Annotated in this window: 46 protein-coding genes and 2 pseudogenes (1 of these 48 only partly in view); 24 read left to right on the top strand and 24 right to left on the bottom strand. The window is 69.4% G+C overall.

The features are described 5' to 3' along the window. Positions 1-200: 200 nt before the first annotated feature. Positions 201-452, top strand: coding sequence for a hypothetical protein (locus VGC13_RS04985; RefSeq protein ID WP_331124111.1), 252 nt, complete (start codon positions 201-203; stop codon positions 450-452). Between the two features lie 560 nt (positions 453-1,012). Then, positions 1,013-1,273 carry a hypothetical protein gene (locus tag VGC13_RS04980; RefSeq protein WP_331124110.1) on the top strand — a complete coding sequence of 87 codons (261 nt, stop codon included), beginning with the start codon at positions 1,013-1,015 and terminating at the stop codon, positions 1,271-1,273. Positions 1,274-1,345: 72 nt separating this feature from the next. On the opposite strand, the gene VGC13_RS04975 is transcribed toward VGC13_RS04980, so the two are convergent. The 6 genes from VGC13_RS04975 to VGC13_RS04950 all read right to left on the bottom strand — a co-directional run bounded on the left by VGC13_RS04975 (position 1,346) and on the right by VGC13_RS04950 (position 7,751). Further along, positions 1,346-2,089, bottom strand: a complete 744-nt coding sequence (locus tag VGC13_RS04975; RefSeq protein ID WP_331124109.1) for an MBL fold metallo-hydrolase — start codon at positions 2,087-2,089, stop codon at positions 1,346-1,348. A 77-nt stretch (positions 2,090-2,166) separates the two neighbouring features. Next, positions 2,167-3,945, bottom strand: a complete 1,779-nt coding sequence (locus VGC13_RS04970; RefSeq protein ID WP_331124108.1) for a methyl-accepting chemotaxis protein — start codon at positions 3,943-3,945, stop codon at positions 2,167-2,169. 403 nt (positions 3,946-4,348) lie between these two features. Next, on the bottom strand, positions 4,349-5,209 hold the full coding sequence (locus tag VGC13_RS04965; RefSeq protein ID WP_331124107.1) for a tryptophan 2,3-dioxygenase family protein: 861 nt from the start codon (positions 5,207-5,209) through the stop codon (positions 4,349-4,351). Positions 5,210-5,327: 118 nt separating this feature from the next. Next, complete coding sequence (locus tag VGC13_RS04960) at positions 5,328-5,552, bottom strand: hypothetical protein (RefSeq protein ID WP_331124106.1); 225 nt, start codon at positions 5,550-5,552, stop codon at positions 5,328-5,330. A gap of 15 nt (positions 5,553-5,567) precedes the next feature. Next, positions 5,568-6,083 carry a hypothetical protein gene (locus tag VGC13_RS04955; RefSeq protein ID WP_331124105.1) on the bottom strand — a complete coding sequence of 172 codons (516 nt, stop codon included), beginning with the start codon at positions 6,081-6,083 and terminating at the stop codon, positions 5,568-5,570. A gap of 243 nt (positions 6,084-6,326) precedes the next feature. Next, the gene (locus VGC13_RS04950) at positions 6,327-7,751 is read right to left on the bottom strand and encodes a class II fumarate hydratase (protein WP_331124104.1); all 1,425 of its coding nucleotides are present in this window, start codon (positions 7,749-7,751) and stop codon (positions 6,327-6,329) included. A 554-nt stretch (positions 7,752-8,305) separates the two neighbouring features. Between VGC13_RS04950 and VGC13_RS04945 the strand changes: the two genes are divergently transcribed. Beyond that, positions 8,306-8,965 carry a hypothetical protein gene (locus tag VGC13_RS04945; RefSeq protein ID WP_331124103.1) on the top strand — a complete coding sequence of 220 codons (660 nt, stop codon included), beginning with the start codon at positions 8,306-8,308 and terminating at the stop codon, positions 8,963-8,965. Here the strand turns inward: VGC13_RS04945 and VGC13_RS04940 are convergent. Then, positions 8,913-11,429, bottom strand: coding sequence for a BTAD domain-containing putative transcriptional regulator (locus VGC13_RS04940; protein WP_331124102.1), 2,517 nt, complete (start codon positions 11,427-11,429; stop codon positions 8,913-8,915). The genes VGC13_RS04945 and VGC13_RS04940 overlap by 53 nt on opposite strands. A 325-nt stretch (positions 11,430-11,754) precedes the next feature. Here VGC13_RS04940 and VGC13_RS04935 point away from each other — a divergent pair, with 325 nt between their 5' ends. From VGC13_RS04935 to VGC13_RS04920, 4 genes are all read left to right on the top strand, one after another. Continuing rightward, a complete protein-coding gene (locus VGC13_RS04935; RefSeq protein WP_331124101.1) occupies positions 11,755-12,441 on the top strand; it encodes a hypothetical protein in 687 nt (228 codons plus the stop codon). A 131-nt stretch (positions 12,442-12,572) separates the two neighbouring features. Next, positions 12,573-13,304, top strand: coding sequence for a hypothetical protein (locus VGC13_RS04930; RefSeq protein ID WP_331124100.1), 732 nt, complete (start codon positions 12,573-12,575; stop codon positions 13,302-13,304). A gap of 120 nt (positions 13,305-13,424) precedes the next feature. Next, on the top strand, positions 13,425-13,580 hold the full coding sequence (locus VGC13_RS04925; RefSeq protein ID WP_331124099.1) for a hypothetical protein: 156 nt from the start codon (positions 13,425-13,427) through the stop codon (positions 13,578-13,580). A gap of 73 nt (positions 13,581-13,653) precedes the next feature. Then, positions 13,654-13,881 carry a hypothetical protein gene (locus VGC13_RS04920; RefSeq protein ID WP_331124098.1) on the top strand — a complete coding sequence of 76 codons (228 nt, stop codon included), beginning with the start codon at positions 13,654-13,656 and terminating at the stop codon, positions 13,879-13,881. A 291-nt stretch (positions 13,882-14,172) separates the two neighbouring features. Here the strand turns inward: VGC13_RS04920 and VGC13_RS04915 are convergent, their stop codons facing one another. Next, entirely contained in the window at positions 14,173-14,406 is a 234-nt protein-coding gene (locus VGC13_RS04915; protein ID WP_331124097.1) for a hypothetical protein, read from the bottom strand. Positions 14,407-14,510: 104 nt separating this feature from the next. Next, positions 14,511-14,741, bottom strand: a complete 231-nt coding sequence (locus VGC13_RS04910) for a helix-turn-helix transcriptional regulator (protein WP_331124096.1) — start codon at positions 14,739-14,741, stop codon at positions 14,511-14,513. A gap of 352 nt (positions 14,742-15,093) precedes the next feature. Between VGC13_RS04910 and VGC13_RS04905 the strand changes: the two genes are divergently transcribed. From VGC13_RS04905 to VGC13_RS04880, 6 genes and pseudogenes are all read left to right on the top strand, one after another. Next, a complete protein-coding gene (locus VGC13_RS04905; protein ID WP_331124095.1) occupies positions 15,094-16,836 on the top strand; it encodes a class I SAM-dependent DNA methyltransferase in 1,743 nt (580 codons plus the stop codon). Next, positions 16,833-18,113, top strand: coding sequence for a restriction endonuclease subunit S (locus VGC13_RS04900; RefSeq protein ID WP_331124094.1), 1,281 nt, complete (start codon positions 16,833-16,835; stop codon positions 18,111-18,113). Before VGC13_RS04905 ends, VGC13_RS04900 begins: the two co-directional genes overlap by 4 nt. Continuing rightward, positions 18,110-18,298 (top strand): annotated as a pseudogene (locus VGC13_RS04895) (DUF91 domain-containing protein); the annotation flags it as partial. The gene VGC13_RS04900 and the pseudogene VGC13_RS04895, both read left to right, overlap by 4 nt. Before the next feature lie 103 nt (positions 18,299-18,401). Continuing rightward, positions 18,402-21,509 carry a type I restriction endonuclease subunit R gene (locus tag VGC13_RS04890; RefSeq protein ID WP_331124092.1) on the top strand — a complete coding sequence of 1,036 codons (3,108 nt, stop codon included), beginning with the start codon at positions 18,402-18,404 and terminating at the stop codon, positions 21,507-21,509. Positions 21,510-21,749: 240 nt separating this feature from the next. Then, complete coding sequence (locus VGC13_RS04885; RefSeq protein WP_331124091.1) at positions 21,750-23,210, top strand: M20 family peptidase; 1,461 nt, start codon at positions 21,750-21,752, stop codon at positions 23,208-23,210. Positions 23,211-23,350: 140 nt separating this feature from the next. Beyond that, on the top strand, positions 23,351-24,226 hold the full coding sequence (locus VGC13_RS04880; protein WP_331124090.1) for a DUF3800 domain-containing protein: 876 nt from the start codon (positions 23,351-23,353) through the stop codon (positions 24,224-24,226). A 159-nt stretch (positions 24,227-24,385) separates the two neighbouring features. Here the strand turns inward: VGC13_RS04880 and VGC13_RS04875 are convergent, their stop codons facing one another. The 3 genes from VGC13_RS04875 to VGC13_RS04865 form a co-directional block, all read right to left on the bottom strand. Next, positions 24,386-24,895, bottom strand: a complete 510-nt coding sequence (locus VGC13_RS04875; RefSeq protein WP_331124089.1) for a GAF domain-containing protein — start codon at positions 24,893-24,895, stop codon at positions 24,386-24,388. Next, positions 24,892-25,203: a hypothetical protein gene (locus VGC13_RS04870; RefSeq protein ID WP_331124088.1), complete on the bottom strand. Its 312-nt coding sequence runs from the start codon at positions 25,201-25,203 to the stop codon at positions 24,892-24,894. The genes VGC13_RS04875 and VGC13_RS04870 overlap by 4 nt, the downstream gene beginning before the upstream one ends. Before the next feature lie 492 nt (positions 25,204-25,695). Further along, on the bottom strand, positions 25,696-26,244 hold the full coding sequence (locus VGC13_RS04865) for an RNA polymerase sigma-70 factor (RefSeq protein WP_331124087.1): 549 nt from the start codon (positions 26,242-26,244) through the stop codon (positions 25,696-25,698). A 156-nt stretch (positions 26,245-26,400) separates the two neighbouring features. Here VGC13_RS04865 and VGC13_RS04860 point away from each other — a divergent pair, with 156 nt between their 5' ends. The 4 genes from VGC13_RS04860 to VGC13_RS04845 all read left to right on the top strand — a co-directional run bounded on the left by VGC13_RS04860 (position 26,401) and on the right by VGC13_RS04845 (position 32,332). After that, on the top strand, positions 26,401-27,471 hold the full coding sequence (locus VGC13_RS04860) for a FecR family protein (protein WP_331124086.1): 1,071 nt from the start codon (positions 26,401-26,403) through the stop codon (positions 27,469-27,471). Next, on the top strand, positions 27,468-29,960 hold the full coding sequence (locus tag VGC13_RS04855) for a TonB-dependent receptor (RefSeq protein ID WP_331124085.1): 2,493 nt from the start codon (positions 27,468-27,470) through the stop codon (positions 29,958-29,960). The genes VGC13_RS04860 and VGC13_RS04855 overlap by 4 nt, the downstream gene beginning before the upstream one ends. A 304-nt stretch (positions 29,961-30,264) precedes the next feature. Next, a complete protein-coding gene (locus tag VGC13_RS04850; RefSeq protein ID WP_331124084.1) occupies positions 30,265-30,519 on the top strand; it encodes a hypothetical protein in 255 nt (84 codons plus the stop codon). Positions 30,520-30,928: 409 nt separating this feature from the next. Next, positions 30,929-32,332, top strand: a complete 1,404-nt coding sequence (locus VGC13_RS04845) for a M28 family metallopeptidase (protein WP_331124083.1) — start codon at positions 30,929-30,931, stop codon at positions 32,330-32,332. A gap of 300 nt (positions 32,333-32,632) precedes the next feature. On the opposite strand, the gene VGC13_RS04840 is transcribed toward VGC13_RS04845, so the two are convergent. Together VGC13_RS04840 and VGC13_RS04835 are read right to left on the bottom strand one after the other, a co-directional pair. Continuing rightward, entirely contained in the window at positions 32,633-33,448 is an 816-nt protein-coding gene (locus VGC13_RS04840; RefSeq protein ID WP_331124082.1) for a L,D-transpeptidase, read from the bottom strand. Positions 33,449-33,757: 309 nt separating this feature from the next. Then, positions 33,758-34,558, bottom strand: coding sequence for a L,D-transpeptidase (locus VGC13_RS04835; protein ID WP_331124081.1), 801 nt, complete (start codon positions 34,556-34,558; stop codon positions 33,758-33,760). A gap of 116 nt (positions 34,559-34,674) precedes the next feature. On the opposite strand from VGC13_RS04835, the gene VGC13_RS04830 reads away from it, so the two are divergent. Then, complete coding sequence (locus VGC13_RS04830) at positions 34,675-36,321, top strand: glycosyltransferase (RefSeq protein ID WP_331124080.1); 1,647 nt, start codon at positions 34,675-34,677, stop codon at positions 36,319-36,321. A gap of 700 nt (positions 36,322-37,021) precedes the next feature. Here VGC13_RS04830 and VGC13_RS04825 read toward each other — a convergent pair. After that, positions 37,022-38,701, bottom strand: a complete 1,680-nt coding sequence (locus VGC13_RS04825) for a hypothetical protein (RefSeq protein ID WP_331124079.1) — start codon at positions 38,699-38,701, stop codon at positions 37,022-37,024. Positions 38,702-38,949: 248 nt separating this feature from the next. Between VGC13_RS04825 and VGC13_RS04820 the strand changes: the two genes are divergently transcribed. The 4 genes and pseudogenes from VGC13_RS04820 to VGC13_RS04805 all read left to right on the top strand — a co-directional run bounded on the left by VGC13_RS04820 (position 38,950) and on the right by VGC13_RS04805 (position 41,369). After that, on the top strand, positions 38,950-39,492 hold the full coding sequence (locus tag VGC13_RS04820) for a DUF2179 domain-containing protein (RefSeq protein ID WP_331124078.1): 543 nt from the start codon (positions 38,950-38,952) through the stop codon (positions 39,490-39,492). Positions 39,493-39,662: 170 nt separating this feature from the next. Continuing rightward, positions 39,663-40,283 carry a hypothetical protein gene (locus VGC13_RS04815; protein ID WP_331124077.1) on the top strand — a complete coding sequence of 207 codons (621 nt, stop codon included), beginning with the start codon at positions 39,663-39,665 and terminating at the stop codon, positions 40,281-40,283. Between the two features lie 196 nt (positions 40,284-40,479). Further along, a complete protein-coding gene (locus VGC13_RS04810; protein WP_331124076.1) occupies positions 40,480-40,644 on the top strand; it encodes a hypothetical protein in 165 nt (54 codons plus the stop codon). A gap of 47 nt (positions 40,645-40,691) precedes the next feature. After that, a pseudogene (locus VGC13_RS04805) lies at positions 40,692-41,369 on the top strand (YqjF family protein). 592 nt (positions 41,370-41,961) lie between these two features. Here the strand turns inward: VGC13_RS04805 and VGC13_RS04795 are convergent. Next, positions 41,962-42,882, bottom strand: coding sequence for a hypothetical protein (locus tag VGC13_RS04795; RefSeq protein WP_331124073.1), 921 nt, complete (start codon positions 42,880-42,882; stop codon positions 41,962-41,964). A gap of 439 nt (positions 42,883-43,321) precedes the next feature. On the opposite strand from VGC13_RS04795, the gene mscL reads away from it, so the two are divergent. After that, entirely contained in the window at positions 43,322-43,768 is a 447-nt protein-coding gene (gene mscL / locus VGC13_RS04790) for a large conductance mechanosensitive channel protein MscL (protein WP_331124072.1), read from the top strand. 103 nt (positions 43,769-43,871) lie between these two features. Here mscL and VGC13_RS04785 read toward each other — a convergent pair whose 3' ends face one another. From VGC13_RS04785 to VGC13_RS04770, 4 genes are all read right to left on the bottom strand, one after another. Then, positions 43,872-45,374, bottom strand: a complete 1,503-nt coding sequence (locus VGC13_RS04785) for a hypothetical protein (RefSeq protein WP_331124071.1) — start codon at positions 45,372-45,374, stop codon at positions 43,872-43,874. Beyond that, positions 45,371-46,552 (bottom strand): hypothetical protein, encoded by a 1,182-nt coding sequence (locus tag VGC13_RS04780; protein WP_331124070.1) that lies wholly within the window; start codon positions 46,550-46,552, stop codon positions 45,371-45,373. The genes VGC13_RS04785 and VGC13_RS04780 overlap by 4 nt, the downstream gene beginning before the upstream one ends. A gap of 240 nt (positions 46,553-46,792) precedes the next feature. Next, entirely contained in the window at positions 46,793-46,915 is a 123-nt protein-coding gene (locus tag VGC13_RS04775) for a hypothetical protein (RefSeq protein WP_331124069.1), read from the bottom strand. Between the two features lie 594 nt (positions 46,916-47,509). Then, positions 47,510-48,559: a carboxypeptidase-like regulatory domain-containing protein gene (locus tag VGC13_RS04770; protein ID WP_331124068.1), complete on the bottom strand. Its 1,050-nt coding sequence runs from the start codon at positions 48,557-48,559 to the stop codon at positions 47,510-47,512. A 566-nt stretch (positions 48,560-49,125) separates the two neighbouring features. On the opposite strand from VGC13_RS04770, the gene VGC13_RS04765 reads away from it, so the two are divergent. Then, entirely contained in the window at positions 49,126-51,504 is a 2,379-nt protein-coding gene (locus tag VGC13_RS04765) for a hypothetical protein (protein ID WP_331124067.1), read from the top strand. On the opposite strand, the gene VGC13_RS04760 is transcribed toward VGC13_RS04765, so the two are convergent. The 4 genes from VGC13_RS04760 to VGC13_RS04745 form a co-directional block, all read right to left on the bottom strand. Then, positions 51,430-52,458, bottom strand: coding sequence for a hypothetical protein (locus tag VGC13_RS04760; RefSeq protein ID WP_331124066.1), 1,029 nt, complete (start codon positions 52,456-52,458; stop codon positions 51,430-51,432). The genes VGC13_RS04765 and VGC13_RS04760 overlap by 75 nt on opposite strands. A gap of 107 nt (positions 52,459-52,565) precedes the next feature. Then, entirely contained in the window at positions 52,566-53,495 is a 930-nt protein-coding gene (locus tag VGC13_RS04755) for a tyrosine-type recombinase/integrase (protein WP_331124065.1), read from the bottom strand. 151 nt (positions 53,496-53,646) lie between these two features. Continuing rightward, on the bottom strand, positions 53,647-55,050 hold the full coding sequence (gene lpdA / locus VGC13_RS04750) for a dihydrolipoyl dehydrogenase (protein ID WP_331124064.1): 1,404 nt from the start codon (positions 55,048-55,050) through the stop codon (positions 53,647-53,649). Positions 55,051-55,592: 542 nt separating this feature from the next. Further along, positions 55,593-56,334: the 3' portion of a hypothetical protein gene (locus tag VGC13_RS04745; protein WP_331124063.1), read on the bottom strand. 569 nt of this gene lie beyond the right edge of the window; the window shows 742 of its 1,311 coding nt (coding positions 570-1,311); its start codon lies off the right edge, out of view; it ends in the stop codon at positions 55,593-55,595.

Below are 56,334 nucleotides of genomic sequence, written 5' to 3'. Positions count from 1 at the left end.
GGCGCTTCAAATCGAGAACAGGAGTGTTGAAGAGGGGATTTTTCTGCTCACGCAACGCGAGAAACTGCGCTTTCTCGCGGAGGGCCCGTTCGTCCGGTTTCGTGCCTCTTGACAGGATTCGTTCTTATGGTGCTTCCTCTGTTCTGCGTGAGACAAGTTCCTGGGGGATTCAGGATGCTGCGTGGGAGGTGGCATGCGCGTTGCGTAACGGATCGCGCCGTTTTTGTCGTGCGGAGTGCCGCTACGCCATGGGGGCGGGCGGCGCCTACCCCAGCCGCGAGGTGACGACCATGAACCGCAAGCTGACGCTGGATCCGGAAACGCTCATGGTGGACTCGTTCGAGGCGGTTGAAGAGAAGGACGGGCCGGGCACCGTGGACGCGCACGAGGCGGAGGATTTCGAGGCAATGCAGTGCAACTCGCGGTACACGTGCTCCACCCGGTACTGCTGACGCGGCAGCGCCCGGATGGAGGGTAGAAAGCCCGCGCGGCACCTTGCCGCGCGGGCTTTTTCTGCCGCCGGCGCTCATGCGGACGCAGCCCCGCCGCTCGCGCACGGGATCGCCCGCGGTAATCTCCTACCGAATCCCGCAGTTCATTGTGCACCCAAACTTCTACTGCCGTCTCACGGAAGGCACGGAGAGCACGGAGGAAAAACCTGTCCTCTTGTCTTCCCTGTGTCCTTGGTGTGACGCCAAATCCGGGAAAACAACACCTTCATGCGTACAGAGGAACAGAGTCAGACAGAGGAACCAAGATGATATCCTGGCTCGCTTTCTCTGTCTGACTCTGTATCCTCTGTACGATTATTCTTTTTCAGGATATGGTCTGAGGATGAGACGGACTGTGGGGAATGCACAATCGGGCTGAGAATCTGGTATCCCTTCGCAACCACGGGCGCCGGGCCGCGGGACTGCCTGCGGTTGCGGCGCCGGCTGAAGCGGCCGGCGTTCTGTTTTCCGCGTCGATCACATACAAGTATGTACCAGACGGAACCTGCGGCGGAGCGGACATGCGAGAGCTCGATTCGAGAACCGGCATCTTCACCATGCGGAACGGTGTGCGCGAGGAGATCCGGATCGAGCGTGCGGACGACCGGCTGCTCGACATCTATTCCTCGTGGACGCCCGCGCGGCGGCTGAAGGCGGTCGCCGACACGATGCGCGCCGCCCGCGAGGTCATGACGGCCGGAGTCCGCCAGCAGCATCCGGACTGGACGGATGCGGAGGTAAAGCGGGAGGTGGCGCGGAGGTATCGTGGATACGGCGATTGATCCGCAGGTCTATCCGGTTCGGCAGATCGACGATCTGGAAACCCGCCGGCTGACCGGCGGGTTTCCGTGTTTTCAGCGGAGGACCTTGCGGATGAAGCGCTCGTCGGGGCGGGCGCACTTGCCGTGGGCGGTGCACACCCACTGCACGTCGTACGGTCGCAGGCGCTCGAACAGCGAGACGAGCTCGGCGTGGTTCCGCGCCTTGTCGGTGGTGAAGATCCCCATTCCGGGCCCATAGCCGGTGTGGTACGGACGCGAGATGGCGTCGCCGGCGAACAGGACGCCGCGGTGCAGGTAGGCGGTGCTCCCCGGCGTGTGGCCGGGGACCACGAAGGCGCGGATGGTGTCCGCGCCCATGACGAAGGTGGTGTCGCCCGAGAACGGCCGCACGTCCACCTCGCCCGCCCACGGCCCCGCATCCCCGCGTACCGCCCGCGCGGCGCGCGAGGGGACGTCCGCGTGCCCCGTAAGGCCCTCGAACAGCGGCACCTCCGCCGCCATCATGTGAAAGCGCGCGTGCCGCACCAGCGGCCACGCCATGATGTGGTCGCGGTGGCTGTGCGTTACGAACACGTCCGTCACGTCCTCGGGCGTGGCGCCGATCTCCGCCAGCCCCCGGCGCAGCGCCCGGTCGGCCCCGCCCCATCCCAGGTCCACCACGAACACGCCGTCCGCCGTGCGCGCCGCGAACACCAGGCTCTGCGACGGCCAGGTGGTGGGGATGGCGTTGGCGTCTGGCCCCTCCACCTGCGCCAGGTTCATGGTGCATGCACCCAGCAGGGCCAGGAGCGGAAGGACGATGGACCGGGTTCGCATGCGGCGCGCGTAAAGGAAAGCGGCGCCGGGCCCAAGTGAGCCCGGCGCCGCGAGATACCCTGTCCGGCGGGGAAGGTTCAGGCCGCCACGGCCTTGCGCGCCGCCAGGTCCACCACGCGAGGGATGGCGACGGGGAGCACCTGCCCCGGGGCGTACCCCTCGTCGTCGCCCGTGCGAAAGCGCTGCACCTCGGCCTGCAGCTCGCCCGCGATCTGCGCCAGCTCTTCGGCGGAGGCGCTCATCTCCTGCATGGAGGCGTTGATCTCTTCCACCGCCGCCGCCGCCGATTCCGCCGCGGCCGCGTTGGCGCGCGACAGCCGCACCAGCGGGTCCAGCGCGTCGTCGGCCCCCGCCTCGAGCGCCGCCGCGTCCACCCCCGCGGCCTGCAGCGCCGAGCGGCTGGCGCGCGCCATCCCCTCGGCCTCGCCCGAGATGGCGGCCACGTCGCGCACCGTTTGCTCCACCGTGGACACCAGCTCGCGCAGCGCCGCCCCCGCGTCGCCGGCCAGCGACGCGCCGGCGTTCACCTCGGCCGTGCCGCGCTCCATCCCCTGCACGGCGCGGACGGTGAGCGCCTGCACGTCGCGGATGACGTCGGCCGCCTCGCGGGCCGCCTCTCCGGAGTTGGTGGCCAGCTTGCGCACCTCTTCGGCCACCACCGCGAAGCCGCGGCCGTGCTCGCCCGCGCGCGCCGCCTCGATGGCGGCGTTCAGCGCCAGCAGGTTGGTCTGCGCCGCCATGTCGTCGATGACGCGGGTGATGCGCTCCACCCGGTCCGAGCGCGCGCCCAGCTCGGCGATCTGCGCGGCGGCGTCCACCACCGTGTCGCGGATGGCCTGCAGCCGCCCCACCGCGTCCTCGATGACCCGCGAGCCGTCGCGGGCGACCTGCACCGCGCGCTGCGTATCGACCGCCACCCCCTGCGACCGCTGCGCGATGCTGCCGATGGAGCGCGCCATGCCGCCCAGCGTTTCCGCCATCTGCTGCGTTCCCGCCGCCTGCTCCTGCGCGCCCGAAGACACCTCGCTCAGCGCCCGGGCCACCTCTTCGGCGGCCCCGGTCACGTGGTCCGCCGCGGCGGTAAAGTTCTGCGCCACATCGGCCACCTCCGTGGCCCGGTTGCGCACGCCGCTGACGGCGGTGGCCAGGCGTGCCGTGCCGCGGTTCACCGCCTGCACCGCGTCGCGCACGGCGCCGGCGCCCTCGTCCGCGCGCGCGGCCAGGTCGCCCTCGCCCACGCGCGAGGCCAGCCGCACCAGCGCGTCGGCGCCGCGGGTCTCGCCCGCCAGCAGGAGGGCCATGTACACCAGGATCGCCGTCTCGAACACCACCCACCCGGCGTGAACGGCCACGATCCCCCACCCGGTGTGGTGCTGGAACACGGTCACCCCGGTGTCCGCCGCCTGCAGCGCGTTGAAGAGCACGTGGTGCACCGCCACCACCACCGCACCGGCCACCGGCACCCGCCAGTCGCGGTACAGCAGCAGAAAGGCGAGGATGGCGAAGATGTGGAAGTGCATCTCGATCATCCCCCCGGTCTGGTGGATGATGAGCGCCGACACCGTGAGAAACGCGGCCGCGATGGACAGGCGCGCCACCAGCCGCCCCTCCCACACCCGCGCCGCCAGCCATCCCAGCCCGATCACCGGCACGCCCCACAGCAGCGCCTCGGTCCACGTGCCCCGCAGCGGCGCCAGCGCCAGCACCAGCAGCAGGTGCGCCAGCAGCAGGCGCCGCAGCACCCGGTCGGCCGTGCGGTAGCCGGCGTTCAGCAGGCTTTCGCGCACGGGTTCCGAATCGGCGGAAATGGCGGGGATCGCCAGCGCGGAGGGCGCCGGTTGGGAAAGCTGGATCATCGCGTTGTCGAAATCACAAGAAAGGTGAACGCCACCGGAGGAACGCGCAGCCTCGGCCATGCAAACGTTGTGCAAACGTGATACAAGAAGGTATCACCGAATGCCGGGGCCGGTCGCGTGTTGTTGGATTTGAGACGTTCAGGGTGCGGAAATGCCTCTCCGCATTTTGAATCCCGCAGTGGAGATCCGTTCAGGAATCCACCGGAGTGCGAGATGATACGGGTAAAAGTATCACTTCGATCCGCGGTTGGGTAGCAGGCACGATCGGACAGGATCTCCTGTTTCCTGAAGATGTGCTCACCCCACCGACGGAAGTTCTCATGCAGAGAGAGCAGAGGTGGTCTTCTCTGCTTCCCTGCTCCCTTTGCGTGAGAACCGTCTTGTGCCGGACCCGGGCCGACGATCAGGCGGGCGACGTGGCGGGCGGCTGCACGCGCTCCCACAGTTCCGCGCGCGCGTGCCAGAGGAAGGGAAAGAACGACGCGCGGTGCGTGGCCATCCGCTCCAGAAAGCGAACGCCGGAGCTGGCGGCGGTTCCCTCCGTCTCGGGGCCGATGGTGCGCTCCGCCGTGCGCGCGTGGATGAAGCGCCAGCAGCGCACCTCCTCGTCGTAGTCCAGCAGCGCCTCGGCCAGGTGCACCAGGTCCCAGTGCCTGCCCTCCGCGTGCGAGGCCGCGTACGCCTCCGCCGGCGTCACCCCTCGCCGCGCGAACGCCGCCGCCGCCGCCGAGGCCACGGAAGGCTGCTCCCACAGCTCGCTCAGCCGGTCGGTCCACAGTCGCGAGTGGGGCCCGGACGAGGGGTCGGGGTGGATCTCCGACTCCAGGTAGCGGCGCAACTCCGGCTCGCGCGCGCCGGACAGCAGCTCCACCTCGTGCCATTGGCCGCTCTCGCCGCCGCTGGCGGGGACCAGGTGGTGGCGAAAGGCGTAAAAGCCGCCCAGCGTCATGGTTTCCAGCACCCGCATCATCGGCGAGAACATCCGCACCACGTCGGTGCAGCGCCGGGCCAGCCACGCCGCCAGCCCCACGTCGTCCGCGTCCAGCGCGGCGATGATGCGCGGCAGGTCCGTGCGCAGCTGGCTGAACCACAGCTCGAACGACTGGTGGGTGATGGCGAACAGGTGCTCGTCCGGGTGCCGCACCGCCTCCGGCGACGGCTGAAGCGCCAGCAGCTCCGGGAGCCGCAAGTACGTGCAGTAGTGCGTCTGCGCGGGGTCGCGGACGGTGTGCCCGCAGGGAAGCGTATATGAGGTGGCGTTCATCGATCGGCGTAAGGACGGTACGGCAGCGCTACGTCGGCGCGATGCAACAATCTGCGCCGTCGCCGCCGCCATGGAAAGCCGCCGGGGATGATAGGGGAGGAGATTGCGGAGCCGCGCTTCAGGAAAAGAGCCTCAGGACGGATCGGCCGAGGGAGGCGAATACGTTCCGCGCCCTGCGCGTGGGGCGCCGGCGTTCGGCGCAGATCTCCGCGACTGAGCGATTCCCCCACCATTCCTGCGCGAGGTCGGGGCTGACGCGCTTTACTCGGGCAACGAACTCTTCAGGCGTCACCGTGTCGAAGTGCTTCTTCCAGATGGCGCCTGCCTTTTCCGGATCAATCATGTAACCCTCCTCTGCTCAGGCCACTCGCCACGACCGGAGAATCGCTTCCGGAGCACGAATGGCAATCTGCACGTGCGATCGGTTAAGCAGCGCCGAGCCCGGAAATGCCGGCTCTCCTTCAGAAAACGCTGCTCGTACGCCACTTACGACCGTATGCTCTTCCTCCAGCAGGTCGATCAGGTAGTTCATCACGTCGCGGTCCAGCCGGTGCGCGCCCGCACTCTGACGTGGTAATGGACGCCCCTGCTGTTCACCTTCTGCAAGATAACGCGGGTACACCCGCGCGATTTGAGCGTGCCATGGCACATCCAGCAGGTCGATGCAGTCCTCCAGGTCGATCTCCGCAGCGATCACCGCCGCATCGTCTCCGAAGCGCTGGCGGGCCCACTCGAGGGCACGCACCGGCGCATCCTGGAAGAAGTACGCTCCGTCGCCCAGCCAGTCGTACTCGTTCCGGCTGATCTCGAACCCGGCCGAGAGGATGCGCTGCGCTGCTTCTGCACTGGTGCCGTGAAAGCCGATCGCCCGCATCCCCCGTACCCCGCGTTTTCAAATTCGTCTCCGGTGCCCGCTGGATCAAGCACCGTATGCGTGGCAGCCTCAAGCATCCAGCCAACTCGGACGCTGCCCCCGCACACTCTGTTCAATTCGACACGAAAACATGTACAGAGTGTGCGTCGCGCGCAAGGCCCCTGGCGCCGCTGACGTGTACAGAAAAGGGCGGCCCCGAAGCAGGGCCGCCCTTCCGATCGCAAGGGGACTGATACGGCTCGATCAGCCCCCGCCGCCGCCCACCATGCCGCCGCCGGGAATGCCGGGCTCGGTCATCTCGCGCACGTTCAGCACCTCGTCCAGCTTGTCGTCGCTCAGCAGGCCGCGGCGCTTCACCACGTCGCGCACCGATTCGAAGTTCTTCGCCGACTCCTTGGCCACGGAGGCGGCCTCGTCGTAGCCGATGTACGCGTTGAGCGCGGTGGCGATGGCCGGGTTCTTTTCCAGCAGGTCGCGGCAGCGGTCGCGGTTTACGCCGATCCCCTCCACCGCGTTGGCGCGGAAGGCGTCGCAGCCGCTGGACAGGATGGCGACGGACTGCAGGAAGTTGTGCGCCATCACCGGCATCATCACGTTGAGCTCGAAGTTGCCGTGCTGCCCGCCCACGGTGACCGCCACGTGGTTCCCCATCACCTGCGCGCACAGCATCATCATGGCCTCGCTCATCACCGGGTTCACCTTCCCCGGCATGATGGACGAGCCCGGCTGGATCGCGGGCAGGGTGATCTCGGCCAGCCCCGACGTGGGCCCGCTGGCCAGCCAGCGGATGTCGTTGGCGATCTTGAGCAGCGACACCGCCAGCGTGTTGAGCGCGCCGGACGCGGAGACGTAGGCGTCCTTGGCCCCCTGCGCCTCGAAGTGGTTCTCCGCCTCGCGAAACTGCAGCCCGGTCGATTCGCTGATCTTCTCGATGGCCAGCGCGGGAAAGCCCGGGACGGCGTTGGTGCCGGTGCCCACCGCGGTGCCGCCTAGCGCCAGCTCCGCCAGCTCCTCCGACGCGTTGCGCAGCCGCCGCAGCCCGTGCTCCAGCTGCGACGCGTATCCCCCGAACTCCTGCCCCAGCCGCACCGGCGTGGCGTCCATCAGGTGCGTGCGGCCGCTCTTGACCACGTCGTCGAACTCCACGGCCTTGGCCTGCAGCGCGTCGCGCAGCCGCTCCACCGCGGGGATCAGGTCCTGGTGGATGGCGACGCGGGCGGAGACGTGCATGGCGGTGGGGATCACGTCGTTGGAGCTCTGCCCCATGTTGACGTGGTCGTTGGGGTGCACCTTGCCGCCGCCGTCCCGCAGCTGCGTGGCGCGGGTGGCGATGACCTCGTTCGCGTTCATGTTGCTGCTGGTGCCGCTGCCCGTCTGGAACACGTCCAGCACGAACTCGCCGTCCAGCGTGCCGGCGATCACCTCGTCCGCGGCGCGGGCGATGGCGTCGGCCACGCCGGCGTCCAGCAGCTCCATCTGGGCGTTGGCCTGCGCGGCCGCCTTCTTGATGGTGCCCAGCGCATGGATGAAGCGGCGCGGAAAGCGTATGCCGCTGATGGGAAAGTTCTCCACGGCGCGCTGCGTCTGCGGGCCGTACAGCGCGTCGGCGGGAACCTGCATCTCGCCCAGCGAGTCCTTCTCGATCCGGAAGCCGGAGCTATGGTCCATCGTTTTCCTCGCGATTCGATTTCGAGGGGAGTGAAAGCCGGGAGAAAATGGCGGGGCGGCGGGCCAGGCGAAAGTGCCTCGCCCGCCGCCCGTTTCAGTCCACCTCCGCTGCGCCGGAGCGGCTGTCGGCGACGCGGTGCCGACAGCCGTGCACGCTGCCGGTCATGGCCACAATCCGATGCACCGCAACGAGCTGATAGCGGCCAAGGGCCTGAACGCCAGCGGCTTACACCTGTACGCGTTCAAAGCGGTGAAGGGCGCCAGAGGGGTGCGGCGGGCAAGGTGGTCGAGACCCTCCGCGACAGCCCGACCGACGGCCACAGCTACGCCGTGGATCGATTGATCCCTTTGACCTTTCTCGCGCAGGCATTCGACGATGGACCGGCCCGGAGAGCGACGTCCGCGGCCGCCGGCGCCCACCCGGTCGGCGTGGTTCAACCCCGCGGAGCGCGGAAGGGCGCCCCCCGCGTGGAAGGCGGACGCGAGCGGGCGGCATCTTCCTCGCGTCCAGTGGCGCAATCCACTCGTCCCTGAATTCACCGGCGGAGGCAACAATGGAAGATTGCACCTGCAAAAAGGACAAAGCGGGCAAGACAAGGTGTGTCTGCAACGAGCCGGTCCATCTGGATGCTTATGAGCTGCGCGGGATCGCCGAAGCGGCGGCGAGCGCCCGAGGCTCGAATGGCGAGCCGTACTTCGTGATCCAGGAGGGTGAACCAGGAAAGGGCCAGCTCTTGCTGCGCCCGGCAGAGCCGGGCGAGACGCCTCCGCCGAGGACCATCATGGTGATCAACACGCCGCCACAGTTGAAAGACCGCCCGGCGATCACCGAGGCCAGCATCACCCCTGAGGGGGGGAAGCCGTGCTCCTTGCTGGACTACGATGCGGTATTCTGGACCGAGGCGGCGGTGGAGAAGTTCGTGTTCCCGTACTACGTATCGAAGTCGATGTGGAAGTCCAAGAACCACCTGGCGGCGCTGTCGGACACGTGGTACCACAGAGGCCCGAAGGCAGACCCCGGCACCGAGCAGGATCAGGGCGTTCCCTTCGCGATGGGGCACGTCCCCGACTCGGACTTCGTCCCCCTCACGAGCAGCGAGGGAGGCGAAATCGACGTCCTGTTCATGCGCCCGGACGGGACGGTGTACGCGAAGTCGTTGGCTACGGTGATCGAGGCGCAGGAAGCGCGAGGCCTCGGAACAGAGGATCTCTGAGCGCGAACTCCCGCATCGCCGGCCGCCGTGCGAACGCCCACGCCAGCAGGGCCCGCGCGGAATCGGGCTGGCCCAGCACCCGGTGGACGTACGCCGCGTCGTAGGCCAGCGACGTAGTCAGGTCCGCATCGCTCGCAGCCTCCCGCCGCGCCCGGGCCAGCATGGCCCGGGCGCTGTCCGCGTTTCCCGAACGCGCCACCACCGCCGCCACCACCGCTTGACGGAACAAGGGCGCATACGCGCGCCCCTCGGCCCGGGCGCGGGCCGGCGGGTCCACGCGGTCCAGTTCACCCAGCAGCCGCACGGCGCGAGCGGCGTCGGGCAGCCGGCCTGGGTCGGCGCGCAGCAGCAGCAGGTGGCATTGTACGAACTTCCAATCGCCGGGAAACCGGCCCGCGCCGTCTGCGCAGAGCGAGTCGGCCCGCGGGTAGTTGGGCACCTGCAGCGCGCTGAAGAAGAGGCGGTTGAGGAGCACGTCGGCGCCTTCGAGATACGCGTCCTCGGCCAGAGCGCGCCGCGCCGCCGCGTCGGATTCCATGGCGCGCGCGCGGTAGCGCAGCAGGAGGGAGAGGGTTCCCCACGCGCTCGCCAGCCGTGGGTCGGCGGCGACGGCGGCACGCAGATCGGCCTCGGCGCGGTCGAGCCGCGCCGCCTGCTCCTGCCCACCGGCCGAGACCGTGGCCTGGTTGAAGAGGACAGTGCCGCGCAGTTCCAGCGCCAGTGGGTCGCCCTGGGCGCGCTTCAGCGCCCGCTCGGCGAAGGCGAGGGCGGTATCTTCGCGTGCGGCGGGGGAAGGGGCGAGTGGCGCGGCGCGGTGCGCCACCCACCCGCGCAGCACGGTGGGGCGCGCCCAGCCCGGGTCCGCGCGCTCGGCCGCGGCCAGGAGCGAGTCGGCGCGCGCCAGCGCCCGCGCGGCGGACACGGCGTCTTGCTGGATACCTTCGCGCAGGAAGCGCGCGGCGTCGTCACGGGCCTGCTCGGCCTCCATCACCCACTGCCACGCCGCGGCGCTGCGCGTCTCCTCGCGAATGCCACGCACCTTCACCTGCTTGCCCAGCCGCCGCCGCAGGAACCTCGAAACCGAGTCGGCAAGCGCGTCCTGCAGCGCGAGGAGGTCGCCCGTGGGATGGACGATGGTCCGGCTCTCCAGATGCGACCGGGTCGCGGCGTCCACCAGCTGCACCGTGACCCGAATGTTCTCTCCCGCGCGCTGCACGCTCCCCTCCACCACGCTCCCCACCCGCAGGTCCGCGACCATGCTGTCGAAGAGGACGGCACCGTCGCGGTACGGCTTGACGCCGTTGCGTGAGATGACGTCGAGCGCCTCTACCTGGCTGAGTGCGTGGATAAGGGATTCCGTAAGCCCGCTGGCCAGGTATTGCAGCTCCCCACCGCGGCTGTGGTCATCGAAGTAGAGCACGGCGATGCGGCGCGGGTCGTATCCCAATCCACCCGCCGCTTCGGTCGAGCCGGGCCGCGGCCCTCCCGTGATCGCCGCCAGCACCCCCAGCAGCAGCCCCGCCACCGCCGCCGCGCGCGCCCACCGGTGCCACTCTCGCCCGGCGGCCGCGGGACGGCGTGCATCCGCCCGCTCCATCGTTTCCGGATGCGACGACGCCAAGCTGTCGGATGAAGGGGCGCGCTCGTCCGGCGGGAGCGGACCGGGTGCGGTCACGACGGGTTTCGCGTGCCAATCCGGATCTGCCGCGGTTGCGGCCTCGCCGTTCACCGGTGGCGATGACTCCGACGGCTCTCCGTACTGCACCACAACCGCCTCATCCGCGTCGACGAGTTCGGCAGGCGGCTCGGGCGTCGGCACCTCCGCAGGTGACTCTGGCGCCGCGAAGGCGGGCGCGGCCGGCTGCGGTGGCAGGTGGACAGGCTCGGACCGCAGGCGCTCCACAAAGGCCGCGAAGTCGTCGTCCGGCTCCACCTCCAGCTCTTCGCGCAGCAGCGCCACGTGCGTGTCGGCGAACCAGAGCGCGGCGGCGCGCTGTCCGACGCTGTCAAGCGCCTGCATCAGACGTACGGCAGAGCCGGAGTCGTACGGGTCGTGCACCGCAAGGCGCCGCCAGTGCTCCACCGCATCCCCTGGCCGTCCGGCGCTCTCCGCGGCCTGGGCCAGCGACTCCAGCACGCGGGCATAGCTCCGCGCAAGCCGGTCGCGCTCGCCCTCGGCCCAGCGTTCGAACTCGGGCGCGTCGTTCACGTAGAAGCCGTCCAGGAACGGCCCGCGGTACAGCCGCGCCGCGTCCGCCAGCCTACCCTCCTCCACCGCCTGCCCGAACTCCGCCGCGTCGCAGCGCAGGACGAGCGGGTTGACCCCCACCTCGTCGCCCGCCGTCACGAACAGGTCTTCCCCTAGGTCCTTCCGCAGCACGTACAGCGACTCGGAGAGCAGGTGGCGGCCCCGCTCGGTGCGGTCGTCCGGCCACAGCAGCCCGATGACCTTCTCGCGTCCCACCGGCCGCCCCCGCGCCATGGAAAGAATGGCGAGAACGGCGATTCGACGCCGGTACGCCGCCCTCCCCGAAACCGGCCCTTGAGGTCCCTCAAGCACAGCACCGCCAAGGACATTGAGAGCAAACATGGATACCACTTGGATAGAGCTAGATGATGTCCACAAAAGACCTTGATGGCTGCCGGCGATGTTAACCGCGCATCGACGACGGACGCAAGTCGCCGACGCGCCGGAGGCAGGCTCGGGTACACCCGCGGCCGCGGGAGCCGCCTCCATCGCCGGGTCCCGCCCGGGCCCGGAAACACGTCCACTCCATCAAGGAGGACCCATGGCAACGCCCTACTCAATCACCATCACCATCCCCGACGAAACGGTCACCACGCTCAAGAGCGGCGGCTACCAGCTGTACGGCTTCAAGGGGGTGCGGGGTCCCCGCACCGGAAAGCCGCTCGTCTGGTTTGCGACCGAAGACTACTCCGAAACCACGGCGCTGACGTGGTCGGAGGAGTACTTCGCGTACACCTCCAGGTCCGTGAAGCTGACCCCCAGCACGAGGATCACCGCGACGGGACAGGACGCCGTGAACCTGGGGCAGCTCGTGACCGTGGCCGCGGGTGGCGTGGGAACGGTGAGCCAGGGCCCGGACCCCCGGGCCATCGCCATCCTGAACGCCGCAAGCCCGCCGACCGACTTCGTCTGCGGCCTCTCGCAGCCGAACGGGATCGATCCCAAACCCCTGCCGATTTGCGCGTTTCCCCTGCCTGCCGGCATGGAGGACCTGATCGTCCCGATCGCGCAGGTGTTCCTGATGTTCGCCAGCGCGCCGGTGAACACCGGTACGGTGATCGAGCAGTCGTACGGCTGGGGGGCGCTGGTGGACCTGACGGCGGACCACGACATGGAGGTGAAGTACGACCTGAAGGTCCCGACCCAGTGGGTGCAGGTGCCCGGCATCACGGCCAGCGCGCCCAACACCGATCTCATCCCGCTCCTGATCAACTCGGACAACACCTGAACCCCTGCGTCACGACGCACCGTACGCGCGGGCCACCCGCGCGTACGGCCACGGCCGCTTTCGCGGCGGCGAGTGAGGTGAAGCACCACTTCGCCCGCGGCGCGCACCCCCTCACCTCCCGTCGAGGTCCAATGGACATCATTCCCCTGCAGGTAACCATCACCATGAGCACCGCCACGGTGACCAATTTGATCACCTCCGGCTATTCCCTGCTCGCCTTCGCCGCCGTGCGGTGTTCCGACGACGCCGCGCAGCCGCTGCTGTGGATGGCAAGGCGGGAGTACGGGCGGACGAACGTCGTGCAGGCCCCCCGCCGCTTCCAGGCGTATACGGTGCCCTCGCCCGTACAGGCCGGGCAGGTGGTTCCGGGCTACCAGGAGAATATCTTGCTCGGCCAGATGCTGACGGTGGGGGAAACGGGCACGGGAGCAGTGACGCAGGGGGCGACGCCGCGCGCCATCACCATCCGCAATACCAGCAGCAGGCCGTTGGGATGCGGCATCTCGCGGGTGGTGGACGGCAGGCCCGCCCCCATTTGCCGGCTTCCGCTGTACGGCCACAACGGGCAGGTGATCGAGCCGGTACCCACGATCCTGCTGATGTTCTCCAACTTGGAGTCGGCGGCTGGAGCGCCGTTCGACACCGCCGTGGGACCGGGGGTGCTGCTGGACCTGCGCACGGTGCGGCAGGCACAGGTAACCTACGACATCAACGGCGGCTGGGACTGGCAGCGGGCGCCGTGGGGGCGCGCCGTGGAGTTCGGCGACCCGCTTCGACCGCTGCTGGTCGCCCCCTCCACGGATCTCGCGCGCCGCGCCGAACTGGCTCGCAACCCGGCGCTCACCTCGACGAGTCCGCGGTGACCCGGACGTATGCGCGCACCGGGGGCGGAACGGTGTCCTCCGGCGCGCGCCGGCACCCCGCCGGCCCGGATCCGGGTGACCCGGTGCCGACACACACAAACCCTCATCGGGAGCAGAATCATGCCACAGTTCAACCTTTGCAGGGCGAACCGAGGTGCCAGCACCCAGCACCGGCACGTCCTTTGGAAGGACGAGTTCACCCTCCCGCCGGACTACGTCCGTCCCGTAACGGTGACCCTTACGAACAACTACACGTTCAACGTGGCCGTCGGCTGAAGGACGCACTCGCATGCACCGCACGGTGCTACCCGCGCGGTGCTCGCACCATCATCAACCAACGGAGGATTTCATGCGCAAGCTGACACTGGACCTGCACGCGCTGCAGGTGGAGGCGTTCGAAGTAGAGGCCCCGGAAGGACATTCCGGGACGGTGGCCGCCGCCGAGCAGACCGCCAACACGTGTGCCAACACGTGTGAGCACCCGCTGGCCGGTGCCACGTGCTGGACGTGCGCGAACACATGCCCCAACACGTGCCGGCACACGTGCGCGAGCCCGCAGCAGCCCTGTCAGGGCTAGGCGCAGATCGGAGCCGGGCCGAACGTCCTCCCTCTCGCCCCGTTCCCCGCTCGCGCGCTGCCGTTTGCCGGGTAGCGGAATCCTGCCCCCGACCAGGTCGTCCTGGCACGTCGAGCGCCTCCAGGAGCCTCGGCGGCGGCTTTCGGCGCCGACGCGTAGAGCAAGACGGGGGACGCCGGCCTGGCGCAGCCGCTCGGCTGCGTCGCCTTGCGTCGCGTCGGCGGAACGATTCGCATTGACCGACGGCGTGCCCGGCCGGCCCTCTCGTGGGGGCAGGCCGGGCACGCCGCGCTACCTGCCGCACCGGCACCAGGCCGATGCGGCATCCCGCGCCTCGCGCAGGTCGCTGCCAAACTGCAGCACCGCGTCGGCCATCAGCAGGTCCATTGCAAGCTCCGGCTCCGGGGTGGCGCGCGCCAGCTTGATGGTGCTGTTGGCGACGGCCTCGAACGCGGCGAAGCGATCCGTCAGGATCTCCAGCATCCGCGCGGGCGAGGGGCTGGGGTGTGCGTCTCTGGATGACATGATTCACCTCCATCGTGCTGAATGACACCGATCGTGTTCACGACCTATGATGAACACTATCGGTGTGATTGTCAAGCGCACGAAACGGCGCGCGGCAGGATTGGCTACGCCTGCGCGTCCAGCGCGCTGCCGAGCTCCGTCCAACTCACGCCGAGCACCGCGATCAGCCTGCCGACGCTCTTGATCGTGGGGCTCTTTTCCCCGCGCTCCAGGCCGCCGATGTAGTTGCGGTGCATCTTCGCCTTCGCGGCGAGTTCCTCCTGCGTCATGCCGCGCTGCACGCGCAGTTCACGGAGGACGATGCCGATCGCTGGATTCGAGTTGTCACGGGCCATAAAGAGAATGGTACGTGCGTGACTGCTTCACCATCTACACACTATTGGTGGGATGCGAGCCGCGCGAGGAAATCACGGTCGCCCGTTCCCGCGTGGTAGGAGCCGCCAGTGGGCGCCACCGGTCGCGCGGCGAATGCTTTCGTGATAAGATGGAACGCAGGTGGCGCTTGCGTTGCGCCTGCTTTGCGCCTGCCGCGGCTGCATCCGTATTACCCGCCGCGTAGTCTCGTCGTGCATCCACCAGGCTCCGCCCGGCGTACCCGCCTCGGATCGCGTAATCATCGAGTCGTGCGAGACACGGCTGTTCGATGCGCCGAGCGCGATCAATCTCCTTTACCCACCCGAATCACACGTGAGTAGCGCCAGTCTCTCCGCCCTGCTCTGGTCGGTGGCCGACCTGCTGCGGGGCGATTACAAGCAGTCCGAGTACGGCCGCGTCATCCTTCCCTTTACGGTGCTGCGCCGGCTGGACTGCGTCCTGGAGCCCACCAAGGCCGCGGTTCTCGAGGAGAAGGAGAAGCGCGAAAAGGCGGGGCTGAACCCGGAGCCGTTCCTGATCCAGAAGTCCGGCCAGCACTTCGTGAACACGTCGCCGATGGACCTCCGGAAGGTGCTGGGCGACGCGGACCACGTCCGGGAAAACCTGCTCGCGTACGTGCGCGCCTTTTCGCCCGCGGTGCGCGACATCTTCGACGCCTTCGATTTCGCCGGGCAGGTGGAGCGGCTGGACAAGGCGAAGCTCCTGTACCTGGTCACCCAGAAGTTCGCGAACTTCGACCTGCACCCGGACGCAGTCAGCAACGCGCAGATGGGGCTGGTGTTCGAGGAGCTGATCCGGCGCTTTGCCGAGCTCAGCAACGAGACGGCCGGGGAGCACTTCACGCCGCGCGAGGTGATCCGGCTGATGGTGAACCTGCTGTTCATCGAGGACGACGACGCGCTGAACAGGCCGGGCGTGGTGCGCACGCTGTACGATCCCACCGCCGGCACCGGCGGAATGCTCTCGGTGGCCGACGAGTACCTGACCGAGCACAACCCCGGTGCCCGCCTGGTGATGTTCGGGCAGGAGCTGAACCCCGAATCGTACGCCATCTGCAAGGCGGACATGCTCATCAAGGGGCAGGACGTGTCCAACATCGTCCTGGGGAACACGCTTTCCAACGACGGGCTTCCGGAAAAGCGGTTCGACTACATGCTCAGCAATCCGCCGTTCGGGGTGGAGTGGAAGAAGATCGAGACAGAGGTGCGGAGGGAGGCGAAGCAGAAGGGGTTCAGCGGACGCTTTGGGCCCGGGCTGCCGCGGGTGAGCGACGGGTCGCTCCTTTTTCTGCTGCACCTGATCAGCAAGATGCGCCCGGCGCAGCAGGGCGGCAGCCGGTTCGGCATCGTGCTGAACGGCTCGCCGCTGTTCACCGGCGGCGCGGGCTCGGGCGAGAGCGAAATCCGCCGCTACGTGCTGGAGAACGACCTGATGGAGGCCATCGTGGCCCTTCCCACGGACATGTTCTACAACACGGGGATCGCCACGTACGTGTGGATCCTGAGCAACCGCAAGCCGCAGAACCGGCGCGGCATCGTGCAGCTGATCGACGCGAGCGGGATGTGGCAGAAGATGCGCAAGTCGCTGGGCAGCAAGCGCAAGGAGCTTTCGCCGGCGCACATCGAAGCAATTACGCGGCTGTTCGGCGGGTGCGAGGAGACCGAGCGCGACGGCGTCCCCATCAGCCGCCTGTTCCGCAACGAGGACTTCGGCTACCGCACCATCACCATTGAGCGCCCGCAGCGCGACGAGAAGGGCGAGATCGTCCGCGCTGCAAAGGGGAAGGCCAAGGGGCAGCCGGTGCCGGACAGCGACCTGCGCGACACGGAAAACGTGCCGCTTTCGGAGGACGTGGAGACGTACTTTCGCCGCGAGGTGCTTCCGCACGCGCCGGACGCGTGGATCGACCACGACAAGACCAGGGTGGGATACGAGATCCCCTTCAACCGGCACTTCTACGTCTTCAAGCCGCCGCGCCCCCTCGCCGAGATCGACGCGGAGCTCAAGGGTGTCACGGACCGCATCGTCGCCATGATCGGGGAGCTGTCGCAATGAGTTTCCCGAGATACCCGCGCTACAAGGCCAGCGGGGTGGAGTGGCTGGGGGAGGTGCCTGAGCACTGGGCGGTTACTGCGCTGAAGCATAAGTACGAGGTGACTCTCGGGAAGATGCTGCAACCCGAGCGCCAGAGTTCAGACGACGAACTCCTCCCCTACCTTCGTGCCGCGAACATTCAGTGGGACGGGGTAGATACGACCGACGTGAAGCAGATGTGGTTCAGTCCGCGCGAGTCGTCAGAACTCGTTGTTCGCCGTGGCGATCTCCTTGTCAGCGAAGGAGGTGATGTCGGCCGATCCTGCGTTTTCACCTCAGAGGAGGAGACTTACCGCTTCCAGAACTCTGTGAACCGCGTACGCTCCAGGAGAGGTGACTCTACAAAGTTCCTGTATTACTGGATGGCTACCATCAAGGCCAAGGGCTTCGTGGACGTGCTGTGTAACAAGTCAACTATCGCCCACTTCACCGCAGAGAAGGTTGCGGCTGTGCCCGTACCAGTGCCGCTGCGCGGCGAACAAGCCGCAATCGTGGAGTTTCTTGACCATGAAACCACGTCAATCGATGCTCTAATCGCCGAGCAGCAGCGCCTGATCGAGTTGCTGAAGGAGAAGCGCCAAGCCGTCATCTCGCACGCCGTCACACGCGGGCTGAACCCGGATGCGCCGATGAAGCCGTCGGGCGTCGAGTGGCTGGGGGATGTGCCGGCACATTGGGATATCGTCCGCATGAAGTTCTTGTGCGATATTCAAACCGGGAACCGCGACACCGAAAACGCTGTTCTGGAAGGAGCGTTTCCGTTCTTTGTGCGGTCTCAAACTGTTGAGCGGATTGACTCGATGGCTTTTGATTGCGAGGCCATTTTCACTGCGGGCGATGGAGCCGGCGTAGGGAAGGTCTTCCACTACTACTGCGGCCCGTTTGATTTCCACCAGCGAGTCTATATGCTAAATAATTTCCGGAGAGTCGAGGGACGTTTCCTCTTTCACTATTTTCGGGAGCAGTTCTACAAGATCGCGCTTGAGGGTGGGGCAAAGTCCACCGTCGATTCGCTACGAAGGCCGATGTTGACGAATTTTGCAGTGTGCGTTCCGCCGATCAGTGAACAGTCTGCCATCATCGCCGCAGTAGAAGCGGAGGCGGTTGCGTACGATTCTCTAATTGCCGACGCCGAGCGCTCCATCACACTCCTCCAAGAGCGCCGCACCGCCCTGATCTCCGCGGCGGTTACGGGCAAGATCGACGTGCGCGGCATTGCAATGGCGGAGGCGGCATGAGCGACCTGAAGCTGTTCCGGACCGGCGGCGGCGGTGTGACGGAGATCGCCGGGCATTCCGTCGCCCTGGAAAAGTCGCTGCAGACACTCATCGAGCAGAACCTGGAAACGTTCTTCGCGGTGCGGCTGCTGGCCTCGGAGCACTCCACGGGCAAAAAGCACGGCGGCCGCATCGACACGCTGGGCTGGAGCGGGCGCTTCCCCTCATCCGCCTGAGTTACGACGCGAGCTGACGGCCCGCGCATCCCATGCAGCGCATCTCCACACCGCAACGCCATCTCCCGATTTCATGAGCATCCACAAGGAAGTCAGCTTCGAGGCCGAGATCTGCGCGTACCTCGCCGCCCACGGCTGGCTGTACGCGGCCGGCGACGCCGCGAACTACGACCGCCCCCGCGCACTCTTTCCCGAAGACGTGCTGGCGTGGGTGCAGCAGGCGCATCCGGCCGCGTGGGCCGCGCTGGTCAAGAACCACGGTGCGGGCGCCGGCGAGGCGCTGCTCACGCGGCTGCGCGACCAGCTGAACACGCGGGGCACGCTGGAGGTGCTGCGGCACGGCATCGAGATGATGGGGCTGAAGGCGAGGCTGCCGCTGGCGCAGTTTCGCCCCGCCATGGCCGCCAACGACGAAATCCTGTCCCGCTACGCCGCCAACCGCCTGCGCGTGGTGCGGCAGGTCCACCACTCGGTGAACGACGAGCGGGAAAGCATGGACCTGGTGCTGTTCCTGAACGGCGTTCCCGTCGCCACCGCCGAACTCAAGACCGACTTCGTCCAGAGCGTTGACGACGCCGTCGACCAGTACCGCTACACGCGGCTCCCCAGGCCGCCGGGCAAGCTCCCCGAGCCGCTGCTGTCCTTTCCCGGCGGCGCGCTGGTGCACTTCGCGGTGAGCAACCACGAGGTGCACATGGCCACCCGGCTGGAGGGGCCGGCCACCCGCTTTCTCCCGTTCAACCGCGGCAACCAGGGCGGCGGGGGCAACGAGCCGAACCCCTACGGACACCCCACCGCGTACCTGTGGGAGCAGATCTGGGAGCGCGACGGGTGGCTGGAGATCCTGGGCCGCTACATGGTGGCCGAGCGTGACCGGAAGAAGGAGATCTCCCGCGTCCTGTTCCCACGCTTTCACCAGCTCGCCGCCACGCGCGCCCTGGTGGCCGCCGTCCGGCAGGAAGGACCCGGCGGGCGCTACCTCATCCAGCACTCCGCCGGCTCGGGAAAGACCAACTCCATCGCCTGGACCGCGCACCTGCTTTCCGACCTGCACGACGCGTCCGACAACAAGGTCTTCGACACCGTGCTGGTGGTCTCCGACCGCAACGTCATCGACACCCAGCTCCAGGAGGCCATCCTCGCCTTCGAGCGCACGGTGGGCGTGGTGGCCATCATCAAGGGCGAGGGCGGAAGCAAGAGCGCCGAGCTGGCCGAAGCGCTCTCGGGTGGCAAGAAGATCGTCGTCTGCACCATCCAGACGTTCCCCTTCGCGCTGGCCGCCGTGCGGGAGCTGGCCGCCACGCAGGGCAAGCGCTTCGCCGTGATCGCCGACGAGGCGCACAGCTCGCAGACGGGCGAGACCGCCAAGCAGCTGCGCGCCGTGCTCAGCGACGCCGAGATGGCGGAGGTGGAGGCGGGCGGGGAGGTGAGCACCGAGGACCTGCTTGCCGCGCAGATGGCCGCGCGCGCCGCGGCGGACGGCATCACCTACGTCGCGTTCACGGCGACGCCCAAGCAGCGGACGCTGGAGCTCTTCGGCACCCGCCCGGACCCCACCCGGCAGCCAGCCGCGGACAACCTTCCCGAAGCCTTCCACGTGTACTCCATGCGGCAGGCCATCGAGGAAGGCTTCATCCTGGACGTGCTGCAGAACTACACCTCGTACAAGATGGCCTTTCGCCTGGCCCACGAGGGCAAGGAGATGGACGACCAGGAGGTGGAGCGGAGCGCGGCCATGAAGGGGATCATGGGATGGATTCGCCTTCACCCCTACAACATCGCGCAGAAGGTGCAGGTGGTGGTGGAGCACTTTCGCGAGCTGGTGTCGCCGCTGCTCGCCGGCCGCGCCAAGGCGATGGTGGTGGTGGGGAGCCGCGTGGAAGCGGTGCGCTGGCAGCTCGCGATCGACAGGTACATCCGCGAGCGCGGCTACCCGCTGCGAACCCTGGTCGCGTTCTCGGGCGAGGTGAACGACGCCGCCAGCGGTCCGGACCCGTTTACCGAGCGCAGCGCCACGCTGAATCCGGACCTGAAGGGGCGCGACATCCGCGAGGCGTTCCACACCGACGAGTACCAGATCCTGCTCGTCGCCAACAAGTTCCAGACGGGCTTCGACGAGCCGCTGCTGTGCGGGATGTACGTGGACCGGCGCCTGGCCGGCATCCAGGCCGTGCAGACGCTCTCCCGCCTCAACCGCGCGTATCCGCACAAGGACACCACCTACGTCGTGGACTTCGCCAACGAGCCCGCGGACATCCTGGAGGCGTTCCAGACGTACTACACGACCGCGCACCTCACCGACGTCACCGATCCCAACCTTGTGTTCGACCTGCGCGCCAAGCTGGACGGCGCGGGCTGGTACGACGACTACGAGGTCGACCGCGTGGTCGAGGCCGAGATGAAGCCGGGCGCGCGGCAGGGCGAGCTGGTCGCCGCGATCGAGCCGGTGGTGGACCGGCTGATGAAGAAGTACCGCATCGCGCGGGATTCACTGAACGACGCCCGGGCCCGGGACGATGCCGCGGCCGCGAAGAGCGCGGGCGAAGAGGTGGAGGCGCTGCTGATCTTTCGCTACGACCTGGGCGTGTTCGTGCGGCTGTACACGTACCTGTCCCAGATCTTCGACTACGGCAACACCGAGATCGAGAGGCGGGCGATCTTCTACCGGCGCCTTCTCCCCCTGCTGCAGTTTGGCCGGGAGCGGGAGGGGATCGACCTTTCACGCGTGGTGCTCACGCACCACACGCTCAAGTCGCGGGGCGCGCAGCCCATGACGCTGCAGCCGGGCGGCGGCGGCCTTCAGCCGGCCACGGGGGTGGGCACCAGCAAGGTCCAGGAGCGCGAGAAGGCGTACCTGCGGGAGATCATCGCGAAGGTGAACGACCTGTTCAGTGGCGAGCTGAGCGACCAGGACAAGCTGGTCTACGTGAACGACGTGCTGAAAGGAAAGCTGCTGGAATCGGACACGCTGGTGCAGCAGGCCGCGAGCAACAGCAAGGAGCAGTTCGCCAACTCGCCGGACCTGAACCGGGAGCTGCTGGGCGCGATCATCAGCGCCCTCGACGCACACACGGCGATGAGCACACAGGCCCTCAACTCCGACGCGGTGCAGCGTGGCCTCAAGGAGATCCTGCTGAACCACGCCGACCTGTACGAGAGCCTGCGCGCACGCGCCGCCTGACGTGCTGGCCGTCGTCGGCGAAGTGCGCCTGCCGCGGCGGTCGCGTTTCTGGCTGCCAGTGGCTGGCGGATCACCGGACCAGGCGACGAGTTGCTGTCGCTCGTGCTCTCGGTTGCCGCCTCCAAGCCGATGAGGCCGTGACGGCGGCGTCGCTCCGGAGTCACGCCCAGCCGCGTAGATAGCCATTGTACATGGCATTTCATTGGTGCAGCTCCCTGCCACGACTTTTTCGTCGATCCCATGAAAAAGCTCGCTCTCGCGTTCGTCGTCACTTTCCTGCTCCTGCTCGCCGTCGTGCTGGTACGGACGGCGCGGTTCGGGGATGCGCAGGGGGAGGTGCCCGCGGCGGCGGCGTACACGGCGCCGGCGGGGGCGGCGGAGCGGCTGGCGGAGGCAATCCGCATCCCCACGATCTCGCACGAGGATTCGGCGCGGTTCGACGCGGCGGCGTTCGCGGCGTTCCACCAGCTGCTGCGCACGCGCTTTCCGCGGGTGCACGCGGGGCTGCGGCGCGAGACGGTGGCGGGGCACAGCGTGCTGTACACCTGGCCGGGAAGCGACCCGCGGCTGCCGCCGCTGCTGCTGATGGGGCACATGGACGTGGTGCCGGTGGAGGCCGGCACCGAGGCGCGCTGGACGCAGCCGCCGTTCGCGGGCACGGTGCGGGACGGCTGGGTGTGGGGGCGCGGCGCGGTGGACGACAAGTCGTCGGTGATGGGCACGATGGAGGCGGTGGAGATGCTGCTGGCCCAGGGCTTTGCCCCGCGACGCACGGTGATGCTGGCCTACGGGCACGACGAGGAGGTGGGCGGCCACGGCGCGCGCCAGACCGCGGCGCTGCTGCGGGGGCGCGGCGTGCGGCCGTGGATGGTGGTGGACGAGGGCGGCGTCATCGGGCAGGGGCTCATGCCGGGGGTGGACCGGCCCACGGCGCTCATCGGCGTCGCGGAAAAGGGCTTCGTCAGCGTGGAGCTGACGGCGACGGCGGAGGGCGGCCACAGCTCCATGCCGCCGCGCCACGGCAGCATCGGGCGGCTGAGCGCGGCCATCCACCGGCTGGAAGCGTCGCCCATGCCGGCGCGGCTGGACGGGGCCACGCTCAAGCTGTTCGGCCGCGTGGGGCCGGAGATGCCGTTCGCGCAGCGCGCCGTGTTCGCCAACCTGTGGCTCACACGGCCGCTGGTCATCCGCACGCTGGCCGGCGCCCCGTCCAGCAACGCCGTCATCCGCACCACCACGGCGCCCACCATCTTTCAGGCCGGCACCAAGGAGAACGTGCTCCCCAGCCGGGCGCGCGCGGTGGTCAACTTCCGCATCCTTCCCGGCGACAGCGTGGCGGGCGTGGTGGCGCACGTCCGCCGCGTGGTGGACGACACGGCGGTGCACGTGCGGGCAATGGAGGGGTTCAGCAGCGAGCCCTCGCCGGTGTCGCGCACGGACGGCGAGCCGTACCGCCTGCTGGAGCGCAGCATCCGCCAGTCCGCGCCGGACGCGGTGGTGGCGCCGTACCTGGTGGTGGGCGGCACGGACGCGCGCCACTACCACGCGCTCACCGGGCACGTCTACCGCTTTCTCCCCGTGCGGATGACGTCGGAAGATCTGGACCGCATCCACGGCACCGACGAGCGCATCTCCATCCGCGACTACGAAGCCGCCATCCGCTTCTACCGCCAGCTGCTGCTGAACGCGGCCGGCGGATAGTTCAGCGCAGACGTGACATCCAATCCGTAGATGGCCGTATCGGAGTGTACGGCTTCCGCCCACTCCCGAATGCTGTTCACTCCGATTACGTTGACGGGAACGACACCTGTGGTCTCCGCCTTCTTCCAGGCAGAAATCGGATGGCGTACTTCCTGTTCATCGACGAGAGTGGCCAGGACCGGCGGGAATCGCCGTACGAGGTGCTCGCGGGTGTAGCGGTCAGGGACCAGGAGCTGTGGAACCTGATCCAGGCGCTCCGGGACGCGGAGCTCAGGCACTTTGGCGTGCGGTACACCGCGGACCGGGGGGAGCTGAAGGCCAAGAAGCTCCTGAAGGCAAAGACCTTCCGGCTGGCCGCGCAACTGCCGCCGATCGAGCCGGATGAACGCCGCGAGCTTGCCGCGGCGTGCCTCGCGAACGGGGCCGACGCCGGCAGGTGGCAGCTGACGGCGCTGGCGCAGGCAAAGCTCGCGTACGTGGAGGAGGCGCTGGAGATCTGCGCGCGGTTCCGGTGCAGGGCATTCGCCAGCGTGATCTCGGCGGATGCGCCGCGTCCCGCGGGGATGGACTTTCTGCGGAAGGACTACGCGTACCTCTTCGAGCGGTACTTCTACTTTCTGGAAGATACCGACCGGGAGGCACTCGGGCTGGTGGTCTTCGACGAGCTGGAGCGCATCCAGAGCCACCTGCTCATCGAACAGATGAACCGCTACTTCCAGGCGACGTGGAAGGGCCGCACGCGCGCGTCGCAGATCATCCCCGAACCGTTCTTCGTGCACAGCGAGCTGACGACCGGCGTTCAGATCGCCGATCTGGTCGCGTACATCCTGTCGTGGGGATTCCGGCTTCCGGGGATGACGGAGCCGGCTCGCGCGGAGCTGAAGGGGCTGGTGGACCGGGTCTGCCAGCTACGCCATCGCGCAATTCGCGAGCGGATGGGGAATCCGCAGTTCGTCATCTGGAGCTTCGCGCTGATCAACGACCTGCGTGCGCGCGAAGAAGCCGGAGGGGGATAAAAAGAAAAAAGGCAATGCAGGGCGAGCGCCGCTGCAAAGCCTCCGACGACAAGTCTAATCGCGGTGGACTGGAGTGTCAATCCCTCCGTGGCCGGTCCTTCCGAAAGAGCGGGGCGGAGCACGACCGGTGCTCCGCCCCGTTTCCATCCACCGAAACCCTCAAGCGTGGACGCGGCGCTGCTCGATGCGGCGGACGGCTTCGGCGGCCAGGTCGCGGAGGACGGTGACGTCGTTCTCGGAGAACGGGCGCTGCTCCATGCCCACCACGCACAGGTTGCCCAGCACGTACCCGCGTGACGAGATCAGCGGCACGCCGGCGTAGCACCGCACGCCGTCCTGCGTCACCAGGGGGTTGGTGCGATGGTAGGGGTGCACCGCGGCGTCCTCGACCACGAAGGCGTCGCGGGTGCGCACGGAGGTGGCGCAGAACGACCACTCCACCGGGTGGCCGCGCGTTTCGTCCAGCCACAGCCCGTCGGGGCCGTGAAAGCCGGCCACGTGCAGCGCCTCGTCCAGCACCACGCTGATCAGCGACACGGGAAGCCCCAGGCGCGCCGCGGCCTGGGCGGCAACGTCCTGCAGCAGCGGGTCCACGTCGGGGGCAAGCAGGTCCAGCTCCACGATCTCCCGGAGCCGCGCCTCGTCGTACAGGGGGTCGGCGGCGTTCATCGCGCTCCTCCGGGGGTGGCGGCGCTGGCCGCGAGTCGGGCGTACGTGCGCATGCGGATTTCCACGGAGCGCGCCACGGCGGCGGCGGGCCCGCCCTGCGCGGCCAGCGCCTGCGCCACGCGCTGCAGCTGCGCGGTGCCGTGCACGCGGCCGGCGGCCAGCCCCACGTCGCGGCAGGCGCTGGCCCAGCGCTCTTCCCCGCGCTCGGGGCCAAAGACGCGCTGCAGCGACGCGCGCGCGTCGGCCTCGGTGGGCTCCTGCAGGTCGTAGCCCGGCAGGCGCGGCGGGCTGGATGGGGGTGACAGCATCGTTCCGGGGGCTGGTGTTGGATGGAAAGCCTAGATGTACGTTGTACGAGCCTTCCTGTCCACCCGGATGCGTGGTGAGCGGGTGAGCGGGTGAAGGGGTGAAGGGGTGAACGGGTGTGAGGCGGAGCGGCCGGTGCCGGGGGCCGCGATGGCGAATGAATTCGCTGCAACAACCACACGAAGTCCGCCTTCGCGGGCTGGCCTGCAGTGGAGGAGCCGGAACCCGAAGTGCGCGCCCAGGCATCCTGGCGGGCCGGCCCTTCCGCACCCGGGCAGGTGAAGCCCCGTTCGGCGAGCGACAGCGAGCCGAGACGGGGCTTGTGGCATTTCCAGCCGCGGGCTTTAGCCCGTGTGGCGGAGGCGCGGCACCGAACCCGTCGTGCCGCACCCGCGCCGATCCACCCGCTCACCCCATCACCCGTTTCACCCCATCACCCGTTCACCCCATCACCCGTTCACCCCATCACCCCATCACCCCTTCACCCCTTCACCTCACGGTTCCCCCGCCGGCAGCCACGGCGCCAGGCGCTCGCGCAGCATCCGCAGCGCTTTGCCCATCTGCGCCTCCACCGTCTTCACCGAGATTCCCATCACGCCGGCGATCTCGGCGTAGCGAAGGCCCTGGCCGCGGCTCAATTCGAAGACCTCGCGGCAGCGCTCCGGCAGCGCGCCCACCGCGGCGCGCACGGCGGCGTCGATCTCCTCCTCGGCCAGCCGCGCGGGGGCATCCGGCTGGCTTACCGTCTCGCCCGCGGCGTGGGGGGCGGTGCGCACCTTCATCCGCTCGTGGCGCAGGTGGTTGAGGGCGCGGTTGCGGGCGGCGCGGACGAGATACGCGCGCAGCGACTCATTTACGGAGACCGTGTCGCGGCGGCGCCACAGCTCCAGCATCACGTCCTGCCCCACCTCCTCGGCCACGGCGCGCTCGCCCGCGATGCGCTCGGCCACCGCCACGGCGGCCGGGTAGTGCGCGCGGAAGATCGCGTCGAAGGCGTCGCGGTCGCCCTGGCGAAGACGGTCGAGGAGCTCGCGGTCGGTCACGTGTGGCGGATGAGGGTCGTCGGGACGGACGCGGCTCCCTTTGCGCGCGTGCACAGGGAGGTTAGCATTGCGGGGGCGCTCGGAACAGCGGCAGTCCCGCCCGCGTATCCACGGGGCCGGGTAAGGGTGCGGCCCGCGTCGCGTGTCTTGAGGAGCATGGAGAACGGAGACGAGGGGCCCGTCACGGGCAGCGCGCAGGTGGACTGGGAGGCATTGGCCCGCTTTCTGGCCGGCGAAAGCCCGGCGGAGGAAGCGGACGCCGTGCGCGCCTGGCTGGCCCGGGACCGGTCCCGCCACGACGTGCTGAGCGCGCTGGACACCACGCTGGACCGCGCGTCCGCGCCCCCCGCCGGGCTGGACGTGGAGGCGGCGCTGCGCGGCGTGCACGCCCGCATGGACGCGCCCGAGACGCCCGTCATCCCCTTCCGCGCCCCCGCCCGCCGCGCCGCGCCCGCGCCGCGACGGATGCCGGCGCCGTGGCTGCGCGCGGCGGCGGCCATCGTCCTGCTGCTGGGCGTGGGCTGGTTCACGTGGCGGATGATGACGGGCCCCGGAAGCGCCCGGCCGCCGGTTTCGTTCGCCACCGGCGTCGGGCAGCGCGACACCGTACGGCTGGGGGATGGGACGATGGTGATCCTGGGCCCCGACAGCCGGCTGACGCTCGCCAGGGACTACGGAAGGGAGGCGCGGCAGGTGGAGCTGCGGGGCGAAGCGATGTTCGACGTGCCGCACGACGAGGCGCGGCCGTTCACCGTGCGCGCGGGCGGGGCGTGGGTGCGCGACCTTGGCACCACCTTCTCCGTGCAGGCGGATTCCGCGGCCGGCGTGCGCGTGGTGGTCACCCAGGGCGCCGTCGCCCTGGGCACGGGGGAGGCGCGGGAGGACGAGGCGGTGGTGCTGCGGCAGGGGGACCGGGGGACGCTGGCCGCCGGCCGCATCCAGGCCGAGCGCGCCGTGGCGACGGCGGACGATGTGGCGTGGACGCAGGGCCGCCTGGTCTTTCGCGACGCGCCCTTCGGCCAAGTGGCGGCGGAGCTGCGCCGCTGGTACGGGCTGCACCTGCGCGCGGGCGATGCGACGGTGGCCACGCGGCGGCTGACGGCCTCCTTCCAGGGCGAGCCGCCCGGCGACGTGCTGCGCGTGGTGGGCCTGGCCCTCGGCGCGGAGGTGACGATGCGCGGCGACACCGCGGTGTTCCGCGCCGCGTCCCCGGGAGCGCCGCGGTGAGGGCGCCTCGCGCGGCGCGGTCGTGCGCGTACGCGTGCGTGCTGGCGGTGCTCGCGTGCGCCGCCGGCACGCCCGCGTACGCGGACGCCCCCTGCCGCGCGGAGCCGCAGTCCGCCGCATCCTCCTCTTCCCGCGGCTGGGCGCCGCCGCTGAACCGCGCCGTGGAGTTCCGCGCGCGCGACCTTTCCCTGCGCGACGCGCTGGACCAGCTCTCCGCCACCACCGGCATCCGCATTTCGTACAGCGCCCAGCTGCTGCCGCTGGACCAGCGCGTCTGCGTCTCGTCGCTGTCGCGTACGCTGGGCGACGCGCTGGCGGAGCTGCTGCAGGGCACGCCGCTGGAGCCGGTGGTGGCCGGCGCGGACCACGTGGTGCTCGCCCTCCGCCGTTCGTCTCCGGCCGATGCGGACGAGGCGGAGGAGGAGTTCAGCCGCGTGGTGCCGCTGGACCGCATCGTGGTCACCGGCAGCGCGGGCGGGGCGCCCCAGCGCGCGCTGCCCTTTGCGCTGGACGTGGTGGGTGCGCAGCAGATGGAGCGCCAGGGGACGGTCCCCCTCACCCGCCTGCTGAACGCCGGCGCGGCCGGGCCGTGGGGATGGGAGCAGCCGCCGTCCAGCCTGATGGCGCGCTACGGCAGCATCCGCGGCGCCAGCTCGTTCGGGGTAAGCGCGCCCAAGGTGTTCATCGACGGCATCGAGGTCGCGAATCCCCTGCTGGTGACGCAGATCGCCCCCGAGGCCGTGGAGCGCATCGAGGTGATCCGCGGGCCGCAGGGCGCCGCGCTGTACGGCATCGACGCCATCAGCGGCGTGGTCAACATCATCACCAAACACGAGGGCACCGACACCGGCGCCTCGCGCCTGCGGGTGCGGGGAAGCGTGGGGACGGCGGCCAGCGAGTTCGCCACCGGCCGCGCACTTTCGCAGGAGCACGCCGTGGCGCTGCGCACGGGGACCAGCCTGCGCTCCGCCGGGGTGGACGTGGGCCTTGGCACCGTGGGCGACTACCTTCCCGGCGGAGAGGGCGGATACGTGCTGGCCAGCGCGGGCGCCCGGCAGGTGGGGGCGCGCAGCATCGTCACCGGCATCGCCCGCTTCTACGCCGCCCGCGCCGGCTCCGTGCGCAACCCGCTGCTCACCGCGGCGATCGGCCCGCGGGGCGACAGCCTGCAGGCGCTCGCCGCCTCCGAGCGGCAGGGGCTGCGCCAGTACACGGTGGGCGGGACCGTGCGCCTGGTGCCCGAGGGGCGGTGGACGCACTCGTTCACCGCCGGCATCGACGGCGACCGGCTGAGCGGGGTGGTGGACGAGCGCACCCCCGTTCCCGGCGCCGCGCAGGACCCGCTGCGCGGCGCGGCCGGCGGCGCGGACCGCGGCACCCTGCGCGTGAGCAGCGTGGGGCGCTGGGACGCGGGCGCGCGGACGGCGCTGACGCTTACGCTGGCGACCGAGCACTCGGTGCTGCGCGAAGAGGTGGCCCCGCCGGAGGCGCCCGCGGCGCCCGGCGAGCCCGCGCCGCCCCGCGGCTTTCCCACCGTAAGCTGGACGCAGCGCAGCGGCGTGGTGGCGCAGGGCGCCGCCGCGCTGGACGACCGGCTGCACCTGACCGGCGGCCTGCGCGTGGAGCGCAACGAGGGGTTCGCGGGGACCGGCCGCCACGCGCTTCCCGTGGTGGGCGCCGCGTACGTCACCGGCGTGGGGGGCGCGTCGCTCAAGCTGCGGGCGGCGTACGGCAGCGGCATTCGCCCCACGCGCACCCCCGGCCGCGACCACGCGTGGGTGGGCTCGCGCCAGTGGCGGGGGCCGGAGCTGTCGCCGGAGCGGCAGTCGGGGGTAGAGGGCGGGTTCGACCTGGCGTATGGCGGCGCCACGCTGCAGGCCACGGTGTACGACCAGCTGGCATCCGGGCTCATCCAGCGGGTCGCGCTGCCGTGGGATACGGCCGGGGGGATGCCGCGCCGCACCTCGTACGCGCTGCAGAACGTGGGGCAGATCTCCAACCGCGGGTGGGAGATGCAGGGCGCCGCGCGGCTGGGGCGGCTGTCGCTCGAGGCGGCGGCGGCGGGGGTGGACAGCCGCGTGCGCCGCCTGGCCCCCGGCTACGGCGGGGACCTGCGCGCCGGCGACCGGATGCTGGAGGTGCCCGCGCTCACGCTCAGCGGAACGGCGGCGTGGACGGAGCGCCGCTGGTCCGCGTCGGTGACGGCCCACCGCGCCGCCGACTGGATCAACTACGACCGCCTGGCGCTGGCGCGGGACTTTGCGTCCGGCACGGACGCCGGCGGGCTGGCGGGCGCGCATCTGCGCGGCTACTGGCGGGCGTACGCGGGCGTCACGCGGCTGAACGCCAACGCCACGCTGGCGCTGCCCCGCGGCACCACGCTGGTGCTGACCGGCTACAACCTGCTGGACCGCCAGCAGGGTGAGCCCGACAACGTCACCGTCGTCCCCGGCCGCACCCTCATGCTGGGACTTCGCGCGGCGTTCTGAATCCATCCCGGCCGGCTCTGGAGCGATCGGCCGGCGGGCGTTACACTTGGTGGATCGTCCCTTCGCCCTTCGGAGCGCCCTCCATGCACAGTCCAAAGCCGCCTCAGCAGCGCGAGGAGGCGGAGCCGATTGCTCACTCAGCCAGGGCTGGGCAGCCCCGGCAGCGGGGATCGCTGCAAGGGCAGGTGATGGTGCCGGACTCGTTCTTCGATCCACTTCCGTCTTCAGAACTCGACCTGTGGGGCCAGGAAGCGGCCGCGGATCTGCCCAACTCCCTGTCCCGGTCTCCGAACCAGATGAATCGATGAAGATTCCGTCCGACTGGCTGACGGTGCGGGTGGAGAACCGGCCCATCCCGGAGCACCGCGACCTTCCGCCCATGCCGGCGCTGCGCATCCGCAGGGAATGGGAAAAGCTCAAGGCGCAGGCGGTGGAGGGGGACGAGGTGTGGGCGTTCGCCAACCCCTCCAACACGTGGAAGCGGCTGGGCAAGCACAGCGGCTACGCCATCGTCCGCAAGGGCAAGATCATCCAGAGCGTCGTCGTCACCAGCGCCTGATCACGATTTGCACGCAATCAGCAGAAGGCCGCCCGAAACGTACGGGCGGCCTTTTCGTGCCCGGCGCTTTCGGAGCGGCTGGAGGCGCCTGACTTCCTGGGGGAGCGCACACGAAGAAATCGGAAGATACACAATTGGTGGCGCGCGACCGAAGGATCTGCTCTCGGACACGGTGGGGCCGGATCCCGAGTTGCGATCCAGCCCATGCGTACTGCCTGCCAGATCCTTCGGTCGGCGCCAAGTTTTTTCGTGGCAGCGGGTTAGGCGCGGCGCCTCCCTCAGGAAGTCAAAGCGACTACGCTGATTCCTTAACACACTCTTCGCCTGCTGACTTCCATCTTTGTAAGTTACACGTCTGTAAGTCGCAAAGATGTAAGCTGGCCGCCGTCGTCCCCGACCTGAACCCGACATGCATCCGCCCATGCGCCTGCGCCATCGTCTCTTTATCCTCTCCATCGCGGCCGCCGCACTCGCCACAGTACCGGCGGCGGCGCAGGACGTTGCGCGGTACCGGCCCGCGGCGGACAGCCTGATCCGCGCGGCCACGGCCGACAGCGCGGCGTGGAACCGCATCGCCGAGCTGGTGGACCGCTTTGGGCCGCGGTTCAGCGGCACGCCCGAGCTGGAGCGCGCCATCGACTGGGTGCTGGCGCAGATGCGGGCCGACGGGCTGGAGAACGTGCACGCCGAGCCGGTGATGGTGCCCCGCTGGGTGCGCGGCCGCGAATCCGCCACCCTGCTGGCCCCGCGCGAGACGGAACTGCACATGCTGGGGCTGGGCGGCAGCATCGGCACGCCGGCCGAGGGGATCGAGGCCGAGGTGCTGGTGGTGGGCAGCTTCGACGAACTGCAGCGCCGGGCGGCGGAGGCGCGCGGCCGCATCGTCCTGTTCGACGTCCCCTTCACCAGCTATGGCGAGACGGTGCAGTACCGCGGCACCGGCGCCATCGCCGCGGCGCGCGCGGGCGCGGTGGCCAGCCTGATCCGCTCGGTGGGGCCGTTCGGCATGCAGACGCCGCACACGGGGGGGATGCGCTACGCCGACAGCGTGCGGCAGATCCCCGCGGCGGCGCTGTCGATGGAAGACGCCATGATGCTGCGGCGGATGCAGGAGCGCGGCGACCGCCCGCGCGTCCGGCTGCGGATGGAGGCGCACACCCTGCCCGACGCGCCCTCGCGCAACGTGGTGGCCGAGATCCGCGGGCGCGAGCTGCCCGACGAGGTGGTGGTGATCGGCGGGCACATCGACTCGTGGGACGTGTCGCCGGGGGCGATGGACGATGCGGGCGGGTGCGTGGCCGCGTGGGAGGCGGTGCGGCTGATGAAGGTGCTCGGCCTGCGTCCGCGCCGCACCATTCGCGTGGTGCTGTGGACCAACGAAGAAAACGGCCTGCGCGGCGGCAACGCCTACCGCGACGCGCACCGCGCGGAGATCGCCAACCACGTGCTGGCCATCGAATCCGACGCGGGTGTCTTTGCGCCGCGCGGCTTCGGCTTCACGGGGACGGACGCCGCCTTCGAGGTGCTGCGGCAGATCGGCGCGCTGCTGGCGCCCATCGGCGCGGACAGCGTGACGCGCGGCGGCGGCGGGGCCGACATCGGGCCCATCATGGCGCTGGGCGTGCCGGGGATGGGGCTGGAGGTGGACGGCAGCCGCTACTTCTGGTACCACCACACTTCTGCCGACACGCCCGACAAGCTGGACCCGCGCGACGTGGCCCGCTCCGTGGCCGCCATGGCCGTGATGGCGTACGTGGCCGCCGAGATGCCGGAGCGCATTCCGTTCGGTACCGCGCCAGGGAATAGGGAATAGGGAATAGGGAATAGGGAATAGAGAATAGGGAATAGGGGACAGCCGGCAACGGCAGGCCGGAGCCGCTACTGCTGGCCCAGTTCCGTGAGCAAGGGTGCGCGCAGCAGGCGGGGAAATCACACGGGGTCAGCGGAGTTCGGTCTCGCTGACTCCGCGGCCTCTGTGTGAAGGAACTCGCGAGCACCCCGTCCAATGAAGAGCGCGCCAGCCGGGATCGGCGGGCGCGCGCTGTCATCTTCGGGCGGGACTTTGCCGTTGCTGGCTATTCCCTAATTCCCTGTTCCCTATTCCCTCTCCCCCTTACCGCAGGACCGCGACCACCTCCGCGGCGCCGGTCGCCGGCGCGCCGGGCACCCGGCGGATCGGCGCGGCGCCCGAGCGGGCGATGCGGAGCGCCGAGCCGGGCGAGCGGGTGATCGCCATCTGCTCCACCACCGACGGGTCCTGCCCCAGCGCGGCCAGCTCCTGGCGCACGCGGTCGGCGTAGCCGGCGGCGGCGCGGGCGTACACGTCGGGGTGCAGCGCCACCGAGTCCTGCTCCAGCTCCGCCAGCCGGTACTCGATGCGCAGCCGCACCCGGCCGGAGAGGCGCATCTCGCGCGTGCGTCCCGGGTTGGCGGCCAGCTGGTCGAGGGTGGAGTCGCTCACCGGCGCGCCGTCGGCCCGCAGCACCAGCCGGGCCAGCTCCATCACGTCCTCGTTGCGCATCCGGATGCACCCGTGCGACGCCGGACGGCCCAGGCTGCGCTCGTTGCGCGCGGGCGTGCCGTGCACGTAGTAGTCGCGGAACAGGTGCATCTTCACCCGCCCCATGGGGTTGTTCCACCCCGGCGCGGCCGGCTTCTCGTCGCGCGCCCAGTCGCTCTCGGGCGGCGTCCACGACGGGTTCCACACCAGCCGCTGGATCCCCGCCTGGCCCGTGGGGGTGGCGTAGCGCGGCAGCCCCACCGACACGGGGTAGCTGCGGACGCGCTCGCCGCCCTGCAGCACGTCCAGCCGCCCGGCGGGAATGTTGACCACGATCTCCATGGGCGCCTGCGTCTGCGCCCGCGCGGGGGCGGCGGCGGCGGTGGAGAGGGCAAGCAGCGCGGGTGCCACCTGACGGATCGAGATCATTCTTCGCTATCGGTTCGATGTTGCGGACCGCGTTTGGCCGGGACCTGCCCGGGACCGCTTCGTCCGCTGCGCTGCGGAATCACATCCGCCGGCGTGGCCCGAGAGTACGAGGGGTGGCGGCAACGTGTTTCACCGTCTGCGTTTCCGCGCCCCGGGCATCCCTGCCTCGTAAGGGGGAATATGTGCGTGGATCGTGCCGCACACATGGTGCGGATGACCCGGGGCAGGTGACCCGATCCGTCGGACAAACGGAAACGGCCCGGGAGAGCGGCGTGCTCTCCCGGACCGTTCATCATCCGTCGGCGTGGATCAGCGGCTGGATCCGGAGCCGGACTTGGACTTCTCGCCCGACTTGCCCTTCTCGCCGCCGCCGGACGACTCGCCGTCGTCCCCATCATCCGATCCTCCCGATCCTCCCGATCCTCCCGATCCTCCTGATCCTCCCGATCCGCCGGCGACCACGCGGATGGGGATGGGGTTGGGGATGGCGACCTCCACCCGCTCGCGGCGGTTGTCGCGCACCTGCTGGAAGAACGACTCGTCCCGCGACGCGCCGCCGGCCTCCATCACCATCCGCGCCAGCCGCACCGCCACGTCGTTGGCGATGCGGATGGAGCCGTGCGACTCGGCCTTGCCCAGCGACTCGGGCTCGTTGGTGCCATGGATGCTGCGCGGCGCGTCGTACACCAGCTGCGCGCGGCCCAGCGGGTTGTCGGCCGCGCCCGGCTCCTTGACCTCTTCGTCCTTTGCCCAGCTCTCGTCCGTGGGCGGCGTCCAGCGCGGGTTGAAGATCACCTGGCCAATGGTCCACTCGCCGGTGCGCGTGGGCCACTCGCTGGTGCCCACCGCCACCGGGTGCGTGGCGATGCGCTGGTCGTTGCGGTACACGTACAGCTCGCGCTCGGCGACGTTCACCTCCAGCCGCAGGTCCGGCGGCGGAAGCGCCGGGGCGGGCGCGGGCTGCGCCTGCTGCGAATCCACCTGCACCGTCTGCGCGGGCGCGGTCTGCGCCGACCCGCCGTCCGCCGGCTCTCCGCCCTCGTCGTTCCCGCCGCACGCGCCCAGTGCCAGCATGGCCGCGGCGAGCGCCGTCCCCATCAGTCCTCTCATCCTCGTCTCCCGTTAGGATTGTGGGGGGCGCGCCAAGCAAGGTGCGTGCGCGCGCGGTGGTGGTGGCCGCACCCTTGCGAACAGGAGCGGCTCCCATTCACGCGCGGCGAGACACCATGATCTGCATTCTGCACGGCTACCTGCTCGAAGGCTCGGGAAGCAACCTGTGGACGCGCTCCATCGTGGAGTCGCTGTGCCGCGAGGGGCACAACGTGCACCTGATGGCGCAGGAGAACCACCCCGAGGTCTACGACTTCATCACCGAGGCCCGCCGGTACCACGAAGACGGCACCGTGGAGACGTTCTATCGCCGCGAGGGCGTGCACCCCGGCTGCTGCGTGCTGCACAAGCCCGACCTGGGCGAAACGCTCCCCGTGTACGTGTGGGACCGCTACGAGGAGTTTCCCCGCGTGGTGCCCATGGTGGACCTGTCGGACGAGGAGGTCGAGGCGTACGTGGCGCGCAACGAGCGGGCGCTGCGGCGGATCGTGGAGGAGAACGGCATCACGGCCATGCACGCCAACCACGCGGTGCTGATGTCCGTCGTCGCGCAGCGGGTGAGCCGCGCGACGGGGGTGCCGTACGTGGTGATGCCGCACGGCAGCGCGCTGGAGTTCGCCGTCAAGCGCCAGGAGCGCTTCCTGCGCCTGGCGGAGAGCGCGTTCACCGACGCGCGCCGCGTGTTCGTGATCGGCGACGAGATGGCCGAGCGGGTGCGCGGCATCCTGGGCGCGGTGCCGGGGCTGGAGCAGAAGTTCTCCGGCCTGCACCTGGGGGTGGACACCAGCCAGTTCGAGCCCGTGGAGCGCGCGGACCGCCGCGCCACCATCGCGCGGATGGGAGAAACGCTGGAGGGGGTGGAGCGCGGCCGGACGGCGGCGCAGTCCGAGGCGCTGCGCAACAAGCTGCGCGGCGACCTGCAGCCGGGGGAGATGGCCGCCCTGTTCGCCGCGGCGGGGGCGGAGTACGTGGCCAAGGCGCCGGACGCGGACGCGGAGGCAAAGCTGGACGCGGTGCGGTGGGAGAGCGACCCCACCCTGCTGTTCGTGGGCCGCCTCATCTCCAGCAAGGGGATCCAGAGCGTGGTGGCCGCGCTGCCGCTGATCCTGCAGGCGCGGCCGGACCTGCGCCTGCTGGTGGTGGGGCACGGCCCCCTGCGCGAGCCGCTGGAGGCGCTGCTGTGGGCGCTGGAGCACGGCGAGCGCGCGATGGTGGAGCACATCGTGGCGCGCGGCCGCGAGCTGGAGGGCTCGCCCGAGGGCGAGAGCGAGGGGGCGGAGCTCACGCAGGTGGCGCGCTTCCTGGAGCAGCTGCGGGCCGCCGGCGAGCTGGACGCGTACTACGCCGCGGCGCAGGCGCACGTGCGGCCGGACCGGGTGGTGTTCACGGGATACCTGACGCACCGCGAGCTGCGCTACCTGTTTCCCTGCTGCGACGTGGCCGTCTTTCCCTCGGTGGTCAAGGAGGCGGGGCCGCTGGTGTTCCTGGAGGCGCTGGCGTCGGGCGCGTTTCCGCTGGGCACCTACTTCGCGGGGATGAAGGCCAGCATCGACTCCGTGGCCGCCGCGCTCCCCCCGGGCGACGCGGACGCCATGAAGCTGTCGCCGGACCCCGGGCAGACCGTGGCCGACATCGCCAGCCACGTTCCCGCCGCGCTGGTGGTGGGCGAGCGGCACAAGGACGCGCTGTACCGCGTGGCCCGCGACCGCTACGACTGGCGCAGCGTGGCCCGCAAGCTCCACGAGGAGCTGAGCGCGCTCTGATCGTTTGTCATGCCCGGTCCGACAAACCTGTCATTCTGAGGGAGGCGCCGCGCAGGATTCTCTTTACGCTCAAGAGCATGGCGCCGACCGAAGAATCTTTGTCGGGAACGGCAGGATCTGTCCGTCACGGTGTGTTCCCGGGCTCTGCCCGGGCGAGGGTTCCGCGCGAGGGGAGGGAGATTCTTCGGTCACGCCACTGGCTCCGCGGCTTTCCCGCGAGTTTGGGGTGGGCGCTTCCTCAGAATGACAGGTGTTTCCGCGATTTGGGATGGGGATGAGTACCAGATCCGAAGAATCTGCAGGCCCTGCGGGTTCCCGGGCGATGCCCGGGAGAGGGTTCCGCGCGAGGGGAGGGAGATTCTTCGGTCACGCCACTGGCTCCGCGGCTTTCCCGAGAGCCCGGGGTGGGCGCTTCCTCAGAATGACAGGTGTTTCCGCGGATTTGGGATGGGGATGAGTGCCAGGTCCGAAGAATCTGCAGGCCCTGCGGGTTCCCGGGCGATGCCCGGGAGAGGGTTCCGCGCGAGGGGAGGGAGCTTCTTCGGTCGCGCCAACGGGCTCCGCGGTCTTCCCGAGAGCCCGGGGTGGGCGCTTCCTCGGAATGACAGGCGTTTCCCCGGGTTCGGTACCTGACGAGAAAGCAGCGGGCGTCCTCCAGATCCGGAGGACGCCCGCTGTTTCGTGAAAAGGAGAGCGGCCGCTACTGGGCCCAGGTGTGCCCGCCGGTGACGATCACGGGGGACTGGCTGTCGTCTGTGTTGCCGTTGCCCAGCTGGCCCTGGTCGTTGTCGCCCCAGCAGCGCGCCACGCCGTCCTGGTTCACGCCGCAGGTGTGGAAGTCGCCGTTGTCGATGGACACCCACAGCTGCCCGCCCGACACCACGGTGGGAACGTTGCTGGGCGTGTTGGTGCCGTTGCCGATCTCGCCCGTGCTGTTGAATCCCCAGCAGTACGCCGCCCCGCCGGTGGTGATGCCGCACGAGGTCTCGCTCCCCGCGCTCACGCGGGCCCACTCCAGCCCGCCCTCCACCGCGTCCGGCACGTCCGACGACCCCGCCGCGCCGTTGCCCAGCTGCCCGGCGGAATCGCTGCCCCAGCACATCGCCACGTCGAGCGAGGTCACGCCGCACGCGTAGTCGTCGCCCACGCTGAGAGAGCGCCACGAGTGGCTGCCGGCCACCAGCACCGGCCGGGCGGTCGACGCCCCCACGCCCCGGCCCAGCTCGCCGGCGGAATCGTCGCCCCAGCAGTACGCCGCGCCGCCCAGGGTGACGCCGCAGCTGTGGTCCCCGCCGGCATCCACCGTGGCCCACCGCCGCCCGCCCGTCACCACCACCGGCGTGCCCACCGAGGTGGAGTCGCCCGCGCCCCGCTGCCCGGCGCTGCCGTCGCCCCAGCAGAACGCCTCGTTGGTGGCGGTGACGCCGCAGGTGTGGCCGGCGCCCGCGTCCAGCTGGTTCCACGTCCGCCCCCCCGCCACCGCCACGGGGACGGAGCTGTCGTCCTCGCCGCCGTAGCCCAGCTGCCCGGTCTGGTTGTCGCCCCAGCAGTACGCCGCGTTGTCGGTGGTGATGCCGCAGGTGTGGTAGCGGCCGGCGGTCAGCGTGCGCCAGCTGTGGCCGCCGCTTACCGGCTGCGGAACGCTGTCGAGGCCGCCGGCCCGTCCCAGCTGCCCGTCGTCGTTGGTTCCCCAGCAGTACGCCTGCCCGCCGCTGGTGAGCGCGCACGAATGAAAGCCGCCCACCGCCAGCGTCCGCGGGTCCAGGTCGATGCGGGCCAGCGCCTGCTCGTCCGGCACGGGTGCGGATACGTAGACGCCAAAGCGGAACTCCGTCACGTCGCCGGGCACCGAGAACCGCCACTCGTGCGCGGTGCTGGTCTGCTCGGTGGCCAGCCGCTGCACGTAGCGAAAGAAGGGCTGCTGCGCGCCCAGGAACACGGCGTTGCCGTCCTCGTTCACCACCTCCACCGTTCCCCCGCCCTGCGTGGGCACCGGTCCCTCGGCAAAGAACACCTTGATGCCGTCCGGGTCCGCCGTGGTGCCGTCCTCCGTGCCGATGGGCTGGCCCAGCAGGTTCTGCACGGTCACGAAGGTGCTGAAGATGTCGGTGCCGGCGTCGTAGGTGGTGCCGGAGTTGGCCAGCCGCACGTAGATGCCCTGCCCGCCCAGGATCAGGTCGGCGCGCACGCCGCTGCTGGCGGCCGTGCCCGGCTGGCACCGCACCGACTGCGTGCGCACGCTGGCCACGCACTCCAGCCGGGTAAGCGCCACGGGCCCTTCGATCGGCGCCGGCGTCAGCACGCTGTCGTCGGCGCAGGCGGCCAGCAGCGTGAGGGCGGCGGCGCCCAGCAGGCGGGACGGAGGCGTGGCTCGGCGCATGGGGCTCTCCGGAAGGGTGGACGCCGCAAGGGACGCGCGGCGGGGACCGGACGGACCGCATATGTAGTGCCGGAAACGTGTGCCGTCAACGGAATCGTGACACGCCGCTGCACCTTTTCGGGCTTTGCGGTGTAGAGCCATGCACAACCTGACGATCCGGCCCGGGAGCGCTCCCCGGCCGGATCGCGTTTCTTTTCTGCCGGAGCGCATGCGCGGCGGGCCGCCTGGCGCGCCGCGGGAAGGGCTGGATGATGACGCTGGAACTGATGTTCGGATCGGCCTGGGGGCCGCTGCTGATTTTTGCGCTGCGCATCGTGGACGTGGGGCTGGCGACGGTGCGCATGCTGCTTTCCGTGCGCGGATACAAGCGGCTGGTGCCGCTGATCGGGTTCTTCGAGGTGCTGGTGTGGATTACCGCGGTGGGCAACGCGGTCAAGTTCCTGGATTCGCCGCCGCACCTGCTGGGGTACGCGGCGGGCTTCGCGGCGGGTGCCGCGGTGGGGCTGTGGATCGAGGAAAAGCTGGCGCTGGGCGTCTCGGCGCTGCGGGTGATGTCGGCGCACGGCGGGGTCGAGATCGCCAGCGCGCTGCGGGAGCGGGGCTTTGGCGTGACGGAGTTTCCCGCGTACGGCAAGGACGGGCGGATGGAGGTGGTCTACGCGGTGCTCCGCCGCCGCCACCTGCCGCTGGCCCTGGCGCAGGTGAACGCCTGGGATCCCGACGCCTTCGTCACGGTCGAGGAGCCGCGCACCATCCACCGCGGCTGGATGTTCGACTACCGGCGCAAGTAGTCCACGCGGGGCCGGTGGAGCGGGACGCGGGGGCGCGCCGGGCACGGGTCCGGCGCGCCCTTCGTGCGCCACGGTAGAACTTTTCGGGCGGCGTACGTATCTTTCATGGCAAGGGCCGGCATCCCCCGCCGCGCCCGTACCCTCGAATTCCCCCTGCCGTGAGCGTTTCCATGCGCAAGCTCCTTCTCATCCCCCTTCTCGTGAGCGCCGGTGCCTGTGGCGGCGACGGCGGCACCGGCAGCAACGGCGGCGGCACGCTGACCGCGGCCGAAGCGGCCGAGCTCAACCGCGCCGTGTTCGGCATGGCGGCCGCGCTGGCCAGCTCGGGCGGCGGCTTCGGCGCTTCGCTCAACACGGCGCCGGGGCCGGTGACGGCGGAGAACAGCATCACCATCCCCTTCGAGGAAACGCAGCCCTGCACCCCCAGCGGCTCCGTCGACGTGGAAGGGACGGCGACGGTGAGCTTCGACAACCTGGGCCAGAACACCACCATCCAGGCCGACGTCTCCGCCGCGCCGGACCGGTGCGCGCACCGCATGGAGGATGGCCGCATCATCACCATGACGGGCGACCCCGACATCGACGTGGAGATGGACGCCACGGCCGGGCCCGGCGGCCTGTCCGCGCTGCGGGTGACGGAGACGGGCGCGTTCACCTGGGCGCGCGGCGACGTGTCGGGCCGCTGCACGCTGGACGTGACGGCCCAGCTGAACGCGGCCACGCAGAGGGTGGCCGTCGCCGGCACCTTCTGCGGCTTTCCGGTTTCAGGGACGTTCCCGATCGAGGATTGATCCCCCGGGTCCATCCGCACGCATCGCCCCGTCCGGCCACGCCGGGCGGGGCGCCGTCTTTCATCCACCGATCCCTCCCGGTCGTTCGCGGAGAGGCATCGACCGACGCCGGCCATCCATCCCCCGCCCGCTTTTTGCGAAGGGGACGGCGGCCGTATCCACCTGTGCGTAGACCTTTCGATCCTGTGAGCGGACGATGAAGCGAAGCCTCCTGCTTGCCTGCGCCGCGCTGGTGGCGGGCTGCGCCTCCGGGGCCGACGTGGCGGACGATGCGGATGCGTCCCCCGACTCCGCCGTGGTCGAGGCGCTGGAAGGCATGGCGCCGGGGGAGAACGTGGAAGGCAAGCAGACCACACCGTGACTGCCGTGGCCGCGCCCTTCCTGACGGCGCAGTGGCGCTGGCTGGCCATGCTGAACTACGAGGTGGATGCCGCCCTGCTGCGCCCGCTGGTCCCCGCCGGGACGGAGCTGGACGCGTGGGGCGGCGTGACGTACGCCAGCGTGGTGGGATTCATGTTCCTGGACACGCGCGTGCTGGGCATTCCCATCCCCTTTCACCGCGACTTCGAGGAGCTGAACCTGCGCTTCTACGTGCGGCGGAGGGGGCCGGAGGGGTGGCGGCGCGGCGTGGTGTTCGTAAAGGAGATCGTGCCGCGGTTCGCCATCGCGGCGGTGGCGCGCGTGCTGTACGGCGAGAACTACGTCGCCCTCCCCATGCGCCACCGGCTGGACGTGTCGGCGGAGTCCGGCGGGACGGTGGAGTACGGATGGCGCACGGGCGGGCGGTGGTGCGCCGTGCGGGCGGCGGTGCGCGGGCCGGCGGGGCCGCTGGCGGAGGGCTCGGAGGAGGAGTTCATCACCGAGCACTACTGGGGCTACGCCCGCTAGCGCGACGGCGGCACCGTGGAGTACCAGGTGGAGCACCCGCGCTGGAGGGTGTGGCGCGCGGAATCCGCCGTGCTGGAGTGCGACGTGGCGGCGCTGTACGGGCCCGCCTTCGCGGAGCCCCTCTCCGCCCCTCCCCGCTCCGCGCTGGTCGCCGACGGCTCCGCGATCATCGTGCGGAAGGGCCGGCGGCTGGCCTGATCCACGCGCTGAGCCTGCTTCGCCGTGGAAGCGCGCTCTTGGGGCCAGCGACGCTCGCCGCACCCCGATAGACGAAGACGGGACCGTCATTCCGAGGCCCGCCCACACTGCAGTAGGACGATCGCGGTGCAGGTTGCAGGGCCGAGGAATCTACTGTCGGCTCGCGCGAGGCCGGACGCGGCAGCCCGCACAATCGCCGCGGCGGCGAAACCGCCAGACAGGGCCAGTTCGGGGCATCGCAGCAGGCCACGCGAAAACGGAAAGTAGATTCCTCGGTCGCGCACCGGGTTCTGTGGGTTGGATAAGGTGCCGGGCGGGCGCTCCCTCGGAATGACAGACCAGGGTGGGGTCCGGGGTTTTCCATTCCGGGAGCGCACCACGCGTAACCCGATTCCACACAACCGCCCGCGCGCGATCGAAGGATCTACTCTGCTCCGCCGCGGGGCCAGCTTATGACGTGGAGCCGGCCCCGCGGTTCTGCTGGCGAGGTCCTTCGGTCGGCGCCCGGACTCCCGTGGTACGGAAGAATCCAGCGCGGCGCCTCCCTCAGGAAGTCAATCTCGCCTGCAATCGAAAGGCGCCTGCCTGCGCCTCACCGCCCGAGCGTATACGCACCCAGCAGGCTGCGGCAGGCCAGGGCGCCGCCCTCGCCCGCGGCGCCGACCTCCGCGAACGAGCCCTCACCGCGGGCGGTGGCGTGCAGGGTAAGCTGCACCGAGATCAGCGCCGGCTCGCCCGCCGTGAACGGCACCGTGCGGATGCCGGGGCCGGACGGGACGTGCTCCCAGTTCATCCCCACGCACTCGCTTACGTTCGTCCCGCCGCGCTCCCACAGGGTGCCCGCGGCGCCGGGCGGGTCCGGCCGCGCGGGCACCTTCCACACGCCCTGCCAGTGGTGCAGGGTAAAGCGGATGGCGGCGCGTGCCTCCTTCGACGTCCAGAAGTCGTGCGCCGCCTGGACGATGTAGAGCCCCGAAAACGTGACCACCGGGCGGAAGGTGTACCACCCGGAGACGGCGGGCGTCCAGGGAAAGTGCCAGAAGTCCGTATGGCACGCCTGCTCCGTCCCGCTGCCGAACCACCCCGTCCCCGTTCCCCGCGCCGAGGCCGACCGGCGCAGCACGTGGTCGCTTTCCAGCCGGATGGGGTGGGGACACCGCCCGTGCTCGGAGCCGGCGATCCACTCGCGGTCGTCGCCCCGTCCCAGGGCGTCGAACTGCCGCGCGGGGGGCACGGTGGCCTGGCGCAGCGCCATCCGCGCGGCCGCGTCCTCGCTGGCCAGCGTGCGGTGGAACGCGGCGATCCCGGCCACGTCCATCCCCAGCGTGCGGTAGTGCATCTCGGCCCGGGCGGCCTTGGACAGCGCCGCCGCCTGCGCCTGGTTGTGCGCGGCCTCCGCCTCGGCCTGCTGCAGCATGGCAAGGGCGCGCAGCTCCGCGTCCAGCCCCCGCAGCCAGCGGTCCGGCGGGGGCGCGGCGTGCGCCCTCGGTCTTCTCTCCAGCGTCGACATCATCTAGAACCTCAACGGTCACGGGTCTCGCGGACCGGTATCTTTCATCGTCCCCGGCGTACGCGCGGGGACGGCTGGGGCGCGGCGTATACGAAACGCCGGCCCGTTTCGACGGGTCGGCGTGGTGCCGCGGCCGGCTCGCGGTTCGGAAATGCGCGGCCGGACGGACGCGGGACAGGGCACCCCGCGTGCCGCACGCGCCGTCGCGGCCCGGCGGAGTGGGAGGCGCGGCTAACCCCCCGTAAATCGAGTGTTTGGATGACGATGCGGCGCACCGGGAACTATTTCCGCTGCTACGCGGATCGGGGCGCAACTGGTACAACGGGGGCGGAGGAGGGACAGCGGGCGGATGGGACGCGAACGGGAAATGGTTGCGGTGGACGGACGTACGCGGCATACCTTTCACACGTCAGCGCGGGTTCACACCAGACGGAGCAACGCCGTGATCAACGATTTTCGCACTTTCATCTCCCGGGGCAACGTGCTGGACCTGGCCGTGGGCATCATCATCGGCGCGGCGTTCGCCACGGTGGTCAAGTCGTTCGTGGACGACATCCTGATGCCCCCCATCGGCATGGCGACGGGCGGCGTGAACTTCAGCGAGATGTACCTGAACCTGGGCCGCGGCGACTTTGCCTCGCGCGCGGCGGCGGTGGAGGCGGGGGCGCCCATCGTGAGCTACGGGCTGTTCATCAACAACGTCATCACCTTTCTGATCACCGCCTTTGCCGTGTTCCTGCTGGTGCGCTCGTACACGCGCCTGCGCGCGCTGAACGCCGCGCCGCCGCCCGCGCCCATGGAAAAGGACTGCCCCTTCTGCCGCTCGCGCATTCACCTGGCCGCCCTGCGCTGCCCCGCCTGCACCTCCGAGCTCACCGCGGCGACCTGAAAGAGAAGGCCTCACACAGAGTCAGCAGAGTCAACAGAGGAGCTTGCACTCCGTTGACTCTGCTGACTCTGTGTGAGGCCAAATCTTTTTCGGTGGATGCGGATCAGCGCACGTCCGCGTCGAAGGCACCGGTGAGCACGCGGCCCTCGCGCTTTATCTGCACCCAGATGCGGTAGCGTCCCGGCCTGGGAAACTCGTACGGAAACGAGACCACGCCCGGCTGCGCGCCCGCCGCGTGCATCGCGTGGTCCACCGGCGCGCGGATCACCAGCGTCCCGTCCGCCGTGCGCGTGGTGTCGCCGCGCTCGCGTTGCGCGAACAGCTGCTGCGCCACGGCGCTCACGCTGCCGGCCGGGTGCAGGTGCACGAACACCGAACCGTCGTCGCGCGACACGGCGGCGTGGCTCAGCATTCCCATGTACGGCTGCAGCGCGGCGGGCGCGCCGGCCGGGTCCGCCACGCGAAAGCGCAGCGTGGTCTCGCGCCCGGCGGCCAGCTGCGCATCCCGCTCCCACGTCATCGTCGATCCGTCCTCCAGACGCGCCGTCCGTCCCGCCTCGCCGCCGCCCACCCGCCACGAGTCGTCCGCATCCTTCGCGATCACCGCGCCGGCCCGCGCCGCGGCGGGGACCGCCACCTTCTGCACGAAGGTCTGCGGAAACCCGCTCTCGTGCACCACGTCCGCGTACACCCGGTACGTCCCCGCGGGAAGCTCCGCCGGCACGGTCAGCTGAAAGCGGGCGGAGTCCGCGCGGACGGGATGCACGTGCGCAAACGCGTCCAGCGCCGGCTCGCGCACCAGGAACATGTGCATCAGCTTGCCGTGGTCCGGCATCAGCGGCGAGAAGCGCGTCCAGGTGCTGTCCGTGACCGCCAGCGTCAGCACCCGCTCGCCATCCACCGCCGCCACCGACGCCTCCGTCTCCGGCGCGGAGTACAGGTTGTTTGCGTAGGCGCGGTCCTCCGCGTCCCACCAGCGGCTGCCGCCCAGCAGCGCCAGCGCCAGCACGGGGACGGCGACCGCGCGCGCGATCCACGAGCGGCGGCGGCGGCCCGCGTCGGGCACCTCGCCCGGCGGCAGCACCGACTCGCGCACCGCCGCGCCCACGATGGTCAGCGCGCCGACGAAGAGAAAGACGCCCAGGCCGGCCAGGCCGAACGCCATTCCGCGCTTCATCCCCAGCGTCTGCGTGGCCACGGCGGGGACGGGGACGATGACCGTGCCCGCGCCGGCCGCGCCCTCCACCGCCACGTGCACGCTGTACGAGCCGAAGTCCATGAACCACAGCTCCGCGCTCCACAGCCGCGGCTCGCCGGCCACGGGACGCGCCTCGTCCGCGCGCGGCGCGCCCTGCGTTCCCAGGTCCCAGCGGACGGGGCGCACCGTCACCCGCCGCACCTGGCCCTGCGGAACGCGGACGGAGATCTCCGCCAGCCCGGGAATCACCCCCGGCGGCCGCACCACCACGCGCACGGGATACGGCCCGGCGGCTCCCTCGTAGAACACGTTGGGGCTTCCCACGTGCGCCGCCAGCAGCGCCATCGCCGCAACGGCGCCCAGGGTGGCGGCCAGGCGCCGGGCCAGGCGCGGGATGACGATGCTCATCGCTTCACCCTCGCCATGAAGTTCCCCCATCCCAGCCCCACGCGCGCGGAAAGGATCGCCAGCACCGCCGCGATCCCCAGCCCGCGCACGACCGCCATTCCCGACGCCGCGCTCCAGAACTCGCCGCGCGAAAGGATCCCCTCGCCGATCATGTACGGACGCAGGTGCTGGCTCAGGATCGTCTCGCGCGTCGCCAGCCAGTTCAGCACGTTCGCGAACGGCCACTGGGCGATGAAGAACGCCGCCACGAACGCCGCGCCCAGCACGCCGGCCAGCATCCATCCCTTCTTGCGACTGCCCCAGCGCCGCAGCGCCAGGTCCAGCGCCAGCGCGGGGACAATGAGGAGCAGCGGGAACTGCGGCGGCATCATCCGGTCGATGTCGTAGCGCACCGGCGCCAGCCGCGGCTCCGCGGGAAAGAGGGGGAGGATGAAGGTGAGCGCCAGCAGCACGCCCGTGTACGAGGCGGCGGCCGCCGTCGCCGGCCAGCGCAGCCGCCCCGCCACCGCCGGCGCCACCAGCACCAGCGGGATGGCGCCCGCGACCACCTGGTAGAACAGCATGCCGTGCTGGGCCCAGCGCCAGGTGTACTCGCTGATCATCGTCCCCAGGTTCAGCAGCACCAGCCCGGCCGCGTACGCGTACATCCAGCGAAAGACGCGCGCGTCGCCATGGCGGTTCTGCAGCGCCAGCACCATCAGCATGGCGCCCATCTGGATGGCCAGAATTCCCAGCGCCAGCACCGCGTGCGGCGGGCTCAGGATCTTTACGTCGAGCCCATAGGCGTTGTGCCACCAGTCGTCGAACGGCGCCGACGTAAGCATGGCGATGGCGCCCCAGATGCACACCCACGCGCCCAGCGAGCCGTGGAAGTACTTCCAGAAGCTCACCGTCCCGGCCTTGTCCTCCGCTGTCCCCGCGAAGCTGGTGTGCAGCACGTGCCATCCGCACGCCACGCCGCTCACCACGCCGCCCAGGTACATGGCCATGTGCGGATACGACCAGAACGTGTCGCGCCCGATGCTCTGGTGCCACGAGATGTCCCACAGCACGCCGATGATGACGCTGGTGGACGCGAACAGCACCGCGTACACGTGCCAGGGCACGGACGCGGCGGCCCACGCATCCGCCCGTGCGGGCGCGCGTGGGGGGGCGTGGAGGGTGGCGGTGGTCTGCATGAAGTCCGGGGATGCTGCGGGAGGGTTCGGAAAAGACGCGGAGCGGATGGCGCACCGCGGAACACGCGGACGGCGGGGTTCCGACGTTGGACGTGGGAGAGCCCGAAAATGTTCGTGCTCGCGTGTGCCGCTGTGTACGCCCCTGCGGTGCGGATGTTTCCCCCGCAGGCGCTGGAGGTGAAAACGCGGGACCGGCTCCTCCGCCGGTCCCGCGATGATTCACTGTCTCGGCCGATCCGCTCAGCCCTTGTTCTCCTCGGGCGGCGGATCGGGAATCTCGTCCCGCTTCACGGTGGGCTCTTCACCCGGAAGGGGCAGTGGAGCGAACGGGTCGCTCACGTCGGGAATGGTCGATACGTACATGGGTTTTGTTTCCTCGATGTATGGATGCAATCCGACGCGGAGCGCGCGGATGCCTGGTCGCTTTCCGCCGTGCGTCAGTTGTTTTCCTCGGGCGGCGGATCCGGGATCTCGTTGCGCTTCACGCCGGGATCTTCGCCCGGAAGGGGCAGCGGAGCGAACGGGTCGCTCACGTTGGGAATGTCGGTCAGGTACATGTAGGTCCGTTGTGTTTTGTCGATTGTGAGATGCCGCCGGACACATCACGTTCCGCATGCCCGGCTGCACCACGGCCAAGGCAACGGATATGCCGGATTCCCGAGCGATGGACGAACCTGGGATGGCGATGTACAAACTATTGTGCATCTTTATCTTACCAGAGATTGTACGTAACGAGGCGTGAGGGCGGATCGGAAGGAATGAACCAGAGGATGGGACACGAGGTCGGCGGCAGTCGTGGAGGCGCCGCCTCACCGGGAATGCTGGCGCCGTTGTCAAGAACTGGCGCAGGATCAGCCCGCGCCGCAGGCAGAAAGCACCGAGGCCGGCCCCGGAGCGTGTCCGGGGCCGGCCTCTTCGTCATCGTCCTTCATCCCGCCGGGGTCTGGCGATCCCCGATCAGAAGGCGAGCGTCGCCACCAGGGGGCAGCCCAGGGTGCCCGGGGCCGGCGTGGTCACCGTCTGCTGCGCGGTGCCCGACCGAAGGAGCACCTGCGACGCCGCACGCACCTGCAGCTGCACGATGCCGTTGCCGTTCGTCCATCCGCCCGTGCCCCCCGCGTAGCTGATGCCCGCGGCGTTCACGAACTCGTTGGCGCGCGGCGTGACCATGTTCGAAAACAGCACCTGCACCGAGATGCACTCCGGGGGGAACCGCACGTCCACGTTGCGTTGCGGCGCCAGCGTGGAAACCGTGGTGTTCTGCGTGGTGGGCGTGACCGTTACCTGTCCCTCTTCCACCCAGATTCCTTGCAACGCGTCGAAGCGCCACAGCGGCCGGGTGCCCGGGGCGGTGCCGCCGCTCGCCGGGAACTGGAGGGCGGCCTGCTGCCCGGGCGACAGGTCCAGCCGCTGCCCCTGCGGGTTGCGCACGTCCACGCTCAGCATGCCGAACGACTCGATCTGTACGATGTTGTTTGCGAAGGTGCGGCCCGTAAAGTCGCCCGGCGCGGTGCTGAACTGCACCGGGTTGCCGGGGTCGATGTAGGTGGCGCGCACCGTCACCGGCGTGGCCGGCGAGACCGGGAAGGCGTTGGCGGGGATGACGACCTGCCCGCCGCCCGCGATGGGCACGGTGCCGCCCGCGCCCGCGGAAAACACCACCGGCGGCGCCAGCGGCTGAATGCGGATGGGCCGCGTGAGCAGCACGCCCGAGCGCACCTCGTAGATCGCCGTGGTGCCGTCGTATCCCGGCGCGTTCACCGACACCGCCAGGCGCGACGTGGCGGGCAGCCCCGCCAGAAGGAACGAGCCGGAGGTGCTGGTGGTGGTCTGCGCGCCGCCGGGCGTGCTCACCAGCGCGCCGGCCACCGGCTGCCCCTGCAGGTTCACCACCGTGCCCCCGATGTCGCCGGCGCTGGCCACGTTGGCCGCGGGTTCGAACTCCGGGCTGGCCACCTGCTCGCAGGCGGCCGCGCCGCCCAGCAGCAGCGCCCCCAGCGCGAGCATCCGCGCCGCGCTCCGCTGACTGTCACGTCTCCAACTGATCTTCATGGGTCCCCCGAGGAGTGGGATGTGAAGGGTGGATCGTACGGCCAGAGGGGCGGCCGCCGACCCGGAAGAAGCTACGTCTGTATAGGTGAATACAGGCGCTAAACGAGTATAGCGCCTAGCCTTCGAATGCACAATAAGCGTCTCTAAATGCGCGCGATCTGTGCGCCGTCGAGTTCTTCCATGCCCCGATGTCATCGGTGGATGGGGCCTCCCGCCGCAGAAGGAAACGTCAAAAACCGCCGCCTGGCCGTGTAGCCGGGCGGCGTTCTCGGGTCATTCCTATGTTCGCCGCCTGGGGTGCGTGCTACACGAGACGAGGCCGGCCCCGGAGCGTGTCCGGAGCCGGCCTCGGCGTCATGGGCGGTGCGTCGGCGCGCGGGCTAGATGTGCAGCGCGTGGCCGAGGGCGGCGAGCGCGGCTTCGGCCACGGCTTCGGAGCGGGTGGGGTGCGGTGATAACTAGGAATTATGAGTCGCTCCCGCGGTAAGCCTCCGCCGTTTCGCGACCCTACGCTCCACTTCGTGAACCGCTTCGAGGAAAAGCGGTCCGTTCAGGACTTCTGTTCCGAACGGATCGGTACAAGCAAGCGCTGCCTCGTGCTCTCTACCAAGCGGGACGTCGGTGTTACGTTCTTCCTGCGACACCTGGAGCACGAAACACAGAGGGTGAACCCCAAAACGTTCGCGGTATACGTTGACTGCGGGTCAAGCGATCCAGAAGTGATCTTCCGGAAGTTCTTTGACAGGCTGGAGGACAGAAAACTGCTGCGCTGGAAGGCGCTCAGCATTCTGCGCGAACTGGGCGACGGGCTGATGCGGATCATCGCGCTCGTACTGTCTGCAACCTGGGGACCCTCCATTGGTCCCACTCTTGGAGCGATCGTGCCCAAAGTGGCGACTACCGCATATGCATCGACACCGTCGGAACGCTTTGCACGGCTCATCCGGTCAAAGCGCTGGAAGCGCCCGGTGCTGTTTCTGGTAGACAACGCGCAGGAGATCAAGCCTCAGTCACTCAACATCCTGAACACGGTCTACTCTGAACGATACGAGCACGTCCGCTTCGTGCTGTCGTTCGTCGCCGGCAGTGAAAATCGGGTGGCGCTCGATGCGTTTGATCAGCGCCTACGGTCGTACGGGCTTGGCGTCGATACGATGGACTTTCCCGCGCCCGACGAGAAGTTCGTCTCTCAGATCGCGTCCGCGCTCCGTGTGCCACTGCCGGATGCGGAATCCGGGCAGTTGCTTCGCGTCACGGAAGGGAGCATCAGCCGCATCATTGCGGTGCTGCGCCGCGAGGACCTTAACTCTACGCCACCCAGTGTCCTAGAGCAGGAAATTCTCCGCTACCTGCTGGTGGCGGGGCAGCCATTGCGCCGTGACGACATCCTGGGCCTGGTCCTCAAGTCCCCTCGACTGGCGGAGCCTGAACCGGCGGTGCAGAAGGCGCTAGGCGCGCTGGACCGGATGAAGCTGATCGTCATCCGCTCACACTGGCTTGGCGATGAGGTGGAGATCGCTCCCGGACAGGACCGGGCGGCGCGCCAGTCGGTGCCCGGGTTCGCCGACTTGGTTGCGGCCCAGGAACTGTACGCGCACTTCAAGACTGTTGAGGAGATCCGGAGCCCCCGGCACTCGCAGAGTGCATATGGTGCGTTGCTGTACAGGCTGGCCAAGCAGGTCGATCCGGCGTCCGTGTCCCAACGGGCTTTCGACCTGGTACGGATCAGCCTCGCACAGGCCGACTTGGCAGCCGCGGAGCATTATGTCAAGCGGGCGACGGGGGAAAGCACCCCCGCTTCCGTGCCGGACATCTACACGCTGCTGGCCTTTTACGTCTCCGTCCAGGACTTTCAGCGTGCGCTGGAAATGCTGGACGCACTCGGACCCGAGTACTGGCAGCGCGTGCGCGTGCTGCGCATCATCCATGCGATCACGCTGAACCGAGTCCGCGCCCATGCCGCCGCCGAAGGCGAGATCCAGATGCTGCTCGCGGAGCCGGAGACGACGCCGGAGGAGTTCGCGCTCCTGACCTCGTATCTCGTGTCCGGGCTGCTGCACGATGGAGAACTGGGCCGGGCGCGCGCGGTCTTCGAACGCAGCCGTCCACACCTGCGCCTTGCGCGCAACCGCGGGTACGCGCTGCGCAACTGCGCGGCCGTTTACTTCTGGGGGGATGGCCGCGATACGGCTCGTGCGACCGCCATCCTGGCGGAAGCGGCGGGAGTGTTCGAGCAGCAGCAGGACGACTTTGGACGCTACACCACGCTCAACAACCAGGGCGCGCTCACCGGCACCAGCCGTCCCGCCGCCCAGAGCGCCGCCAGTGCCCTGCCCGCGTTCCAGAAGGCGTTTGAATCGCTGGCTCAGTTCGGAACGCAGCACGTGGAAGAGGTCGGTGCCAATCTGGGCTCGGCGCTGCTGCTTACACGTCAGGTGGAAAGAGCGACCACCCACCTGACCAAGATGATCGCGATCTCTGCGTTCGATTTTCCGCGATCCATCATGGAGTCCGCACTGGCCTTTGCCGAAGTCATGTCAGGCAACGCCGAGGCCGCACGCGTGCGGATGAGGGAGGTCACCCGCCGCGTGGCGGACGTGCACCTGCCCGAAGCCGCGTACCGCGCGAACGTCAACGCGGCGGCGGTCGAGAAGGCGTGCGGCGCACGGGACAGCCGGTTCGAACACTACGTAGACGCCGCTCGACACGCGGGGTTCTGGGCCGGAACCGGCAGCCTCGACCGGATGCTGGCGGGCGCGCGCGCTTCGGCGATTACGCGCGACTCGCTTCCGGACTTCCTCAGCTATGACTACTTCCAGTACTGGTCACAGAACCCGCTCTCGTACCTCTCCGCCCCTCTGCTGCCGGAGAAGGCTGTACGCGACCACATGGCCCAATAGTGCGTCGGTGCTCGATCCGTCGCGCTCCGCCGACAGTCCGAACGGGCCCTGCTCGCCGATGTAGCAGCAGATGTTGAGTTCGAGGAAGCGCCGCTCTCCCGTGACAGGGTTAAACCGGTAATCGATGCGAAAGTAGTCGATCGGGCCAAGTGCCCTCCACAATCGGAGCACGTCCGCGGACAACCACTCCGCGTCCAGCGAGAGTTCGCGATAGCCCAAGTGGTCCGTGAGCTTGAGGTCGTGCGTAAGAATGCGCCCGGGCTGGTCGGAAACCGGCTCGAAAACTCCGAGCCGCCGGGGAGCCGAATCGCCGATTATGGGCACGGTGATGTCGATACCGTCGGTATATTCCTCGACCAGCGCATCCGTGCCCTCGTCCCACAACCACTCGATGACTCTGCGCGCACCACTCCAGTCGCTCTGACGGCTGTCCGTGGTGATCCGTTCCGATGCAGCGCCGAACCGGTCCTTGATGAAATAGGGTCCGGGAAACGGCTCCCGCTCCAGTGGCGTAGTATTTCGATGGTAGGGGACGCCTCGGGGAACCGGGATTCCGGCCGACTGTGCCAGAACCTTGGAGATGTACTTGTCTTCTGCCGCAGCCCGAACGTTCGGCGGTGCGCCAAGGTACGGAATGTTCAGGTACTCGCAGTACGCGGACACGAACACCTCAGAATTCCGGATCGGCATCCGGTTGTACAGCGAAAAGACGTAGTCTACCGCGCCACCGGCATGGACTACCGTATAAGGCTTGGATGTCGAGTCCACGCGAAACCCCAACCGCTGCAGCCGCTGAAAGGTCTTGTAGTGGTACTCGGGGTATGTTCCGTCTCCCGTGTACGGGTTCATCTGGTAGTCCGGAGCATCCGGCGCGTACGGCGCCATGAAGAGGATGCGAATGCTCTCGGGATTCTCGACGTGCAGCATGCCACGAGGGTCGCGAGCGATCGGCATGAATAATTCCTAGTTATCGGGCTTTGAACTGAGGCAGAACGGAGGAGACATTCAATATGGAGTTTCGTTTTCGTTCCGCAAGCGAGCGTCAGGTGTTGGCAACGTTCTCAGCAATGCAGCCGCCGCCGCGGGTGCTTTGCCGTTAGCACCTCGCGCTGGTTGCGGGCGTTCACGTGGGTGTAGATCTGTGTGGTCGCGATTGAACTGTGCCCCAGCAGGTGCTGGATGTGGCGGATGTCTACTCCCTCCTCCAGCAGCAGCGTAGCGACGGAGTGGCGGAGCAGGTGTGGTCGCACGGGCCCGTCGACGCCGGCTTGCGAAGCATGGTGCCGCAGCAGCGCCCGAACCGCCTGCTCTGACAGCCGGCGTCCTTGGCGATTGAGGAAGAAGTACGCTTCGCGGGGCGCAACCACGTCGCGGCAGGCGCGGTAGGTTTCCAATGCGGCGAGGATGGAGTGATCGCAGATTTGCACGACCCGCTCCCTCGCCCCTTTACCAAGGATCCGAATCCAGCCTTCGTGTAAGTCTATGTCGTCCATTCCGAGGTGGCAGACCTCCGAGACGCGTGCACCCGTGGCGAAGATGGCTTCCAGAACGGCCGTATCGCGAAGCAGGACGAATCCGTCCACCCCGGAAGGCAAGCCCGCGCTCCGTTGCGCGTAGAGATACTGGAACAGCCTCTCCACCTCCTGAAAGGGAATTGTACGGGGCACGCGCCTGGTTTCCTTGATCTTCACCTCCATCTTGCGGAAAGGGGTGACATCGATGGTGCCGTCGCGCTCCAGGTAGCCGAAGAACGCCTTGAGGGTGGCCACTTTCCGCTTGACCGTCTTTTCTCTGTACGGTTCGAACAGCTGCTGGATGTAGCCACGGAGCTCCGACTTCCCCAGCAGTGAGACGTCGTCCACCGCGAGGGGCAGCACGGCCGATGTGAACTGCCGCAGATCCGTCTCATAGGCGGCCAGTGTCTTGGGGCTCAGGTTCTTTTCGTACTGGCAGTGGAAGAGAAAGCTGGCGATCGCCTCCGCGACGGTCATTCGGCAGTTCCGGAAAGGGCGAACACGGTGGCGGCTGTGGAAGTGCGCGCCGTGGACGATTGGCCGCTCACGCGCGCGCAAAGCACCGAGGCCGGCCCCGGAGCGTGTCCGGAGCCGGCCTTGGCGTCATGGGCGGTGCGTCGGCGCGCGGCTAGATGTGCAGCGCGTGGCCGAGGGCGGCGAGCGCGGCTTCGGCGACGGCTTCGGAAAGGGTGGGGTGCGGGTGCATGGCCCGGTCCATCTCCTCCACCGTGGTTTCCAGGTGCCGGCCCACGACGAACTCGGCGATCAGCTCGGTGGCGTGCGGACCCACGATGTGGGCGCCCACCACTTCGCTGTAGCGCTTGTCGCGGATCACCTTCACGAACCCGTCGGTGTCGCCCGCCGTGAGCGCGCGGCCGTTGGCAGTCCAGGGGAACACGCCCACCTGGATGTCCATCCCCTGCGCCAGCGCCTGCTCCTCCGTAAGCCCCACGGAGGCGACTTCGGGGTGGCAGTAGGTGCAGTTGGGGATGTTGGCGTAGTCGATGCCGGCGTGCGGGTCGCCGTGGATGGCTTCGATGCACGCCACGCCCTCGTGGCTGCCCTTGTGCGCCAGCAGCGGCGGCCCCGCCACGTCGCCGATGGCGTAGACGCCCTCGACGTTGGTCCGCATCTGCCGGTCGACGGCGATGAAGCCGCGGTCGGTCATCTTGATGCCCGCCGCCTCCAGCCCGATGTCCTCCACGAGCGGTGCGCGGCCGATGGCGCTCAGCACGCGCTCGGCCTCCACCGTCTGTGTGCCGCCCTTGGGGTCGCTGATGGTGAGGGTGACGCCGTTCGCGCCGATCTCGGCCTTTTCCAGCTTTACGCCGGTCAGGACCTTCATCCCCCGCTTGCGGTAGCTCTTTTCGACCACGGCACTGCAGTCGCGGTCTTCCAGCGGCAGCACGCGGTCGGCCATCTCGATGATGGTGACCTGCGTGCCGAACGCGGCGTACACGTCGGCGAACTCGCAGCCGATGGCGCCCGCGCCGATGATGGCCAGCGTCTTCGGCGCCTCCTTGGACATCATGGCGTCCGTGGAGTCCCACACGCGGTCATGGTCGATCTTGAGGAACGGCAGGTCGCGCGGGCGCGAGCCGGTGGCGATGATGACGTGCTTGCCGCTGATCGTCTGCGTCTTGCCGTCCTTGCCCGTCACCTCCACCTGCCCCTTGCCGGCCAGGCGACCGCGGCCGGCCACGTGGGTCACCTTGTTCTTCTTGAACAGGAACCCGATCCCCTTCACCAGCCGCTCGCTGACCTGGCGCGAGCGCTTGACGGCCTGGGCCATGTCGGTCTTGATCTCGCCCACGGTCACGCCGAATTCCTTGGCGTGCCCCAGGTGGGTGATCATGGCCGCGCTTTCCAGCAGCGCCTTGGTGGGAATGCAGCCGATGTTCAGGCACACCCCGCCCAGGTTGCCTTCCTCGACGCACGCCGTCCTGTATCCCAGCTGCGCGGCCTTGATGGCGGCCACGTAGCCGCCGGGCCCTGCGCCAATCACCACGATGTCGAAGCTGTTGTCCGCCAACGCTCACCTCAGCCGATGCGAGTTTGCAGCAGTATGCCGGCGCCCGGCCCGATGCATTGAACGTGCGCGGCCGGGCGGCGGGCGGAGCAAACTACGCGGGGCAGGGCGGGGGAGCAACGGCGGAGGCACTCCCGGTCTCTTCCTTCGCCTCATCCTCGCGCGAACCGCCGCGCGGCGAGGGGAGGGGATGGGTGTAGGTCGAGTGTCGAGATGGGTGCCGGTCGAGCGTCGGCCGGGTGTGGACTGGGATGCACAACTGTGCGGGCTTCACCAGCACACATCAGCATGCCGTCGGCGCACACCCGTCGGCGAAGGCCGACATCGCGTGGTTCCAGCCGCGAATTCATTCGCCTGTTCGGCGGGGTGGGCGCGGCGGATCCAGACGGTCGGGGCGGAACGGCGGGTGCGTCGCCGGCCTGCATCGTCCCGGGCGGGTGAACCCGCGGCTGGAAAAGCGGGAAGCCCCGCAAACTGCGCGGGGCTCTGTAGGGCAGGATCTCGGCGACGCCTCGAACATCGCGGTGACGGAAGCCGCCTGCCGATCAGACCCTGTCGCGGCGGACGAAGATGGCCTGCAGCTGCTGGATCAGGGGCAGCTCGCCGAGAATCCCGGGGTTCACCATGCGGATGACGGCCCAGACGGACAGCGGCCCCAGCACCGGGACCAGCGCAAACGCCAGCGGCTGCAGCACGCCCAGCAGCGGCCCCACGTGCCCGATCAGCCCCTGCGCCACGATCGCCATCACGCCCAGGGCGGCGAGGGTGCCCGCCATCTGCGCGGCGCGAAGGACCAGGGAGGGGCGCGCCACCCGGGGCTGGCCGCACTCCAGCCCGTCCCAGTCGCCCACGGCGGTGCGCACCAGGTCCTGCGCCACGCGCTGGATGAAGTGCTCGCGCGTGTCGGGCTTGGGCACCAGCACCCACCGCTTGAGCCCGCGCAGGGCGGCCGCCTGCGCCGCGGCCTTTTCGCGCAGCCAGCGGTCCGTCTCCGCGTCCTGCCCCCGCAGCCGGCTGGGCAGGTTGCGCTCCAGGCAGCGCGCCGCACGCTCCAGTGAGCGCACCACCCGGTTGCGGCCGCGCAGGTGGCCCCACTCGGCCGGGGAGTTCTCCACCGTCTCCAGGATGCGCAGGAACTCGTCGGCCATCACGGCGTCCGGGTGGCGCGCGCTGGCGTGGCGGTCCCACCAGTGCTCGGTAAGGTGCATTCCCCACCACAGCGCCGACGCGCCCAGCACCACCAGCCCCAGGCCGTACAGCAGCATGAAGCCCAGCGATCGCAGCGCG

Source organism: Longimicrobium sp. (assembly GCF_036399255.1).
Taxonomy (GTDB): Bacteria; Gemmatimonadota; Gemmatimonadetes; order Longimicrobiales; family Longimicrobiaceae; genus Longimicrobium.
This window is presented reverse-complemented; position numbering and strand designations above follow the sequence as displayed.

What these genes read in the sequence shown, in the direction of transcription:
- VGC13_RS04980 (WP_331124110.1), top strand. Translation starts at nt 1,013, where the DNA reads ATGCGAGAGCTCGATTCGAGAACCGGCATCTTCACCATGCGGAACGGT.
- VGC13_RS04975 (WP_331124109.1), bottom strand. Translation starts at nt 2,089, where the DNA reads ATGCGAACCCGGTCCATCGTCCTTCCGCTCCTGGCCCTGCTGGGTGCA.
- VGC13_RS04970 (WP_331124108.1), bottom strand. Translation starts at nt 3,945, where the DNA reads ATGATCCAGCTTTCCCAACCGGCGCCCTCCGCGCTGGCGATCCCCGCC.
- VGC13_RS04965 (WP_331124107.1), bottom strand. Translation starts at nt 5,209, where the DNA reads ATGAACGCCACCTCATATACGCTTCCCTGCGGGCACACCGTCCGCGAC.
- VGC13_RS04960 (WP_331124106.1), bottom strand. Translation starts at nt 5,552, where the DNA reads ATGATTGATCCGGAAAAGGCAGGCGCCATCTGGAAGAAGCACTTCGAC.
- VGC13_RS04955 (WP_331124105.1), bottom strand. Translation starts at nt 6,083, where the DNA reads ATGCGGGCGATCGGCTTTCACGGCACCAGTGCAGAAGCAGCGCAGCGC.
- VGC13_RS04950 (WP_331124104.1), bottom strand. Translation starts at nt 7,751, where the DNA reads ATGGACCATAGCTCCGGCTTCCGGATCGAGAAGGACTCGCTGGGCGAG.
- VGC13_RS04945 (WP_331124103.1), top strand. Translation starts at nt 8,306, where the DNA reads ATGGAAGATTGCACCTGCAAAAAGGACAAAGCGGGCAAGACAAGGTGT.
- VGC13_RS04935 (WP_331124101.1), top strand. Translation starts at nt 11,755, where the DNA reads ATGGCAACGCCCTACTCAATCACCATCACCATCCCCGACGAAACGGTC.
- VGC13_RS04930 (WP_331124100.1), top strand. Translation starts at nt 12,573, where the DNA reads ATGGACATCATTCCCCTGCAGGTAACCATCACCATGAGCACCGCCACG.
- VGC13_RS04925 (WP_331124099.1), top strand. Translation starts at nt 13,425, where the DNA reads ATGCCACAGTTCAACCTTTGCAGGGCGAACCGAGGTGCCAGCACCCAG.
- VGC13_RS04920 (WP_331124098.1), top strand. Translation starts at nt 13,654, where the DNA reads ATGCGCAAGCTGACACTGGACCTGCACGCGCTGCAGGTGGAGGCGTTC.
- VGC13_RS04915 (WP_331124097.1), bottom strand. Translation starts at nt 14,406, where the DNA reads ATGTCATCCAGAGACGCACACCCCAGCCCCTCGCCCGCGCGGATGCTG.
- VGC13_RS04910 (WP_331124096.1), bottom strand. Translation starts at nt 14,741, where the DNA reads ATGGCCCGTGACAACTCGAATCCAGCGATCGGCATCGTCCTCCGTGAA.
- VGC13_RS04900 (WP_331124094.1), top strand. Translation starts at nt 16,833, where the DNA reads ATGAGTTTCCCGAGATACCCGCGCTACAAGGCCAGCGGGGTGGAGTGG.
- VGC13_RS04890 (WP_331124092.1), top strand. Translation starts at nt 18,402, where the DNA reads ATGAGCATCCACAAGGAAGTCAGCTTCGAGGCCGAGATCTGCGCGTAC.
- VGC13_RS04885 (WP_331124091.1), top strand. Translation starts at nt 21,750, where the DNA reads ATGAAAAAGCTCGCTCTCGCGTTCGTCGTCACTTTCCTGCTCCTGCTC.
- VGC13_RS04880 (WP_331124090.1), top strand. Translation starts at nt 23,351, where the DNA reads ATGGCGTACTTCCTGTTCATCGACGAGAGTGGCCAGGACCGGCGGGAA.
- VGC13_RS04875 (WP_331124089.1), bottom strand. Translation starts at nt 24,895, where the DNA reads ATGAACGCCGCCGACCCCCTGTACGACGAGGCGCGGCTCCGGGAGATC.
- VGC13_RS04870 (WP_331124088.1), bottom strand. Translation starts at nt 25,203, where the DNA reads ATGCTGTCACCCCCATCCAGCCCGCCGCGCCTGCCGGGCTACGACCTG.
- VGC13_RS04860 (WP_331124086.1), top strand. Translation starts at nt 26,401, where the DNA reads ATGGAGAACGGAGACGAGGGGCCCGTCACGGGCAGCGCGCAGGTGGAC.
- VGC13_RS04850 (WP_331124084.1), top strand. Translation starts at nt 30,265, where the DNA reads ATGAAGATTCCGTCCGACTGGCTGACGGTGCGGGTGGAGAACCGGCCC.
- VGC13_RS04845 (WP_331124083.1), top strand. Translation starts at nt 30,929, where the DNA reads ATGCATCCGCCCATGCGCCTGCGCCATCGTCTCTTTATCCTCTCCATC.
- VGC13_RS04840 (WP_331124082.1), bottom strand. Translation starts at nt 33,448, where the DNA reads ATGATCTCGATCCGTCAGGTGGCACCCGCGCTGCTTGCCCTCTCCACC.
- VGC13_RS04835 (WP_331124081.1), bottom strand. Translation starts at nt 34,558, where the DNA reads ATGAGAGGACTGATGGGGACGGCGCTCGCCGCGGCCATGCTGGCACTG.
- VGC13_RS04830 (WP_331124080.1), top strand. Translation starts at nt 34,675, where the DNA reads ATGATCTGCATTCTGCACGGCTACCTGCTCGAAGGCTCGGGAAGCAAC.
- VGC13_RS04825 (WP_331124079.1), bottom strand. Translation starts at nt 38,701, where the DNA reads ATGCGCCGAGCCACGCCTCCGTCCCGCCTGCTGGGCGCCGCCGCCCTC.
- VGC13_RS04820 (WP_331124078.1), top strand. Translation starts at nt 38,950, where the DNA reads ATGATGACGCTGGAACTGATGTTCGGATCGGCCTGGGGGCCGCTGCTG.
- VGC13_RS04815 (WP_331124077.1), top strand. Translation starts at nt 39,663, where the DNA reads ATGCGCAAGCTCCTTCTCATCCCCCTTCTCGTGAGCGCCGGTGCCTGT.
- VGC13_RS04810 (WP_331124076.1), top strand. Translation starts at nt 40,480, where the DNA reads ATGAAGCGAAGCCTCCTGCTTGCCTGCGCCGCGCTGGTGGCGGGCTGC.
- VGC13_RS04795 (WP_331124073.1), bottom strand. Translation starts at nt 42,882, where the DNA reads ATGATGTCGACGCTGGAGAGAAGACCGAGGGCGCACGCCGCGCCCCCG.
- VGC13_RS04785 (WP_331124071.1), bottom strand. Translation starts at nt 45,374, where the DNA reads ATGAGCATCGTCATCCCGCGCCTGGCCCGGCGCCTGGCCGCCACCCTG.
- VGC13_RS04780 (WP_331124070.1), bottom strand. Translation starts at nt 46,552, where the DNA reads ATGCAGACCACCGCCACCCTCCACGCCCCCCCACGCGCGCCCGCACGG.
- VGC13_RS04775 (WP_331124069.1), bottom strand. Translation starts at nt 46,915, where the DNA reads ATGTACGTATCGACCATTCCCGACGTGAGCGACCCGTTCGCTCCACTG.
- VGC13_RS04770 (WP_331124068.1), bottom strand. Translation starts at nt 48,559, where the DNA reads ATGCTCGCGCTGGGGGCGCTGCTGCTGGGCGGCGCGGCCGCCTGCGAG.
- VGC13_RS04760 (WP_331124066.1), bottom strand. Translation starts at nt 52,458, where the DNA reads ATGCCGATCGCTCGCGACCCTCGTGGCATGCTGCACGTCGAGAATCCC.
- VGC13_RS04755 (WP_331124065.1), bottom strand. Translation starts at nt 53,495, where the DNA reads ATGACCGTCGCGGAGGCGATCGCCAGCTTTCTCTTCCACTGCCAGTAC.